This window comes from Mesorhizobium sp. P2_C7, from assembly GCF_056404515.1.
This window is the reverse complement of record NZ_JBFUDW010000009.1, coordinates 223,585-280,558: the sequence shown is the minus strand read 5'-3', so window position 1 is coordinate 280,558 and position 56,974 is coordinate 223,585. Positions and strand designations below refer to the sequence as shown.

Below are 56,974 nucleotides of genomic sequence, written 5' to 3'. Positions count from 1 at the left end.
GGGAATGCTCCAGGCGAGCGATGCGGCATAACGCAGCAACTCCACCGACCACTCGATCTCGCCCCTGGCGGCTGCGATCGTTTTTCCGGCTTCATCGGCCTCGATACGGCTGAGCGTTGCGAGTTCCCCCACGATGAGGTCGGCCCAACGCAGCAGGATCTTCCCGCGCTCGCTCGCCGCAAGCCCCTTCCAACTCCCCTTCTTGAACGTTTCCTTCGCGAGAATGACGGCACGGTCGAGTTCTATCTTCCCGGCGAGATGAACGCTGGCGACGATTTCGCCTGTGGAGGGCGAGCTTCTGTCGAAGACGGTACTTTCCGCCGGCAATTCGGCAGCGCCATTTATCCAGATGCCGTATTCACGCTTGGTCATTTCAAAATCCCGATGAAGACCGGCAAGGCAGCAGATGCCTCGCGGCTGCTCCTTGCGGCTTCAGGTCAGTCATGCAGCTCTTTGGAGATCGGCGCACCGACCACGAAGTCGGCGAAAGCCACCTCGAACCCCGCACGTTGGGGAGAGCAGCACATCATGCCGACATCCACCCGGTCAGAGGGTGGAAAATAGCCGAGCCTTACCGGTTGCCAGCTGTTGTCGCCGGTGTCCAGATACTGAACGCGAACCGCCTCGCGATGCCGGGTAAGGCGGATCCTGATGCCCGCCGGATCCGTCGGAATGGGAACCAGGGACCAGTCGGAAACATCGTTCGTGATAACCACGGAAAAGTACATTCGCCCGTCGGTAAACTCTACTCCGGCTTTCACCCAATGGGTTTCGCTGAGCCGCATCATCAGGCCCGCCTGATCGTAGAGGGCTTCATAGTTGCCCTTGATCGTCACCTCGGCGGTAAAATCCCCGACGACGTTGCGATAGAAAAAATGGCCATTGTCACGCCAGAAACCGTAAAATGTCTCYCGCCAGAAGTCGGTTTCGTGGCCTGTCACGACACGAAGGACGCCGCCGTCGCTTGTGTATTGCGGTGGCTCGTTGAGCCATTTCAGCTGTTCTTCCGCCATCTCCGCCTTCCCGTTCGGTTGCGTCCGTGGTGTTGAGACATTCGAGCGCCTTGGGCCAAGGCTGCCTGTCGATCAATTGAACCAGGTGTCGGATAGACGGTAGCCTTCCGGAAACGGATCCTCGGGATCAACGCCGTAATGGCTCACACCCGTCAGCCAGGCGCGACCGGAGACCTGCGGAATGACGGCGGGCACGTCGCCTGCCTTGGCTTCGGCGATGATCTCGCAGTCGAAAACCGTATCGAGAATGGAGAGGTGTCTGAACTTCTCACCGACCGCGAGCTCACCACGCGCATGAAGAAGCGCCATGCGCGCAGACGTGCCTGTCCCGCATGGGCAGCGATCGAGCCGGCCGGGCGACACGACCACCGCGTTCTTGGATGTCTTGACGCCGCCGATGACCTCCACGGGGCCAGCGAACTCGGTTTGATTGATCGTATGGATGAGCGGATTCTCGGGATGAATGGAAGGCAGCTGGACGGCCGCCGCCGCCTTGATCCGCTCGCCGATTTCGACAAGCTGTCTGGCCTCGCCACGCTCAAGCGTCAGGTCCAGATCCGTAGAGTTCACGATACAGTAGATCATGCCGCCATAGGCGACATCGACCCGCAGCGAACCGAGCCCGGGAACGTCGATCATGCTGTCACGATGCATGACGAAGGAGGGGATGTTGCGAAAGGTAATGCTTCGACACTTGCCCGCCCGGCACTCGGCGATCACGTCCACCAATCCTGCGGGCGTGTCGACCCGGACGATCGTCTGGGGCTCCTTCATGGGAATCATGCCCGCCTCAAGCGCGACGGTCACCGTGCAGATCAGGTTCGAGCCCGACATCGGCACGAAGTAATCGGACTCCATGACGATCATGCCGATATCGGCATCGGGATGGAGCGGCGGCGTGATCAGGTTGACGGCGGCATTCACGCTGCCTCTCGGATCAAACAGAAGCATGTTCCTGAGCCATGAGCTGTCGCGCTCCAGGTTCTCCATTCTTTCGAACATCGTCGCCCCGCGCGGGGGGAGGACGCCGCCAGTGATGACCCGGCCGACCTCGCCTTCGGCGTGTGCACCAACGACAGTTATAACGCGGTCCAACTGCATGCTCGGCTCCAGTGGCTTCTATATCCAATATCCAATATTTATTGAGAGCAAGCAATAGCCATTGGCGGCTTCGCGCAAAAATTAGAAGTCAACGATCAGGTGTTTTCGAAATCCGGCCATGCCTGCAGGCCAGCCATCACGTCGTCGCGAGCGTTCTCGATGTGCTTCCTGAGAAGCTTCTGCGCCAAGGTCTGGTTGCCCTCGGCGAACGCGACCGCCAACGCCTTATGATCTTCCAGGGCTTTGGTCTGTGCGGATCGGGCATCAATCTGAAGACGGAGATACCGATCAGCGGAATTGTAGAGTGACGACAAGAGAGCCAGAGACCGCGGCCGCCTTGCGGGACGGGACATCGCCTTGTGGAACGCCCAGTTCAGCTCGCTGAGCCTCGCCGGCGATTCCTTCGCCTTCACACCCTTGGTGTAGTCATCCAGGGCGTGCCGCACATGCTCGATGTCAATCTCGGTTGCTCGCTCGATCGCCTTCTTCAAGATAAATGGCTCAAGCGCAAGACGTGCTTCGAAGATGTCGATAGCGTCATCCACGGTCAGTGAAGCGACAACCGCTCCCTTATGGGTGTGGATGACGACGAGTCCCTCGGCTTCGAGCTGAAGAAGGGCTTCACGAATCGGGATACGGCTGACTCCGGCCTCCTCGGCGATCGCTTCCTGCTTGATCTGCTGACCGCCTTTGTAGAATCCGGATATGATCCTGTCGCGGATCAGGTCGACGACCGACGACGTGACGGTTCGACGCTTGATGGCGACTGAGGGGTTCATTTTGACCTACCAACGAATCGAGGCACATTGAATATAGGATATAGAATTGTGCGCTGGTTTGGTATCCTCGCGTACAGCGCGAATGGATGTCACGACGAGACGTGGGAAAGGGGCAGAACGGTCGCACTGTCTTTGCGCCACGAGACATGGACCTTGTCGCCCGCCACCGGAAGGGCAGCACCTGGCATATTCTGGACCTGGACGCGGAACTTTTGGCCGCCCAGGCTGACCAGATGGAAGAAAGAGCGACTGCCTGAAAAAATCACGCCGGCAATTTCGGCATCCACCGCATAGTCAAGCTGCGCATTGGATTGCCGGAAGGACATCGCTTCCGGCCGAACGGACATCACCGCGGCATCATTCCCGGACAGCGAGGCATCGATCGAAACCACGTCGAACGGCCCGTCCTGGGTCTCCAGCGTAAGCTGCCCTATGCCAGATGCAGTCAGTTTTCCCTCGAACAGATTTGTCTCGCCAAGAAATTTTGCCGCAAACAGAGATCTTGGGCGAAAATACATGTCCTGCGGCCTGTCGACCTGAACGATCTGGCCGTGGTCGATCAGCACGACCCGGTCGGAGAGGATCATCGCCTCATCCTGATCGTGCGTTACATAAACGAAGGTCGCTCCCGTCTCCAATTGGATCCGTTTCATCTCTCCCAGCATATGCTGGCGAATCTTCAGGTCGAGCGCCGCCAGGGGCTCGTCGAGCAATAGAACCCTGGGGCCGTTTACCAACGCCCGGGCCAGCGCGACCCGCTGGCACTGGCCACCGCTGAGTTCGCCGATGAAACGATGCGAGAGGCTCTCCATTTGCACGGTCCTGAGCATCGCCTGGACCCGTCTGCGGCGCTCGTCCTTCTCAACACCTTTGACCTTTAGGCCGTATGCGACATTGTCGAAGACGTCGAGATGAGGGAACAGGGCGTAGCGCTGGAAGACCATGTTCACTGGCCGCTTTTCCGGCGGCAGCGAAGCCACGTCCTTGCCGTCGATCTTCAGGGTCCCGGACGTGAGCGTCTCGAAGCCGGCGATGATGCGCATCAAGGTGGTTTTGCCGCAGCCGCTCGGGCCGAGGAGCGTCACGATCTCCCCCTCGTTGATCGCGAGATTGATGTTGGTCAGGGCTTGAAAGAGGCCGAACTGTTTTTGACCGTTGGATAGCTCGATCAACGGTGCTTCTGCTGACATTCCATTGTTCATTTGTAGCCTCAGGAGGACGTGCGTTCTGACAGGGCGGATGCTCGTTTGAACCGTCCGACGACGAAGCCGATCGCCATGACGGCGATCGAGAACAAAAGGGCGAGTGTCGAGACCGAGTTGATCAATGGCGTGACCGTGCGGCGCATCATCGACCAGATGTACATGGGCAAGGTGGTTTCGGTGCCGGCAACAAATGACGTGACAACGAACTCGTCGAACGACAAGGCAAAGCTCAGGATCGCGCAGGAGATCAAGGTCGGCGCGATCAGCGGCAGCGTTATCCTTTTGAATGTCCCCATCTGCGAGGCGCCAAGATCGCGAGATGCCTCTTCCAGGGTTCGATCGAAAAGCGCAAGCCGGGCCCGCATCGCGATCATGAGCATCGGCAACGACAGTACGACGTGAGAAACCACGATCGTGACCGTCGAAAGCCGGACGCCCAGTTGTGCGGCCAAGACCAGCAATGAGACACCAAGGAAGAGTCCAGGCAGGGCGATTGGCGTGATGCACAGGATTTCGAGAACGCTTCTGCCAAATCTGCCCAGCCGCAGCCAGGCAAGGGATGCGGCCGTGCCAAGGACAAGGGTGACGATCGCTGTCGCCGTGGCGATCATCAGACTTTTGACAAGCGCCTGGCCTAGCTGCGGATCCTCGAAGATCACCACATACCAGCGCAGGCTGTAACCGTTGATGGGAAAGGAAAACGACTGGTCGGCATTGAAACTGAACAAGATGATCACGACGAGCGGAATCAGGAGATATGCTAGGGTCGCGTAGACGACGGCCTTCAGTAACATCACGCAACCTCCCTGGCGGGTTTCGTCTTGCGCCTGGCCGGAATGAGCCCTGTGAGGCGGCCCAGAGCGAGCACGAGCGCATAGATGACCAGCGAGACAAGAAACATGAGAAAGGCCTGGGCGGCGCCGAGCGGCCAATTGCCGGTCTTGCGGAACTGGTCCGCGATGAGCAGGCCCGTCGTTTGACCCGAGGACCCGCCGACCATCTGCGGCGTGACGTAATCACCCGCCACCAGGATGAAGGTCAGCATGAAAGCGCCGATAAGGCCCTGCGCGGCGTTGGGGGCAACAACCCGGAAGAAAGCCCCCAGGGCGGATGTGCCGAGATCCCGCGACGCCTCGATAAGCTCCGCTTTGATCTCGCTCATCGCCGAGACGACCATCAGGATCGCGAATGGCAGGTAGATGTGGGTCAGCGTGATCGCGACTGCGAATGGGCTGAACAGAAATGCCTGGACGGGCGTATCGACGATGCCGAGCTGGAGCAAAACCGCGTTGAGCAGGCCGTTAGTCCCAAGCAAGGTGCGCCAGGCGTAGATTCTGACGAGGTAGCTTGAGAACCAGGTGACGAGAATGAGATAGAAGGTGACCTTCGATTTGGCGACATAGGTCAGGTAATATCCAACAGGAATGGATAGGCAGAGCGTTACGGATGCGGTGATGAGGCCTATTACAACCGCGTTGTAGGTCACACGCAGAAAGAGCGGCGATCGTATCGCCGAGATGTAATTGGTCAGCGCAAAATCTGGAACAATGCGGAAGCCGGAGGATATCCAGAAACTGTAGGAGAACAGCAATATGGCAGGCATCACGAAGAACAAAAGCATATAGATTGCCGCCGGCGCGGCCAGGATGCCTCCGGTTCTTTGTGATGGGGTCATCGCAACTCCTTTGACAAAGAAGTGTCGGAGCCGGCCTCATCGACCGGCTCGAACCATTGGCTATGAGCGATTACAAGCCTGCCTTGAATTCCTGCCAGGCCTGGACCCAGTCCGCATAGGTCGCGTGCTCGCCATCGTCGTCGACCGGCGGGATGCCCGGCAAGCCGGAGGCGAATATCTCATCGATTTTCGAATAGTCGATCCTCTTGCGCGCCTCGGCGTCCATAAGTTCGACAGCCTTCTTCGAGACCGGCGCCTGCACGACAGCCGTCGCAACTTTGGCCTGTATCTGGGGATCGAGGGACTGGTTGATAAAGGCGTGCGCGGTGTCGATGTTGTCGGCCGATATGGGAATGAACCAGGCGTCGACCCACAGAACCGGCCCCTCTTCGGGAATTGCCATTTCGAGCGGCACGCCCTGCGCGTGCACCTGCGTGATGATCGACGGATCCGCCATAAGAACCGCCACGACTTCCTTCGATGCTACAAAATTGGCGACATCGCCCTGATTGATTGAGATCAGGCGAGCCTGGTCCCGGTACAGAACGAAATTCTCGAACGCCTTGCCGAGCTCCTCGCGTGTGAGAAGCGGATATTTGTCTCCCAAGCCGACCAACCGGGCGATCAACGGCCAGTTGCCCGTCGTGTCGTCCATGATCGCGATCTTACCCTTCAGGCTCGGATCCAGCAAATCCTTGTAGGAGTTGGGTTTCTTCATCATGTCGGAATTATAGAGCAGGGTGTTGAAGCCCCACATATAGGGCGACCCCCAATGCTTGCCGTCCGAGAACCAAGTCGGCTTGTCGAAGAACACGTCAAAGAGATTGTCCGCGTTGTAATTCGGGACTTTCGACATATCGAGCGGCGAGACGATCTTCATGTCCTTGATGTAAAGCTTGCTATAGGCCTGATTGTATTCGGCAAGATCGATGGGGGGAGGATTGCCGGCGACAAATTTGGCCTGGACATCATCCTGAGAGGCGATCGAGGAGGTTTCGACGGTGATGCCGGTCGCCGACCGCCACTCCCGCAGCTCATTCGTCATGTCGTAGCCTTCCCACGCCATGATCTGCAATGAGCCACCAACCGCCGCACGGGCGGGTGTCACGAACAGTCGACCCGTCGACACTGCAAGGCCGACGCCTGCCAGGCTGAGCAGCGCGTTGCGACGGGTGAGCTGGATTGGTTCGGGCATAGACGAATTCGGTTCTTTCACCATGGTATTTCCCCTTTCGTGTTGGTTTACTCACTTTTTATAATGGATATTGGATATAATTGATTCACCGTCAAACCATTTGTGATGCGATCGTCCTTGTACCCTTTGTCGCGATTTGGCTTGGTTCCGGTCAGGCAGTTGACTTGCGGCTGATCGCCCCCGGTGGATTCAGCCCGGGGCGCTTTTCGTCGGCGTAGTGAGCGATTTGCGGTGGCAGCGCCTGGCGACCTCGCACGCGATCGACCATCTTCTCGGCGACCATCATCGTCGGGCAGTGGAGATTGCCGTTGGGAATGCGCGGCATGACTGAAGCATCGATCACTCGAAGCCGTTCAACACCATGGACCCGGCCTTCGTCATCAACGACAGCCATGTCGTCATTGCCCATCCGGCAACTCGAACACGGATGGTACTGGGTTCCCATATTTTCCTTGAGCCAGGAGAAAACCTCTTCGTCCGATTTCTTGCGCAAGCCGGGGACAATGGCTTCGCCGCGGATGCTATCCCAACCCTTTTGTTGGATGATCTCGTCGGTATGACGAACGCCGTCGATCAGATTTCGCCGGTCTTGCTGCTGCTGGAGATAGTTCAGTACGATTGACGGGTGAAGTCTCGGGTCACCCGATTTTAGCGTCACTGCCCCCCGACTTTCCGGCCGCCCAAGGCAGACCTGATACTGGAAGCCTTCCTCGATGTTGACCTTTCCATGCATCAGCTCGCCGAGCATCGGCAGGAACTCGTGCTGGATGTTGGCATACTCGACGGCATCGCTGCTTTTGAAAAAGGAGCCGACCTCCCAGAGATTGGTTATGCCCAAGCCACGCCTGAAGAACAGCCATTGTGCACCGATGAACGCCATCTTGAGGAGGTTCATATCGACGGCTGGAGACACACCTTTGTGCGAGGCACGATACTTGATGGACACCGCGACATGGTCCTGCAAGCCTTTCCCTACCCCGGGAAGCTCAGCCACGCCCTTGATGCCATACGCGGCAAGTTCCGCCGCAGGACCTATGCCGGACAGGAGGAGCACATGCGGCGAGTTGAAGGCGCCACCGCACAAGATAACCTCGCGCTCGGCTTCGACCGACTGAATCACGCCGCCCTTCTCGAAGGTGACCCCGACAGCCGTCTTTCCGCTGAAATCGACCTTGTGAACCAGGGCATTCAAAACCAGTTCGACATTGCCGCGCCTGAGGGCGGGGCGAAGATAGGCCCGACCGCCACTGGCGCGGATGCCGTTGTCTATGTTGGCCTGATAGGCGTGTACGCCTTCCTGGCGATAGGCGTTGTAATCTTCGCTCAACGGGTGCCCAGCCTGTTGCCCGGCTTCCAGGAACGCCCGGAAGGGTTCGAGCTCGGCCTTCAGGGTCGTGATCCGGATTGGCCCCTGCCCGCCTCGGTATTCGTTACTTCCCTTGTCGTACGATTCCAATTTCTTGAAGTATGGAAGGCAATGGGCATAGGACCAGTTGGACAAACCGTCTTCCGCCCAACGGTCGAAGTCGCGCGGATTTCCCCGGACATAGACCATGCCGTTCAGGGATCCAGAACCGCCAAGCATCTTGCCGCGGAGATGGGTGACCATGCGGCCATCGAGAGACGCCTCGGGCCCTGTTTCGAATTCCCACGTTCGCTTCTTGTCGGTCAGCGGATAGGACATCGCGGCAGGCATGCGAACATAGATCGAATTGTCGTGCGGCCCCGCCTCAAGGACCAGAACGCTGACATTGCGGTCTTCGCCGAGCCGGGCGGCGACAATGGAACCCGCAGCGCCGGAACCCACGACAATGTAGTCATATTTTTTCGAACGCACCTGTCTCACTCCGGATTCAAAACTCGGCAATGAAGAAAGGCGGACAACCTAGTGCCCACAGTCCGCCGCTTCTTCCCAATATGACAGTCTGGATCATGCCGCCTTCGGGAGCGAGTAGCTCTCGAGCTGCTTGATCGCGTCCTTGATGGTGCGCGTCACGAATTCCCGCTCGTCGCCGACGAGCGGCAGGCGCGGTCGACGCACCCACTCGGGCGCGCCATAGACCAAGCTCTCGGAGAGCTTGATGTACTGGACGAGCTTCACGTGAGTATCGAGGTGGAATGCTGGCGTGAGCAATCTGTAAAGCCGCAGCGCCTCTTCCTTGCGGCCCTGGTTGCAGAGGTTGAAGAGCGTTACGCATTCCTTGGGCCAGACATTTGTCATGCCCGACACCCAGCCGACCGAACCGAGCGCGACGCTCTCGACGATCTGATCGTCAACACCGCAGAAAATCTGATACCGATTGCCGAGCGCAATATACATATCGGTCACGCGGCGGACATCACCGGCCTCATCCTTTACGGCAACGATGGTCGGCGAGTCGGCCAGTTCCTTCAAAATCTGGGGCGTGACGTCGACGCCGTAAGCGATCGGATTGTTATAGATCATGATCGGCAGCCCGCTGGCCTTGGCGAGGCTCCTGTACCATTCGGTTGTCTCTCGCGCGTCGGACTTGTATCCGAGAGTAGGGAACGCCATCAAGCCATCCACGCCAAGCTTCTCGAATTCACGAGCCCGCGAATTGGCGTCGGACTGGGTGATCTCGGCCAATCCCGACAGCACTGGAACCCGCCCGGCGGCCGCTTCCTGCGCGCTGCGGATGACGAGTTCCTTCTCGGAAGGAGTGAGGCAGGCATTTTCGCCAAGCATCGGCAAAACGATCACCCCTGACACGCCATTTGTGATCAGCCTGTCAATGGCAGACTGATTAGCCTGCACATTGATCGAGCCATCCTGATTTAGCTTTGTGGTTACGGCGGGAAACACCCCTGTCCACTGATTCATATTTTTCCTCTTGCGTTCGATGGCGCACCTTACACCACCCTTACATCCAATCTATAATATCCAATATTCAAAGTCCAGCCCCGCTTCTGGGTTCGCCAGGCTCGACGAATTCGCAGGTGCCCCCCCGGGAATCCGTCATCCGTCCCTTTGTCGACACCTGTTCACCAACGGCGCGACCGCGCCGGCGACCGAGGTCGAACCGTCTCGGACGCCGTCGGCCGCCGCTTCATACATCAGGGCAATGCGTGTGGATCATCTCGGCCGGCGTGGTCGCCAATGAACTCGCGAGCCGCGCCGTCGTCGCCTTACCGGTCGACACGGAGGAACCAACGATGCGTACCGACACAGCCCCCTCGCCCGCTTCAGGATCCTGCTGCAAACCATTGCGGAGCGGCTTCGAGCAGCCGCATCGGGAATTCGAGCAAGCTACCCAAATCCCCAGTCGCCTAGGTGTGTCGCGTCCCAAGGAGGAGGTGGACGGACAAGTGACTCGAGGCCTAAGCCGCTCGGGCAGACGCTCATGTCGCTTAAGAACCTTGATCCTCGCCGAGCGGCAATGAATCGCGAGTGAGCAAGGAATACATGGTTTTCAGGACGCGTCTCGTCGTAGCGATATCGCCTTCGGGCATATCGGTGAGCATCAACGTCTCCAGTTTCAGCGCCTCGGGTATCAATGCTTCCACCAGCGACACACCGGAAGACCTTAAGGAGATCACTATCTCTCGCTTGCTTCGAGTGGATCGAGCTTTGCGAATGAGTTTGCGATCGTGCATCGCTTCCGTCAGTCGGGAGAGCGTAGATCCTTCGATAGATGTCAGTCCCGAAAGATCGATGAGCTTTTGCTCACCGCGGTCATGCAGAACGACCAGGACCCGCCACATAGGGATCGTCAGATCATACGGCTGCAGCTTGAGCAGGAACCGTTCGTTGATTGCGAAGGCGACCCGGTTGGACAGGTAGGATAGCCGTTCGTCGAGCTCATAAGTACCCTGGCCCATGTGGCGTCCTTTGCTCCCTGCCATACCCCTCGGCGCACTTGCCGCGTGATGACGGAACCTAATCCGGACGCCGCACGAAGGACAACAGCAATGGGCACTGACTGTCCTCCCGGAAATTCGCCTGCACCCAAATCTAACGGTGGATCTGACCCCGCTTTCCATAAGCGTCCGCTCCACAAGGCAGGGCGAACTACGAGCAATTCAGATGCGCTCCTCACGAAGCAAACCGAGCTTTTGATGCACGGGCCGATCCGAAAAGGAAAATACCACGCTGTCTGCGTCCCCGCCCTCGAACCTGTACCTGATCCAGCCGGGGACCGCGAACACGTCGTTGGGTTTCAGCTGCACTGGAGCTTGGCCCTCAATGATGATAGACGGTTCACCTTCCAAGACCACGAATGCGCAGCTGTCCGTGGACCGATAGAAGGCCGACGAGAAGTTCTTCGGCAATAGCCGGATCGTCGTTCCGATCGTCGGAATTGCCCAATCCCCGGTTACCGGATTGACGTAACGCATGCAGATCCCGAAGTGCCTATCGATGCCGGCGGAACCGCGCAGAACTTCCAAAGCCTCGCGCGTTCTTTCATACGGGTAGTTGAATACAGGCGACGTGGAAGACACCGGCGTCAGATCGACAGGCAGCAAACCGCTGCCGTATCGAGCCAGGGAGTCGCCCTCGGGACGCGTCAGCACTTGTGAGCTCTCGCGGTGTTCTTCCCGGAAGCCCGCTTTCAGGAAACTCACAAGCGGTACATCCAGACCGTCGAGCCAGATGACGGGCTCGTCACCGTCGTGACCGTGGTCGTGCCATGTCCAAAAGGGGGTCAGGATCAAATCCCCGCGCCGCATGGTCGTTCTTTCACCATCGACCGCGGTGAACCCCCCGGTGCCCTCGAGCATGAAGCGCAAGGCTGACTGTGTGTGCCGATGCGCCGGCGCCACCTCTTTTGGGAGTATCAGTTGCAAACCTGCGTACAGCGTGTCGGTGATCTGCGACTTTCCCTGCAGTCCCGGGTTTTCCAGCACCAGAACTCGACGCTCGGCCTCCTCGGCGGTGATCGTCTCTCCGGCCTTGATCAGCAGTGGACGTACAGTTTGCCACGCCCAGTGATATGGCACGGAAGCCGGCTTTGGATCTGTGGGAACCAGCCCCTTCAGTCTCTCCCATAAGGGTGCCAGCTGCAGTTTGCTGAGTTCGGAATAGTAGGCAGACCGGTCGGTTGCCGGTGTCAAATCAGGTTTATTGGTCATCTATGAGTCCTCGTTGCCGGGGGCCTTCGGCGCGATTGACAGCCACCTCAAGCCAATATAATGCATATGCAACAATTGCAAATGCAATAATAATGACGCGTCTCCGCAGGTGGGGTTGGTCTGGATGAAAATATGTAGATTCAACTCCAATCGGATTGGTGTTGTGGACAGGGATGAGGTCATCGATGTAACGGACGCTTACGATCGCAGCCCTCCCTGGCCCGTCCCTGCGGGTGACTGGATCGCAAACCAGCTGACGGACACAGCAAGACTGCGCGATGCGCTGTCGAAGAGTTCCACGCGCCACGCGCTGCGCGACACAAGGCTGGACGCGCCGGTCGCAAACCCCGGGAAGATCATCGGGGCGCCGATTAATTACAAAGCCCACATCGAAGAGGCGAACGCAGACAGCCAGATCAATAACGGAACGACTTATACCAATCTTGACGAGTTCGGGCTGTTCCTCAAAGCGGGCAGTTCCCTGATCGGGCCCTCGGACAGATTCACGCCGAGATTCGCCGACCGGCGCACCGACCATGAAGTAGAGCTGGCCGTCGTTATCGGGAAGGAAGCGCGGGCCATCCGGAAGGAAGATGCCTTAAGCCATGTCCTCGGCTTCACCGTGGGATTGGATATGACCATCCGTGGCAAGGAATTCCCGACGTTTCGGAAGTCGCCTGACACTCACTGCGTGCTTGGCCCGTGGCTGGTGACGCCCGATGAAATTCCGTCTGCCGACGCACTCGACCTGCGACTGTCCGTCAACGGGATCGAGAGACAGAGGTCCAACACCAGGTTTCTAATCTACGGCGTTGCACGTCTGATCGAATACGCGTCGAGCTTCTACACCCTCCATCCTGGCGACGTGATCATGACGGGCACTCCCGAAGGGGTCGGGCCGGTGTTTCCCGGTGACAGGATCGACGCGCACATAGCTTCGATAGGCGATCTTTCGATCGAAGTGGGGATGCCGCGCTGAAGCAAGCCGCTGTGACTCTTCAATAAAACCCTCATTGGCCTCCCTGCGAGGCGATAACCCACCGGAGTAGATAATGGCAAAAGTTCTCGTTCTATATCACTCGGCCTATGGCCACATCGAAACCATGGCCAAAGCCGTTGCCGAAGGCGCTCGCGACGCTGGCGCGGAAGTGACGGTCAAGCGCGTTCCGGAACTGGTGCCGGATGAAGTGGCGCGGGCGTCCTTTTTCAAGATGGATCAGGAAGCCCCCATCGCGGATCCCAACGAACTGGATCAGTATGACGCCATCATCGTCGGCGCCGGCACTCGTTTCGGAACCGTGGCTTCGCAGATGCGCAATTTCTGGGACCAGACCGGCGGTCTTTGGGCATCGGGTAAGCTTTTAGGCAAGGTCGGGTCGGTCTTCACCGCAACTGCCACGCAGCATGGCGGCCAGGAGTCCACGCTGCTGGGCTTCATCCCTACTCTGCTTCACCACGGCATGGTGGTGGTGGGGCTACCTTACGCCTTCGAAGGACAGCTCGGTTTGGGTGAAATCCTTGGCGGCTCGCCCTACGGCGCATCGACGATCACTGGCACGGACGGCTCGCGTCAGCCCTCCGCGATCGAACTAGGCGGAGCCCGCTACCAGGGAAGCCATGTCGCAAACATTGCAGCCAGCTTAAACCATCAAGCGGGAGCGGCCATGAAGAGGGCAGTCTGAAGCAGATGTGCCTCTCTTTGGTTGGGACGCCCGCCGAACCGCGACAATTGATGTCACCACTGCTCGTCCGAACTGTCGCCTTCCCGCAGCTGCTCGGGCTAGCGGGAGGTACTGCTCATTTCGTGAACGCGCACGAACTGGGCGAGCGGCTGGTTGCGGCGATCCTCGTGGATGCGGTCTACATTCTCCTTTGAAGACCCTCCGCCGGCACCGCTCGCCCCGCGGCTGACGCGTTTCCAGCCGCCACTGATCGCCGGGGGCTGCCAACCGCCACCGTCTGGATCGGCAGCAACGAACCGTTCGCCGTTGCGGGAGATGAACCTCACCTAGCGAAGAACCATCCTGTTCCGGCTCTCAAGTGCCTGCTCTATAAGGTCAGGTCCCGGTAAAGTCCGGCGGGCGCTTCTCCGTAAACGCGAGCATGCCCTCCTTGGAGTCGTCCGTCATGGTCAGACGGGCGATAGCGCTTTGCTCGAACGCAAGGCCGTTTTCGGCCGTGGCGCCGACTGCAGTTCGGATGCAGGCCTTCGTTGCACGCACTGCGGCAGGGGCACGCTGCGCGATCGTCGCCGCGATTTGCACGGCGCGAGGAACGGTGTCGGCCACCGTGCACACTTCCACCGCAAATCCGAATTGAAGGGCCCGCTCGGCATTGATGGGCTCACCCGTCAGGAGCATGTAGGACGCCAGATTGGGCGACAGCTTGCGCGGAAGTCGCTGAGTTCCTCCGTCGCCTGCCATGCCGCCGATCTTGATCTCGGGTTGCCCGAATTCGGCGTTGTCGCCGGCGACGATGAAATCGCACACCATTGCAAGCTCGCATCCGGCACCGAACGCAATACCGTTCACCGCCGCGATAAGAGGCTTGCCGAAGAACTCGATCGCCCGCCAGGCGGCTACCCTGGCCGGACTGTTCGCCACCGCCATAGGTCCGAACGCCACCATTTCCTTGATATCCGCGCCGGCCGCGAAGCTTGAATCCGAACCGGTGATGACGACACAACGGACGGAGCTGTCGGTTTCCAATTGTGTAAGCAGGCGACCCAACTCAACGATCATGGAACTGTGCAGCGCATTCTTTTTTTCGGGCCTGTCGAACCTTATCAAGGCGACGTGCTCGGCTGGGCGCTCCAATATCACCTTGTCAGAATGATTGTCCGCTAAAGTCATGAATTCTCCAGTTCTTCCGAGCACGATTGTTTAGGGCGTTCATGAATTCCGGTAATGCCGGGGGCATTCAGGGCAATAAAAGGTCCGAAGGGTGGGCGAGATACTATTGTGTGCATCAGCGGTTGCTTTGGAGGATAGTTTGGCCGCAGATGAAGCCCCATGTCATGTACGGGCCGATGGTGGTACCGACCTGGCTCGGCGTCCGCGCACCGGTCGGACTGGCCATCACGTTGCCGGCGCAGTAAAGCCCCGGAATGACGGTGCCGTCCGCGCGGAGCGCCTGACCCCGGGCATTTGTGCGCACGCCGCCCTTGGTACCGAGCAAGGAGGGTCTGAACCGGTAGGCGACGTAAGGCGGAGTATCGATCTCATCCATCAGCCCCACGCTCGCCGCAAGCTTTCTCTCGTAGGTATTCGAAGTCCCGCGCTCGAAATCAAGATCCCGTCCGGTGCGCGCGAACCCGTTGAAGCGCTCCACCGTTTGCTTCAGGGTTTGAACTGGCAGTCCGGTTCGCTCAGCCAATTCCTCTATCGACGACGCTTTCAGAAGCCAATCACGTTTGTACCGGCGAAACCACCGGATCAACGGCGTCCGTTTAACCATGGGCCAGTGGCTTATCACCCAAGCGGGCTGGTGGATGAGCTCTCCCGCCTCGTCTCTGTCCATGATACGATCGTACACCCAGAACTCGTACTCGCTCGCAAAACGTCGTCCGGATCTGTCCACGATGATAGCGTCAGGCTCCGCGTGTATTCTCAATGGAAGTCCGTGTAGCTTGCCCTCATATTTGACCGGTGGCTGGATGACGATATTGCCCTGATCCATGTGGGCGAAGGCCGCGCCTACGGCCTGCGCCATTTTGTGGCCATCGCCCTCGTTGCTGCTCGGCGAGCTCCTGAAGTCTATTTCGCTGGGGAAGTAGGTGGCCAGCATCTCTGCATCCCATTCGAAACCACCCGTCGCCAGCACCACGGCGCTGCGCGCCTCAAAGGTATGAAGCGCACCGTACCGCTCCACCTGAACGCCCGTCACCACGCCGGCGTCATCGGTTTTGAGCTTCGTCGCGCGGGCGGACAGTTCTATCAGGCAGCCTTGGTCCAGGCAGCCCTTGAGCAGGCCGATGATCAAGCCGTTTCCCTGGGCCATTGAGTCCGACAACCACCGCCGGAACAGCAGGGGCAGCGATTGAAGCATGCCGAGGATCGGACGGCGGTCCAGTCTTGCGTCCATGGTTTCCTGGAAGGTGAGCCTCTGCGGCAAGGTGGACCGCCGTACTCGGCCGCGCCACCAACCGAGAATCGCTTTGCTAAGGGGTTCAACCGCCAGAATTCGGCTCGATTTTGCGCCTTCGCACTCCTCGAAAGGGTCCGGCACTCGAGTAAGGCTGAACCTCAGCGGACTGTAGGCCTCGACCAGCTTGAGCATCTGCGGACCGTTTTCGATCTGGCTTTTCCACAGCTCGTCTTCCGTTTCCTGCCATCCTTTGGGAGAGGCGGCCCGCATATAGGCGAGAGCCTCGGCGAAGCTGTCCGACAGACCGGCCCGTTCGGCGTAGTGATTGACCGGAAGCCAGGTCATTCCACCCGACATGGCACTCGTTCCGCCTAACATATCCGTCTTCTCGATTATACGAACGGTCTTTCCTGCAACAGCCACGGTCAACGCTGCCGTAAGGGCGGCAGCGCCGGAGCCGACCACAATCACGTCGGTGACGGTACTTTCCGGCACGACAGGGTCCGCAAAATAGACGTTCGTCAGGCCATACATGCACGCTCCTTGCCGGTTGCGAGCTCCAACACGCTGTGGGACTGGCCTTGCCGAGCCTCACACGATGGTGCGAGCTCTATCGATCGGTGGATCGAAGGAAGGCTTCCAGGATTTCCCAATATCTTTGCGGGCGCGTGTTGGGAAAAAAATGACCGCCGTTCATTATCTCCAACCTGGCGCCTTTGATGAGAGCCGCGATCTCGCGGGATTGATATTCGGCAGCGAGCATGTCGTCCGACGCACCGATCACCAAACTGGGCAGTTCGACGCTGCGTAATTCTTCTCGCCGATCGAACTTGTAGGGTGCCCTCATCCGGGCGGACAAGACCTCATCCGCCATGCTTTGGGTGATATTCTGAATACGACCCATAAGATCGTAATTCGGATCAAGGACGTCGCCACCGGGCATCGCAAGGATCGCAGAAAGATGGCCACAAGTCACCGTGCCGGCCGCGTCGAGCACGCGTTGCCGCAGGTCGTTTATGAATTCCATATATCTGTCGAAAGCGCAGAACGTCCCGCTGAAGACCGCCGCCTCAAAAAGCTCGGGATGATCGAGCACCAGGCACTGGGCGATGACCCCCCCCATCGAATGTCCCACTACGGTGACCTTGCTGGCTTCCGCGTCGGCGAGAATGTCGATTGCATCTCCGACAATTTCCTGGAGGGTGTGTACGCCTTCCCGCGCGCGATTGGCGCCGCAGCCTCGCTGGTCGAAGCTCAGGACCGTGAAGCGTTCTGCCAGTTTGGGCCGATGGGCGTTCCAGAAGTTTGCATGCCCGCCGAGGCCCGTCACAAGCAAGATCGTCCGGGCGCCGGTTCCTTCACGATTGTAAGCCAGTACCATTGTTCGATCTCGCCGTGTCGTTGGGACTTCTGACCTGATCGCTGCGCGAATCAGGCCCGCTGGGTATCGATCACCTTCTTTTCGATCAGCTGGCCGATCTGATCCTGGGAATAGCCGTACTCCGCCAAAATCTCTTCGGAGTGCTGTCCCAACAACGGCGGCGGCTTCAACGCGATTTGTGGAAATTCTGAGGACTTGATCGCGTTACCCACCGTACGAAGAAGTCCGTGTTTGGGATGATCGAGCTCAATGAGGATATTGTTTTCCTTCACTTGAGGATGCTTAAGCGTTTCGCCAAGCGGGAGCACCGGACTGCACAGAATATCTACCCTGTCGAGCCGCGCCAGGCACTCTTCTGTCGTGAACTTGCTGAACCCCTCGCTCATGCGCCGTCTGTATTCGGTTCTGTTCGCCATCTGCTGTGCCAGCGTAGCGAATTCGGGATCGGTCGTGATGTCGGGTATTTCCAGGGCTCGGCAGACATCAGAAACCGGATTTGGCCTAAGCACCGCTATGACCGCAACAAATCCGTCGGATGCGGCGAAAATGTCCATGGGGTCTGACTCGAGCGGATTGAAGTCGTGGCCCGTGCGAAGCTTCTGCGTGACCTCCTGCTGCTGCATGACCAGAAATACGTCGAGCAGGTTGATCTCGATTTTCTGCCCCCGACCCGCTCGTTCACGATGAAGGAGTGCCAGAAGAACGCTTTGGACGAGGATCATTCCAGCGGAGAAGTCCGCCGCCGAAACAGGAAACAGCTGCGGCTTTCCGCTTGGATCCTTGTTGTCGTGCGCGACGCCGGCGAGAGCCTGGGCCACGAAGTCCATCCCGCCCTTCTGCGACAGAGGACCGGTCGTGCCAAACCCCGAGCCCTCGACGTAGATGATCCGATCGTTGTCCTTACGGATATCCTCATAACCCAATCCAAGACGCTCGATGACGCCCGGCCGGAAATTATGGACGAAGACATCGGACTCTCTGGCGATCTTCCGGAGGATTTCCCTACCCTCCTCGGTCTTCATGTCGAGTGCCAAACTTCTCTTGTTTCGGTTCATAGCCATGAAGTTGGAGCTCTCGTCGCCCTTGTTCGGGCGATGACGGTCGATCGCCCGACTGATGTCCCCCAGACCGGGTTTCTCGATCTTGATGATATCGGCGCCGAAATCGCCAAGCACTTGGGTGCCACACGGCCCAAACATGATCTGGGACAGATCACAGATGCGAATGCCGTCTAATGGAAGTGCCATGGAGTTATCCCTTTTAAGACTGCGGATGACGATGCTCAACTCGGAACTCAGATGCCGGGGATGATAAACCCGTACTTGTCTACGAGAAGCTTTTCCGTCGTTGGATTGCGAGGGATGGCCGTTGGCCTTTCCGCGCCGGGAAGCTTACGCACTCCCGTCTCCCTTAAGGCCCCCTCAACACTGGGGGGCAGAAAGACGCCGCCATATTTCAGCGGTTCCGTACCGTTATTGACGAAGTGGTGCATCAGGGTCGGGGGCAAAACGATCAAATCGCCCTCGGCGATCGGGTATGCGACATCGCCCAAAATTGCGAGGCCCTTACCGTGGGTAACGATCACGATCTCCTCGGACATCACGTGACCGTGGTGCCGAACGTTGGCGCCAGGCTCCAGGAGCTGCGATGCCGCGCAGAAATAGGTCAGAGGCAAAGCAGGTGCAGCAATCATGATGCTGACGTAACCCAGGCTGGGTGCAGCCTGCCAATACTCTTCCCCCTCATCGTCCTGCACGATGATAAAATGACCGTCAAAGTCGCCGTCCGCGGCGTCGCCATCTTCGACGCCCAACATAGCTGCCGACTCCTTCGAAGCCTCGGCGCCCTTTCCACCCACCGGGAAGAGATCAAAACGAGAGTCCGGGCCGGGGGGGAAGGAGATCACGGAGAGGCGAAGCGGCTCTTCGCCCTCCTGCTCCACTTTCACGGCGACGCCGCGGCCCCAGAACATGAATGTGCCCTTGGAGACCGCGTGCTGCTTGCCGCCGCAGAACACCCGACCTTTCCCGGAAAAACAGATGACCAACCGTTCGTTCAGTTCATAGGCCCGCGAACGGAGGTGCCCGCCTTTCGGCAAATCCACACCCACGACAGCGAAGTGAGTGTATTTGTGACTAATTGGCGATACCTTTACCAGCGCCGAGCCACCGTCTTCGGAGCCGAGGCCCACCGGCGTCCCCTCGTTTGCTGCTACGAGTACTGCTTCAACTGGCGCCTTCGTGCTGACCTTAAACGGAACCGTATTCTGCATGGTGCTCCACTTGTCCTAGACGATGCTTTAAAATCTTGCCAAATCGACTTATCCGACCAGTCTCGCCGGGCGTCGCCGACTTTCAAATTTCCTCAACAAGGGCGCTTTCGCTACGCCTGACAGATAGAGAACAACGCTCGAAAAGAGCCGAACTTTTCCGCGCGCAGCTCTGCAGGTGCCGTGAATTACTTTCCGCCTGTTGCCGCAAAGGCAGGCCAAGAACACCATTTAACTCGGGCGGGAACAATGGTAAAATCCAATAAATAGCTGGACTTTTTGCTCAATGCCGCAGGCAATGGTCAGAGGCAGATCTGACCACCGACATCGAGATGCATTTGCATGTCGACTGGTATTATCAAAGGGTCGCTCCACTGAAGCGGGGCGTCGATCATGTGACGGGGGACGACATCGCGGCCGCCGACGTCGGGCGAATGACCGTGTTCAATCACATCCCCCGCAAGGAGGACATGTCTTCGATCGCGACGAAGTGGGCCGCGAAATCCTGCGCGAGCGGTTACGGCAGCGCGATCTCGGCATCGTTCATCGCCGAGCGCAGCCCCTTCGTCGAGTTTTCAGCTCAGGGCCAACGCTTCGTTGAACCGCTGGTCCGATCTCATTCGTCGGTTTTGATCGGCGGATCGCCAGCCGTCTTGTGCGAGCGGGAACTTTGCTTCGCCTGAGTGGGCACTTGCCATCGGAGAGCTGATCGGCCGCTTCGAACAGACCGGGAGGGTTGCTTTGCAGCGCAGGGTAGTTCAGCTCGTGTTTAAGCAGGGTATCGGCGAAAATCCTAAGCGTGGGGATTTCCTCCGGAGAAAAAGGGCGGCGCGCGAACCGGCTTCGGTGCTGACACCGACAGCCGCTCCCCTTTGACGATGGACTGGCTGTTGTTCATTTCAATTGGCTTCCAACAAGGTCTGAACGAGTTTCTCGGCATTGCGGAGCGCCAGCGCCGCAATGGTGCTGGTGGGGTTTGCCGCGCCCCCGGTGACGAAGATGCTTCCGTCCGAGATAGTCAGGTTCGGCACGTCGTGCGCCCTACCGTATTCATCCACAACGGACGTTTTGGGGTCGCTTCCCATCCTGGCGGTCCCGAGAAGATGACCGGGCTCCCCTTGCAGGTCATTTATCTCGATGGTTTTCTTAGCTCCGGCGGCCCGGTGGATCTCGGACATACGAGCCACGGTAAAGTCACGGATCTTCAGCGTGTTCTCGCTATATCGATAGCTTATTTTAGGTGCCGGAATGCCGTCACTATCGCGAAGACTGGGGTCGAGGGTGACTCGGTTACTTTCCTCGGGAAGGTCATCTATGTTCGCCGCCCAGAAAATCGCGTTTCTCGCGTCACGGATAACTTGATGGAAACTCGGGCCCCACAAATCCTCGAAAGGCAGAAGTCTGTGCGGGTCCACGCCGTTGAACAGCAATCCCGGCGTGGGGCAGGCATGCATCTTGCTGCCGCGCACGAAACCCCGCAAGCGATCCGTTTCATAGAATTGCATGGAACTGGCCGCGGAACCCGCCGGCCCGCGCCACGATTCGAGTTCTTCGTCGTAGTATCCAATGACGGCGCAGTTCGGGTGCAGCATCAGGTTCTTGCCGACGAGACCCGACGAATTGGCCAGTCCTTGGGGATGACGTTCGCTTGCCGACAGCAGGAGCAGCCTCGGGGTGCCGATGCCGTTGGCGCAGACGACGACCTGTTTGGCCTTGGTATGGCGTTCTTCACCCTTGGAAATCCACGTGGCGCCGGTCGCCGCGCCGCCCGCGTCGGTGGTGATTTTGGACACGCGCGCGCCGGTGACCAATTTGGCACCGGCCTTGATGGCACTGGGCCAGTAAGCCAGATCAAAGGATGCCTTAGCTCCCTCGGGGCAGCCCTGGGTGCAGGTGCCCCAACGGGCACAGGCGGCAAGGGAGCCGATCTTTTGACTAGGGATCGCGTTTGCATGGGGCCACCAGTGCCACTGCAGTGCATTCATCGCTTCGGCAGCCTTCCTGCCGAACTTTCCCAGAGGCAGCGGGGGCATCTTGGGAGCGTAGCCCTCAGGATAGGCGGGATCACCCTCCAGTCCGGATACCCCGATGAAGTCGTCCACCTTGTCATGGAAAGGAGAGAGGGTTTCGTAGCTTATCGGCCAGTCGCTCGCTACCCCGTCCAACGTGCGCACGCGAAAGTCGGAAGGGGCGAGGCGTGCCCAAAGGGCGCTGAAATGAATGGTGGATCCGCCTACGGCGCTGTACATTGAAGGGGCGAGGTCGGTGTCGGACACCTCCAGCGGGTAGTCCGCAGGATTACGGCGGCGGTTGGGCTCGGCCTGCCAGTGGCCACGCGCCACCAACTCCCACATATCGAAGTTTGCCGGATAGTCCGACGGAAGTGCGTAGTCGCCCTGCTCAAGGCATATGACCTTGAAGCCGGCGCCGGCCACCGCATGCGCGGTGATGGCACCGGAGGGCCCGGCGCCGATGATCAGCACGTCATAGGTATCGTCGTCAGCACTTGTCACGTTCATGGTTGCCTCGCCTGTGCATTTTGAAATTTGCTTACGCCCCGCGCGGCGCGTTCGGCCACGGGTATGACTGCGCGTCGTGAAAGTCGGCTCCCGCCAAGGCGGCGGCGCCCTCGACCCTGATAAGGCACTCGGCGTTTTGGCATATCAAGTCCGTGAAACCTGTGCAGCGGGGCGGCACGCGAAGACCCCGTCATGGCTGCCCCGCTCTCACGTTTGAAGGCGCTGCTCGCTACGACCGCGATGTCAATGTCCTCGGCCTTGCCCGAGGAAAAACACGGAAGCGGGCGACCGTCGGCGAATGAAAATCTCGCGCCGAGCCTCTTCGAGGGTGCTGTGAACCGGCCGTTGATGAAATGTCCGTATAAGGGCGGCGGGTTCAATGAGCTCAGCGAATTCACGAAGGATTCCTCCCGCAAAAATACTGCTTTAATCGGTGATGAACCGGACGAATTCCTGAGGAGCGGTCGCGCCGACTTCCTGGCCGACGTGGAGGCTAGTACGATCCGTCACCATGATGCAATGGCAGCCCCAGAGGCGAGATAAACGTTTGTGAGCTGGCCGAGGAGCCCGATGAGCTCGACGACAGTTCTGGTCGAGAACGATTTGCGGAGCGCTGGCGCCCAGGTGGCGAGAGCGTCTCTTCAGGGGATGCATTTCAGTGCGCGTCTCAAGCAAAAAACAATCGCGACACTGTATCTCCGAAAAAGTGTGCGACGACATATCCTGTGTCGCGACATGCTCACCATCCATTGCCGGCAACAATGGTAAAATCCAGCTAAGGCTTGGACAATGTGCTCAAGAGCCTCCACGCCCCGGCCCGACGCGGAGCGGGGGTGCCGGTGGAGATGGTGTCGCCGGATGCCGCGACATGAACTGGTTGAGATGGGTCCAGATGTCTAGGAGCTATTGGGTGGAAGCGCGCGAAAATCGATCGGGCTCGGGCGACAAATTGTCCAGCCGCATCAGGAAGCCTGATATACGTCTGCAGTCATAACCAACGTTCCCGATCCAGCCGCTCTATAGCAATTGGGCGGGTCCAAATACATCCACATGTCAGCACCCGACGCGCAGATAGCCTCCATTGCAGGCCGGCCTCACCTGAATATCGGCACACCCTAGTAAGGCAGCCCGACATAATTCTCGGCAAGCGCGGTCGACGCCGCTTGCGAATGCACGAGATAGTCGAGCTCGGCTTCCTGGATGCGCTGGCCGAAGTCGCCGGTGTCGGGGAAGCGGTGCAGCATCGTCGTCATCCACCAGGAAAAGCGCACCGCCTTCCAGACTCGCGCCAGCGCCCTGGCCGAATAGGCGTCGAGCCCGCCCAGTGATTTGTCCAGATAGAATTCACGCAGCCCGGCAAAGAGATAGCGCACGTCGCTGGCGGCGAGGTTGAGCCCTTTGGCGCCGGTCGGCGGCACGATATGGGCGGCGTCGCCAACAAGGAACAGCCGGCCGAAGCGCAGCGGCTCGGCAACGAAGGAGCGCAGCGGTGCGATCGATTTCTCGAAGGACGGTCCGGTGGTGACCGCGGCCGCTGTCTGCTGCGGCAGGYGGCGGCGCAGCTCATCCCAGAAGCGGTCGTCCGACCACGCCTCTACCCGCTCGTCGGCCGGGACCTGCACATAGTAGCGGCTGCGACGCGTCGAGCGCATCGAACACAGCGCAAAGCCGCGCTCGTGATTGGCGTAGACCAGTTCGTGATCGGCCGGCGGCACTTCGGCCAGCACGCCGAGCCAGCCGAACGGATAGGTTCGCTCGAACGTCTTCAGAGCCCGTTCCGGCGCCGATTTGCGACTGACGCCGTGGTAACCGTCGCAGCCGGCGATGAAGTCGCAGTCGATGCGGTGGCTGGCGCCATCCTTGTCGTAAGTGACGTAAGGCGCCTCGCCGTCGAAACCGTGCAGCGCGACATTGGCCGCCTCGTAGACAGTAGTCAGCCCCGCCGCATCGCGCTTGTCCATCAGATCATGCGTCACTTCGGTCTGGCCGTAGACGGTGACATGCCTGCCGCCAGTCAAAGCCTCGAGGTCGATGCGGTGCAGGCCGTCGTTGAAAGCCAGCGAGAAGCCTGTGTGCGGCAGCCCCTCGGCGCGCAGCCGTGCCGCGGCGCCCGCCTCCTGCAGCAATTCCACCGTGCCCTGCTCGAGCACACCGGCGCGCACGCGGGAAAGCACATGCTCGCGGCTCGAACGCTCGAGGATGACGGTTTCGACACCGATGCCGGCCAGCAGCTGTCCGAGCAACAGGCCGGACGGTCCCGAACCGACGATGACGACTTGTGTACGCATCAGTGCCCCAGGTTTTCGATCTGCGCGGCCAGTTCGGCGGCCAGCCGCAATGACGCGGCGGTGGCGACGACCATCTGCGGCAGCAGCAGCCATTCCAGCGTCCAGGCCGCGCCCGAGCGCTCCTGCTCATGCACCAGCGCCTGATGCATGCCGGAAAGCTGCGTGGCGTTGAAGCGGGCGAGCGCCACCAGCGCTTCGGCCTTCACCGGGTTCTGCTTGTGCGGCATTGCCGACGAGCCGCCACCGCCCGATAGCGCGATTTCGGTGCCCCTTTGCGCCATCAGCGCAATGTCCTGGCCGAACTTGCCGAGGCTGCCGGTCACCAGCGACAGCCAGCCGGCAAAATCCGCAAGGGTGTCGCGCTGGCACTGCCATTGCGGCGCATCGGCAAGGCCGAGTTTTGCGGCAAATGCGGCACGCACGGCCGGCCCCTTGCCGCCAAGCTTTTCCAGCGTGCCGGCGGCACCGCCGAACTGAACCACAAGCAGACGTGCGGACTGGTCCGACAATCTTTGCTGATGACGCAGCAGCGGCGCCAGCCATGTGGCTACGCGATCCAGCGCTCGAATAGGGATCGCCGGCCGCATCCGCGTCATTCCGGTCAGCGCCCTGCCCCCGAAACGCTCATCGAGCGCCGAAAGGCGCACGATGTTTTCGGTCAGCAGCAGACTGAGATGCTCGACCACAGACTTCAGCCGCAGCACCAGCGCCGTATCGATGACATCCTGGCTGGTGGCGCCGAAATGAACGGAAGCGCCGTGCGGTTCGCCGACCGCCGCCCTGATCTGGCGCACCAGTTCCGGAACCATGACGCCATCCTTCGCCACGCCGGCACGTAGCAAGCCTGTGTCCGGCCTGAACGAGTTCAGCGCCGCAACGATCGCTGCGGCGGCGTCCCTGCCGACAATACCGTTGTCGGCCTCCGCCTCCGCCAGCGCGCCCTCAAATGCCAACGCCGCGGCGATTTCTGCTTCGACAGAAAAATGCCTGGCGGTCTCCTCGTTGCCGAGAAGGCTGGAAAGCAGCGGATGATCGAAAGGCGATACGGTCATGGTGCGGGTCAGCTGTCGAAGAAGACCGTCTCCTTGTCGCCCTGGAGATGGACGTCGAAGACGTAAGTGTTGTCCTGGCGCTCGGCGATCAGTGTCGGCACGCGAACGCGGTGCTCAATGAGCGCCAGGATAGGATCCTGCGCATTGGCCTGCGCCTCATCGGAAAAATACAGCCGCGTCTGCAGGCCGATGTTGATGCCACGAGCGACGATCCAAAGGCTGACATGCGGCGCCATCAGTCGCCCGTCCTGGTACGGCACGCGGCCGGGCTTGATCGTTTCGAAATCGCACAGGCCCGTTTCCATGTCGGTCGGGCAGCGGCCCCAGCCCTGGAAATTCGGATCGGCGGCACCGCGCAATTCGGCGGGCGAATTGTACAGCCCGTCCGCATCCGCTTGCCAGATCTCGATCAACGCATCCTTGAGCGGCGTGCCGGTGCCGTCGAGCACCCGGATCTTGAGACCGATTCGCTCGCCCTTGGTCTTGTCGTTGACCATGGTAGCGCCGAGGTCGGCCGCATAGACGCCGCTAATGCCGCAGAAATTCGGCGTCAGCCCGATATGGACGTAGGGTCCGGCGGTCTGCGAAGGACTTTCCTTGAGCCGGTCGAGCGACTGCGCCATCAGTTGCCCTCCGGCCGGTTTTCGAACACCGACGAGCGCCGCCCGCGCAGCACGATGTCGAACTTGTAGGCGAGCGCATCCATCGGGATCGTCGCCTGCGTGTCGAGGCTGGCCGTCAGCGCCTCGATGGCCGCCTTGTCGGCGATGCCGCGCACGATCGGGCATCTCCAGATCAGCGGGTCGCCCTCAAAGTACATCTGCGTGATCAGCCGCTGCGCGAAGCCATGGCCGAACACCGAGAAATGGATGTGTGCCGGGCGCCAGTCATTGGGGCCATTCGGCCAGGGATAGGGGCCGGGCTTGACCGTGCGAAAGGCATAGCTGCCGTCCTCGCCGGTGATGGTGCGGCCGCAACCGCCGAAATTCGGGTCGAGTGCCGCCAGATAGCCGTCCTTCTTGTGGCGGTAGCGGCCGCCGGCATTGGCCTGCCAGAATTCGAGCAGCACGCCGGGAACGCCGATGCCGCGCTCGTCGAGCACGCGTCCGTAGACGATGATGCGCTCGCCGATGGCGCTCTCGCCCGGCCTGGCGAAATTATGGATCAGGTCGGCGTCGAGTTCGCCGAGCATGGCGTGGCCGAACACCGGACCTGCGATCTCCGACAGCGTGTTGTCGAACGACAGCAGCGCCTTCTGCGGTGAGCGCATCACCGAACTCTTGTAGCCTGGCGTCAGTGCCGGCGGATGCCATGTCCGGTCGCGCTGGAAGAAGGCGCCGGTCTCCGGCGTCCGGTTCGAACCGGGGTTAGCGGGCATGGACATTCTGGTTTTCGTCCATTTCCGAAAATACCCCCTTGGCGATCTTGAAGGCGCGGTTGGCCGCCGGTACGCCGGCATAGATCCCGACATGCAGGAACGCTTCGCAGATATCGTCGCGTGACGCCCCGGTGTTGGCGGTGGCGCGCACATGCATGGCGACCTCTTCATCGTGACCGAGCGCCGCCAGCAGCGCCAACGTCACGATCGAGCGCTCGCGTCTGGACAGACCAGGTCGCGCCCACACGGTTCCCCAAGCCGCCTCGGTGATCAGGCTCTGGAAAGGCCGGTCGAAATCGGTGGCGGCATTCGCGGCTCGGTCGACATGGCGGTCGCCGAGCACGGACCGACGGATTGCGAGGCCACTGCGATATCTGGCTGAGTTGCCGGGGACTTCATCCATGGGTTTCTGCTCCAGGGGCAAGTGATGCGACAAAATCGCGGATCAAGGCGGTCAGTGCTTCAGGCTGTTCGACGCAGGGAATGTGTCCGGCTTCGCGGATGATCTCGAAGCGCGCACCGGGGATCATCTCGGCCAACGAGCGAACAAGATCGGGAGGCGTGGAGCCATCCTGGTCGCCAGCGACGCAGAGCGTCGGTATGGCGATGCGGTGTGTCGCGTGGGTGAAATCAGCGTCGCGGACCGCCATGCAGGTTTTGACATAGCCAGGCAGCGCCTGCCTGGTCAGCATGTTGCGGTAACCAGCAAGGTCGGCAGCGCGCGCGTCACGGAAATTCGGCGTGAACCACACTTTCATTATGCCGTCTGCGATCGCCTCGATGCCGTCGCGCTCGACGGCCGAAATTCGCGTGTTCCAGCTCTCGGCCGTGCCGATCTTGTGTGCCGTGTCGCACAGGATCAAGCCTTCGACCATGTCAGGGTGCCTGATATAAAACCCTTGCGCGATCAGGCCGCCGACCGACAGGCCGCACAGCACGACCTTGTCCAGCCCGAAATGATCTATGAGGTGCGAGAGATCATCGACATGATCGTCGATCGACCTGATGTCGCTGTTATCGGAGAGCCCGTGGCCGCGCTTGTCGTAGACCAGCAGCGGCATTTCCCCGTCCAGGTTCGACAGGATCTGGTCCCAGATGCGGAAATCGGTGCCGAGCGAATTGATGAACACGATCGGCCCCGCGTTGCCAGCCGCCTTGATGTGGCGATGGTGCAGCGTGATGCCGCCGATGGTGTCAAATGGCACGACTTCGGTCCTCCTCCCCACAGTGCACAAACGCGATGCCGGTTTCCGCCCGGTCTCCCTAGGCGGCCCTCCGTTTTCGGCCACCCTGGATACTCGGTGGAGCCCGCAGGACATGCTTCACGGATGTATTGAAGCGTCGACAATCGACAACCAAAGGTTGCGTAAGACGTAGCCATTCAATCCATGCCTGAGTTGAAGAAATCACTTTCGCTCAAAGCGGGCAATGGTAATATCCAACATCATGTTGGACATTCTCCTCATTCCTGCAATGCTGGAGTTTGAGATTTGAGAGGTGAATCGCGATGCAGAAAACAACGAAGCCGCGTGTAAATGGCTCAAGCCGCGCGCCAGCCTATTCTCTCTACGGCGAGAGCCCTGAGTTTGGTCGATCAATCTTCTCAAATGCAGAGTCGATTCTCGTTAGAAGCAACAACCTAATGTCAAATATCGACTTGCATGTGCATGTCGATTTGTATCAATTCGTCTATATTTCCGAGGGACGATCGACGCTTATATATCCAGACGGACAGCATCATTTTGGCAGCAATAGCCTTGTTATGATCCCACCGAATATGGAGCATGGTTTCTACTCATACATCGATACGAAGACGTTTGGCCATGTAATAACAATTAGCACTGCGTATTTTGATCGACTAGCTCAGAAGGGATTTCTCGCCAGTGACTTGGTCAAACATATAACCATCATCGAACAGATCGAAAGAGATCGAAATCCCGAGGTTTTGACTGCAATAGAACGCGTTATATACGAGCACAGCACGGAGACATATCCCTATATCATAGCGCGAGAAGCAGCAGTCCTTTCTTTTATGGTTGAATTTCTAAGGATTGTTGCTGAAAGGAACGTGCTTCAGTTCGGCGTTAAAACGAGCGATACCACCGATCCAGCAGGGAAAAGTAAGATTGAAATATTGTCGCAACTTATCGACAGATATTATAAAACTCATAAAAATGTGCAATTTTATGCTGACCGAATGAACATGTCGTTTTCAAATCTAAATAAGGTCTCCGTTCAAGCAACCGGTAAAACGGTACACTCAAATATAAAGGCGCGCAGTTTGGAGCAGGCTCGTTCGTATTTAGCGAATACAAACTTGAGCGTAAAGGAAATTTCTTTTACGCTCGGGTATGATGATGCGGCTTACTTCACTCGATTTTTCACTACGAACACCGGCCTATCGCCAATCGCGTTTCGTCGGCTGGCAACCAAAGGCCCGATCGCCGAACAAGCCCTGCCCGTCGATCAGATTTAAGCGTCGAGGGAGGGTGCAGATACCACCCGAAGCCGAACCTCGACGTTTCAAGGTGGTGACCGACGCTGGCAGCCGAGGTTCGATGGATGACAGGGGCTTCAGCTTGCCAAGCAGCCGCTCCTGGACCCGACGCGAATGTCAGGCGCCGCGGCAGACTCTATTATACGGCGAGCGAGCGAGACTTTCCCGTGGATGCGAGGCTCGTATCCATCGCTCTTTCCAGACTTTTGCTAAGCAGTCATGCGCGTCTTGAAAGAAGTCCAGCACGTTTCTATCGAAGCCCTTTTTCCAGCTCCGGTAGGGCCTCGAAGAGGTCAGCGACGAGACCGTAGTCGGCGACCTGGAAGATCGGGGCATCCTCATCCTTATTGATGGCGACGATGACCTTCGAATCCTTCATGCCGGCGAGGTGCTGGATGGCACCCGAGATGCCGCAGGCGATGTAGAGTTCCGGGGCGACGACCTTGCCGGTCTGGCCGACCTGCCAGTCGTTCGGCGCGTAGCCCGCATCGACCGCCGCGCGCGAAGCGCCGACGGCGGCACCGAGCTTGTCGGCGACGGGAAGGATGATTTCCCGGAACTTTTCCGCGGAGCCGAGTGCACGGCCGCCGGAAATAATGATTTTGGCGGAGGTCAGTTCAGGTCGGTCGGATGTTGACAGTTCATCCTTGACGAATGCCGAGAGAGAAGAAGAAAGAGCTGCCGTTGAGATTTTCTCAACGGCAGCAAGGGGGCCTTGGGAGGCTGGGGGAAATGAAGCCGTACGCACGGTTATGACCTTCTTGGCGCCGGCTACTTGCACGGTCTGGATGGCATTGCCGGCGTAGATCGGACGCTTGAAGGTATCGGCCGAAACGACTTCGATGATCTCCGAGATCTGCGCGACGTCGAGCAGGGCCGCCACGCGCGGAAGTACGTTCTTGCCGACCGAGGTGGCGGCCGAGATGATGGTATCGTAAGTGCTGGCGAGCGAGACGATGAGGGCTGCCAAGGGCTCCGCGAGATTGTTGGCAAGATCGTCGCCCTCGGCAAGCAGTACCTTCGAAACGCCGGATAGCTTTGCAGCTGCATCGGCGGCAGCCTTGGCGCCCTTGCCGGCAACCAGCACATGCACATCGCCGCCGATCTTGGAAGCGGCTGTCAGCGCCTTTGCGGTCAGGTCGGACAGGGTGGCGTTGTCGTGATCAGCCAGAAGAAGAATAGGCATGATGAAATCTCGTTTTCGGGACCTTAGAGGACGCCGGCTTCGTTTTTCAGCTTGTCGATGAGTTCGGCAACCGACTTGACCTTGATGCCGGCCTTGCGGCCACCCGGCTCCTCCGTCTTCAGAACCTTGAGGCGGGCTGCAGTATCGATGCCGAAATCGGCTGGCGACTTCTTGTCGAGCGGCTTCTTCTTGGCCTTCATAATGTTGGGCAGCGAGGCGTAACGTGGTTCGTTCAGGCGCAGGTCAGTCGTGACAACCGCCGGCATCTTGATGTCGATCGTCTGCAGGCCGCCATCGACTTCTCGGGTCACGGTTGCCTTGCCATCGCCGATCTCGATCTTCGAGGCGAAGGTCGCCTGGGCCCAACCGAGGAGGGCGGCCAGCATCTGGCCAGTCTGGTTCGAGTCGTCGTCGATCGCTTGCTTGCCGACAATGATCAGGCCAGGCTTTTCGGCATCGGCGATACCCCTGAGGATCTTGGCAACCGCCAACGGCTCCACCTGATCTTCGGTCTCGACCAGGATTGCCCGGTCGGCGCCCATGGCGAGCGCGGTGCGCAGTGTCTCCTCGGCCTTGGGCGGGCCGATCGACACGACAACCACTTCGTCGGCCTTGCCGGCTTCCTTCAGACGAAGCGCTTCTTCGACCGAAATCTCGTCGAACGGGTTCATCGACATCTTCACGTTGGTCAGATCGACGCCCGAGCCATCCGGCTTGACGCGGATCTTTACGTTGTAGTCAACTACCCGCTTGACGGGGACCAATATCTTCATTGAGTTCCCTCAATACTTTCTTGCGCACTGAAAGCTTCGCCCGATGACGTACTCGATCGACAAGGACAAGCCGAGCTGGCTAAACATCGATCGCTCTAAAGTGCCGAACAATGGCTTCTTCGATGCTTAAAGCCGCCAACCAGGATGTTTTTGGGTTATCAGGCAAGGGCTTGTTTTGAAGCTCAATCGAGAAACTGCCAAAGGCACCTGTCGCCTCCACTCGATGGAGGTTCGTAGTCGCGTCAGGGTCTGCAATGAGTACGACGCTGGTTGCCTCGAAGCCGATGCCAGCGAGGGCGACCGCAGCGGTCACATTGGCGTTTTTGGGATAAAGTCGTGCAGCCTGCTCTGCATTGCCTTTATATATTACTGTCGGCTGGCTAAGAGACGCCAAGTCAACTGCATCCGCTGCCGGTGTACCCGTCCAGGCGTTGGGCGGTTTGGTTCCGGTATATGCGACGGAGCTTAGTCCCGCGCTTCTTGCGGATCTCAGGACATCAAGACCCCCAATGGCACCTGACACTGCAGTTAGGCGACTAGCTCCCTTTGTCGCGGCGGCTTCAAGGCTGTCCAGCAGCGTCTTGTCACTCAGACTGCCCACGGAAACGATGATGGTGTCGATTCCTTTTCGCAACAACGCGGGAACGAAGTCACGGACAGCGTCGTGACTCGCGCATTCAACAACGAGTGAGGGATGCCAGTCGATCAGTTCCGCAACATCATTGAAGAGCCTCACCCCGCCCAGTTCGCTCGGCGCTGGGGCGAACTCCCTAGGAACCAGCGTCGCTGCAACTTCAAAATGATTGCCAGACCTGCGAAACGACGCCTGCAAGCTGCGTACCATCGCTCCAAAACCAATAACCGCGATGCGCCTTCTATCGTTTGGCAAAACAGATCCTCCGAAGAATTACGCGATGGTGTGGGCAAGGATTGGTAGACGTCGGCCCAGCTTCACGTAGGTCTGCTTGGTCTCCATGTATTCATGAAGCGCGTCCAGGCCGTTCTCACGGCCGAAACCGCTTTGCTTGACGCCACCTTGCGGCAGCTGCACGGCCCCCTCCAGATAGGTGTTGGCAAAAACGGTCCCTGATTTCAGCTTCCGCGTGGTCAGAAGAACCTTGTCGATGTCCTTGCTCCACACGCCGTTTGCCAACCCATATTCGGTGAGATTGGCAAGGTTAATTGCCTCTTCCAGGCTTTTGAACCTTGTGACGCATAGAACCGGTCCAAATATCTCCTCTCGGAAAACTCGCATGTCTGCCGTGACTTCAGTCAGGATTGTCGGACCAATGAAATAGCCGTCATCGTACTCCTGGCCGCGAAGACGCTGTCCGCCACAAATCACGACAGCCCCTTCCTTTTGGCCTTCTGCAATATAAGCCAGGACTTTGTGCATGTGGCTTTCGTGAATAAGCGCACTCATGTCGGCCTGCTCATCCGTCGGATGGCCGACATTGATCAGCTTGGCACGCTCCGCAAGTTTCGACACGAAGTCATCGGCAATGCTGTCCTCAATGATCAAGCGCGCTCCGGCTGCGCAGACCTCACCCTGATTGAAGACAAAGCCAAAAAGGATGCCATCCAGTGCGGCGTCGAGATCCGCATCGGCAAACACGATGTTCGCACCTTTTCCTCCAAGCTCCAACGCAACGCGTTTTACGCTCTCGCCACATTTTGCGCCGATCCGCCGTCCGACGGCAGTGGATCCGGTGAACGAGATCATCGAAACATCCGGGTGGCCGGTGAGAGCTTCACCCACGATCGCACCGTTGCCTGTCACAACGTTGATAACACCCGGAGGAATACCGGCTTTCGTCGCCAGCTTCGCGATTTCCAGGGCGGTGCTGGAGGTCAGTTCCGATGGCTTGATAACCACAGTGCAGCCGGCAGCGAGCGCGTAGGGAAGTTTCTGGAAAAGGCAGACCAGGGGAAAGTTCCACGGTACGATCATTCCAACGACCCCGGACGGTTCTTTCGTGACGAGACCAAGTACTCCAGGACCCAACTGCGTATGCGCTTCACCTTTCGCCGTGATGGCAAGCGAGGCCGCAAAACGGGTCATTTCAACAACCATTGCCAGTTCATGGACGGACATCTTTATTGCTTTAGATGCCTCTTCCGCCTCCATCTGGACGAGATGGTCGGCATGGTCAGCGATCAGGTCGGCAAATTTATTGAGCAACTTGGCGCGGGCGGAGCCGGTGAGATCCGCCCAGTCCTCGCGATGGAATGCTCTGACCGCTGCCGAGACGGCGTCATCAACATCTTTCGGCGTGCCGGCCGAAAAGCGGGCAAGCAGTGATCCGTTCACCGGTGAATGTCGGTCGATCAAAGTTTGTGAGGGATCAGACAGCACGCCGTCGATAAAGTGGCCGTAAATACGGGGCAAAAGATGGGATTGAGTCTGCAGCAAGATGGGCCTCCATCGGAAATCGATTCCAGTAAGTCATCGTCAGAGGTCGGAATGCCGGCTGCCTCGACAACCTGCCTGAATGCATCCCGCCGAGAACAGAAAGCGCTGCTAGTTGGCTATAACACGCACGAATTCGGGCGGGGCGTACACGCCAACCACATCACCCACCTGCCGATTGCATCGATCTGTGACCGCAATGAAACGGGTTTCTCCCGCCGTCAGATATACGTTGGTGGTTTGACCCAATGGTTCGACAAAATCCACGACCGCACGCGCGGAGCCGGAAAAACCTGGTTGGACAAGCTTCAAATGTTCAGGTCGAATGCCGGCGCTGAACTGACCTGTTGAATCCAGTCTACCCGCGATCAAAGCCTGCTCGTCATCAGGAATAGAGTCGACAAATTCTTGTATCTGACAGGTCGGACGACCTGGCGTCTTCAGAGATGCAGCAAAAAGGTTCATAGGTGGCGATCCCATAAAGTCCGCCACAAAGCGCGTCAGGGGCCTGTCATAGATCTCTAGCGGTGATCCGACCTGTACCATGTCGCCTCTCCGCATAACCGCTATGCGATCGGCCATGGACATAGCCTCGATCTGGTCGTGGGTTACATAGATAGTCGTGATCCCGAGGTCGGCGACAAGCTTCTTGATCTCAGTCCTCATGACTGCGCGAAGCTTAGCGTCAAGATTCGAAAGCGGCTCATCCATAAGGAAGACCTTGGGATTTCGAACCAGAGCTCGAGCAAGCGAAACGCGCTGCCGTTGACCACCGGAAAGCTGAAAGGGCTTGCGGCTAAGGTAATCGGCAATCCCGAGCCTACCGGCCGTTTCCTCGACCTTTCTGCGGCGATCGGCCTGTGGCACTTTACGAATCTTCAACGGAAACGCGATGTTCTCGAAAACCGTCATGTTCGGGTATAGCCCATAGTCTTGGAATGCCATCGCGATGTCGCGATGGCGGGGCTCTGCAAAGGTCACGTCCTTGCCATTAATATGAATGGAGCCGGATGTAGGCAATTCTAGCCCTGCGACCATTCGCAGTGTGGTCGTTTTCCCGCAGCCTGACTCGCCCAGCATGACAAAAAACTCACCATCGGCAATATCAACCGACACTCCATTGACGACGGTAACGGCGCCGAACCGCTTTTGCACGTTCCTGATCTGAATGCCCACGATAATCTCCTCTAGCCCTTTACCGCGCCTAGCGTCAGGCCGCGAACAAGATAGCGTTGCATCAGCAGAACAAGCACGACGACAGGCAGTGACATGATGACCCCCGCCGCTGAGGCCATGCCCCACGCGATGGATTTTGCGTTCAAAGTATTAGCCGCTATGACCGGCAGCGTTTTGGCCGCATTCGATGTCAGCATCGACGCCAAGAGAAACTCGTTCCAGGCAAACATGAAAACGATGACCATGGTAGCGGCCAGCCCCGGCAGAAGCAGGGGCAACATCACTCGCCAAAATGCTTCAAGCCTTGAACAACCGTCGATCAACGCGGCTTCTTCGATTGACTGCGGAATGTCCTGAATGAAGACGCGCATGACCCAAACCACAAAAGGGAGACCGGAAATGGCATATGCGGCGATAAGCAACCAGTAAGTATCGAAAACACCAACCCAGCGAGCCAGGATGAACATCGGAACAACGCTGACGATCGGCGGCAACATGCGGATTGATAAAACTTCGAACGCGATCAACTGTTTGTTTCTTATATCGAATCGTGCCAGCGCATAGGCAGCAAGCGTTCCGCAGACCATTGCCAGACATGTGGACAAGCCTACTATGACTGCGCTATTGATGAACATTTTCATTATGCCAAGTTCTTCGACCAGCTTGACATAGTTTTGCAGACTCGGAGCGAAAACCCATACCGGCGGGTACGCTGTAATACTCTGGTCGCTTTTCAAAGAGGCAGTGACCATCCAAAAAATTGGGAAAGCAAAAAACGCTGTGGCAAGAAGCGCCAGCATGTAGACAAGGATCATCTTGGAGAAGCGGCGAATAGGGGCTCGATGTACGGACATTGACAACTCCTACCGGCCTTCTTTTTCGGAAATGATGCGTGTGAAACCGGAGAGCTTCGTAAAGATCAAAATAATGACAGTCAGGATCACGAGGGTAATCCACGACAATGCGGAGCCGTAGCCAAGATCAAAAACTCGGAAGTTTACTCTCTGCAGATAAACGCTAACGAGGTCGGTTGCGAAATCGGGGCCGCCTCGTGTCATAATGAATGCAGCGTCGTATGTCCGGAAAGCATCCACGATGCGCAGGAGGGTTGCGATAACGATGACCGGCCTGAGGAGCGGCAAGGTTATCGAGAAAAATACCCTTATGGCACCCGCCCCGTCGATCGCGGCAGCCTCAAACGGACTCTTTGGCAACGAAGAAATGCCGGCAAAGACGATAAGAAACATAAAGGGCGTCCATTGCCAAATATCCACGAGAACAATTGACAAGAGCGCGGTGCTTGATGAGGAAGTCCAAAGCTGCGGCTGCAAGCCTATGACGGTTAGAATGTAGTTGAGCACTCCGAGATCCGGCATCATCATGACACGCCACACGATCCCGACCGCGATTGGCGTAATCAACATCGGAATCAATATGATCGTGCGTAACAAGAAGAATCCGGGATAACGCATATTGAAGAGCAGGGACAACAGTACAGCGAGTATCAGTGACGACGTCACACTCAGTGTGACGAAAACAAAAGTGAGCCCCAAGGCATGCCAATATTGCAGATCAAAAAATGCCTTAGCGTAGTTTCCCAGGCCTACAAAGCGAGCAATGCCGCCGTGCGAGGGGTTGTAGTCCGTCAGTGAAATGTAAAGCGAATACACCATCGGGAAAAAACCGACGACGTTCATCAGAACGAAAGCTGGCGTGAGAAGCAACAAGCCGGCGCGGCGCTCCCCTGCCCTCTGCGCCTTATCGCCACCCACTTTTGCCATTGAAATTGAATCCGTCATGCTCACGACGATTCCCCGTACACGAGAGGAATGACCTCCAGGGGCCATTCCTCTATACATTTTGTGCGAAGTTAGCGGATAACACCCTGCACGCGAACTTCGGCGTCCTTCATCGCTTGTTCAGGGGTCTTTCTGCCGAGGACGGCGGCTAAAATTTCTTCGTATAAAACGCGCTGCACTTCAACCGCGTTCGGAGCTCGATAAGGGGTCAACGCGATCGTAGTGGTCCCTCGCCTCTTGAAATCCTCGTACACATTCAGAGACGGAATTTTTGCCCGCACTGCCGGATCGTCAAGTTGCGACTTCAGCACAAGATTTGTCTCGCCGTTCTCCAGAAAGAGCCTGTAGCCCTCGCCCTTCAGCATCCAATCCAGGAATTTGTAAGCTTCGCTCGGATTATTCGAAAAGGCACTGACAGCCAGCGAAAGGCCACCGGTCATTTGCTGCTGGTATTTCTCACTTGGAACGGCTGCATATCCAATTTTGCCCTTCAATGGGCCGTTCTCCATGCCAGCGAACACATCCGACCAGCTGATGAACATCGCGGCTTTTCCCTGCGAGAAAAGCGAGACGCCATCAGGATAATCGAGACCTTCGGCACCTTTCGGCGCAAACGGGAGCACTTCCTTAATTCGCTCGATGGCCCTTGCACCCTGGCCTTCCGAATTGAACACCGGCCGGAGCGCGCTGTCCAGCACGCCATCGTCATCCGGGCCTAGCTTTGTCATGCTCATCAGTCGGGTCGCCCAGTCCCCCGACATGTGAGCGTCCTGGCCGCCGAGCAGCAAGATATTGCCAGCAACTTCATCGGTGTGAAGCGCCTCAGCGCATTTTCGATAATCGTCCCAGTTCGTGGGGACCGAAAGACCTTTGGCCTCGAACAAATCCTTTCTATAGACGAAGATCGGAGTCGAAAGCGTCATCGGTATGCCGAAACTTTTGCCGTCATACTGCAGATATTTCAAAGACGCCGGGGCGACGTTTTCGTACTTCAAGGCCGGAAGTGATGGATCATCAGCCTTGATGTCATCAACCGCTTTCACCCACTTGTTGACAAGAAACTGATGAGAAAACATATTGTCCAAGACTAAGAGATCGTAGGTCGAGGAACCTTGCGACATCTCAACCAGGAGCTTTTCATAGTGCTCGTTTTGAGGATTTTCTTCGGCTGTGATTTCCGCATCGGTATAAACCTTCGGGATCACCTTTGCCAGGACGTCGCAAAAAAGCAGATTTGTATTCAGAATGTTGAGGCTTTTGCCGCTAGCGGCACGCGCTCCAGACGAACTGAGATTATAGGCAGCGAACAGCGCAGCAGCAGCCTTCAAGGCCGTTCGGCGGCTCATTTCCCAATGATTGATACCGTTAGACATGTATGCCTCCACCATTGTTCCCGTATGGTTTATGACTGTCGTGACATTCCTGTGCGAGCCAGGTTGGCGCCGTCTTCTGCGGCTACCATCTGAAATGCAGCGCCGCTATCGCGGCTATTTCCGTTGCTCCATGTGTACTGGCCGTCCCGGAAGCTTGCGTCACCGCAGCCTGATCGACGTAACCATGCAGCCTGCTATCAGACAATGGTAAAATCCAACAAAACATTGGACTAAGTGCTTCTGCCGCGTCACCCACGGGTCGACGCCCGAATCCTTCTTACCCAGACGGCGGATCGTCTCGGAGGAAACCAACATGCCGGGTTCCTGCGGCATTCCGCCGGCTCAGCGGGAGCTGAAACTACAGCCAGATCGCGTCGGCAATGATCTCTGCAGGAAAGACGGTGGCGCTTGTAGCTGACAGCGGGCGTATGCATGCTGCGCGTCTGGTGGCGAAAATCCTGGAGCTTGGTTTGTGTCGCGAGCTGCCGCAGTGAGCTTCGTGAACCAGGCCTGCTTCCCCGGGCCTTTCGATTTTCAGAGAGGACGCGCTGCCATTCCTCGTCACTGCATTCGGCGACCGGCCAATATGTGACGATGCCAGTGCTGTTAACAAGAATGCCGGTCCGCCCGTAGTCACTGCTCAATTCAGCCGACACTGGCCAACGTGAGTTCAACGGCGGTGCTAAGGCTTCTCCTTGAGCGAAGACCAGGCGAGCTCCTACGATAGACCTAAGCGGTCTTGTGCCTGAAACCATGGGAAAATGTAACGCGCGGCGCGGGATTTGATGGGCCAGTAAGCAATATCTCGCCTACGCTCCACAAGTGCCACCGGTACGTCCTCCAACGCTGCTTTCCCAGCTGCGAACTCACCCAGAAGCCGACCGAGGTTTTGAGCTAGATTGAGACCGCGGGTCGAAAACCCGACGAGGGAGAAGACGGTGGCTCCAAGCCGTAAGACATGGGGGAGGTGTGATTCAGACATCGCGCAAAACCCCTCCCAGTAGGCCTCCAGGGCGACGTCTTGCTCCGATAACTGCGGGTAGAGGAGTTTCAGTCGGGTGCGGGCGTGACTTTCACCGTAGCGTCTGCTGTTGCCAAGTGCGAACACCGCCCCTCCCGTGATTAACCGGCCCTCGGCATCTAGCCTGCCGAAACCGCCAGACTTACGGCGATCTGAAAAGCACATCTGGGTCTTCAAGATAGATGCCCGAAGCTCTTTGCGCAGCGGCTTGGTTGCAACCTGATAAAGATTAACAGGGATTGCAGAGCGCTGTACTTCTTTAAAGACATCCCCAGTGTAGCCGCCGGTGGCGATAAGGATGATGCTCGCTTTCACCCGCAATTCGCCGCAAACCGCGACCGGCAGGGTGGTCGTTTGTTCGATGCTCTGGATTGAAGTATTCTCAAAAATACGAACACCCGCCTTCATCGCCACCCTTGCAAGGCCCAGCGCCAAGCCGTAGGGGTTGACCGAGCCGCCGGTCGGGTTCGACCAGCCACCGATATAGCCAACGGCGCCAAGGAGGTCGTGGGTGTCAGCGGCGGAGTGCCACTGGACCGGCGCTCCGAGAGCCTTCCATTCTTCATAGGCGCGCCGAACTTTTGGCAGTGAGTGTTGTGAGTGCGCCGGCTGCATCCAGCCATTTTGCGCAGACGAGCAGTTGATTTGAAATTCAGCTGCTTGCTGGAAAACCATGTCCGAGCCGGCTACGACCAGTTCGCAAAGAGCCTGCGCTTTCTTCGCACCAAGGATCGACGCAACGTCTGAAGGTGTCATCGTCCCCGGGAAATGTGGGATGCTATTGCCGCCATTTCTTCCGGATGCACCCGCGCCCACAGTTCGCGCATCGACAAGAACAACGCTGGCACCATGGCGGGCTGCATGGATTGCGGCGCTCAGACCACAAAACCCGCCTCCAATCACCAAAACGTCGGCAACTTGGTCTTCTTCCAATGTGGGGAAGCGGATGATCGGCTCGGCGAGGGTCTTGCTCCAAATAACCGATTGCATCGACGGATCGATTGGGCCCGCTATGGACATCATAAGATCCTCTGGCCATTCAAGATGGTGCAGCGCTCTTCAACAATGGCGTGATGAACTGGGGCTCTATGAGGCGCTCGATACCGCGCGGGCCCATATCCTACTTTTTCACCTCAATCGACGCGTACGAAGATTGGCCCCCGTTCGATCACTGGGTCTAGAATACCGGTTGAGAGTTCGTCTGCGGCATCGAAAAGACCAGGAGGGTTTCGGTGTGGTGCGGGGTATTGCAGTTCGGCTTTCATCTCATCGGAATATAAATATGCACCTGCGAGCAACGTAGAGAGGAGATAAAAGGTCTCGTTGTCCTGCGCCTCCAATTCACGAAGCCGGTCCCACATCTGTTCCGAAGGTATCGCCGACAGCTCGCCGAGGATTGCCGTCAGTGTTGCGAAGTGTTTGTCGAGGATTGCCGCCGCGCGGGTGACGAGACCTTCGAATTTTGCGAGGCCGCTACCGGACGGATTTCCGTTAGCGGCCGGTATCAAAGTGTCGGCAACAACCCGCAGCGTTTGCATTTCCAGGTCGGTGAAGTTGCGAGGAGGAGCCTGCCGGGGCATGGAAACGGAAAGGCGCTCATTTGTGTGGGCTTGCTGAACAGTAACCATTGTCAATTTGCCTCGTTTAAGGTCGCGATAAGCTGTTTTGCGTTGCGCAGCGCGAGCGCCGCAATCGTGCTGGTTGGGTTCGCGGCGCCGCCGGTCACGAATATGCTCCCATCGGAGATGACCAGATTGGGGACGTCATGAGCTCGGCCATATTCGTCAACCACGGAGGTCTTCGCATCCTGACCCATCCTGCCGGTTCCGAGCAGGTGCCCGGGCTCGCCTTTCAAGTCAGCGATCTCAACGAGCTTCTTTGCCCCTGCCACCTTATGAATTTCAACAAGCTTCCCCATGACGTAACTGCGCATCTTCAACGTATTTTCGCTGTACCGATAGCTGATTTTTGGTGCGGGAATACCATCACCATCGCAAAGATCGGGATCCAGGGTAACCCGATTGCTTTCTTCTGGCAGGTCGTCGATGTTTGCCCCCCAGAAGATCGCGTTGCGCGCATCCCGAATGACGTGATGGAAGTTCGCACCCCAAAGCGCATCGAATGGCAAAAGCCTGTGGGGGTCGATACCATTGAACAGCAGCCCAGGCGTTGGACAGGCATGCAATTTCGGACCACGCACGAAGCCGCGAGAACGATCGGTTTCAAAGAACTGCATTGAACTGATGACGGACCCGACAGGACCGCGCCAGGATTCCAGATCCTCTTCATAGTAGCCGATAACGGTACAGTTTGGGTGCAGCATCAGGTTCTTGCCCACCAGACCGGATGAATTGGCCAGCCCATGAGGATGCTGCTCACTTGCTGAAAGCAGAAGCAGCCTTGGCGTGCCTATGCCATTGGCGCAAACAACGACCTGTTTGGCCCGCGTGTGATACTGCGTTCCCTTGCTGATCCACGCAGCACCAGTCGCAGCACCGCTCCCATCTGTCGTAATTCTGGAAACACGAGCACCGGTGACCAACTTAGCGCCAGCTTTGATGGCCGCGGGCCAATACGCCATGTCGAACGACGCTTTGGCACCTTCGGGACACCCTTGTATGCAGGTGCCCCAACGCGCGCATGCTGCAAGCGAGCCAATCTTCTGGCTGGGGATCGCATTGGCGTGTGGCCACCAATGCCAGCCCAACTCGTTCATGGCCCCGGCGGCTTTCAAGCCAAGCTTGCCGAGGGGCATCGGGGGCAGCTTAGGCGAAAGTCCTTCAGGATAAGCCGTGTCGCCTTCCACGCCGGACACACCGATAAAATTGTCGACCTCGTCGTAGAATGGAGCAAGCTTGTCATAGCCAATCGGCCAATCGTCGGCGACGCCATCAAGAGTACGAACGCGAAAATCCGACGGTGCAAGCCGCGACCAGAGAGCGCTATAGTGGATGGTGGAGCCGCCAACCGCATTGTACATCGATGGCGCAAGATCGGTCTCGGAGACGTTCAAGGGATAATCAGCCGGATTTCCCCGGCGATTTGGTTCAGCCTGCCAATGACCCCGGGCAACAAGTTCCCACATGTCGTGGTTGGCGGCATAATCCGACGGAAGCGCGTAGTCTCCCTGCTCCAGACAAATGACCCTGAAACCTGCCACAGCGAGTGTATGTGCGGTTATCGCCCCCGACGGCCCAGAGCCGATAATTACCGCATCATAAACATCTTCTTCCAGAGCCGCGTCCATTGTCCTACCCATATGGTGTGCTCTTGCCACTCCCCGGTCCCCGCGACCATGGCATTGAGGCGAGCGAAACTGGACTGAGCGTCGTCGCTCAAACGTTTCGAAGTTCCAATGACGAGTGGACGGTAGCGACAGTCGATCATCGGAGACAATAGAAAAATCTAATTAATCCTTGGACATTTCTGCATCCGCCAGGACGGGGCTCCGCAGGCGGCTGACCGGCCCGATCACTTTCGATTAGGAGGCGACGTCGGCTAGACCAGCCTCAACCGATGCAGTGACTATTTCTCCCGTGTCAGCGATGGCCGATATCGATCACCGTGAGGCCGGTGGTCAATCGCGAGACGCAACTACGCATGTATTGGTTTTCGTGTTTTTCTCGATCGCTGAAGACAGTGGTCGACCGTTGTTCCCTCCTCTAGTTGAAGAATTTTGACGGCGCAAAGCCCGCATTCGCCACGTTGACAGTCGTAGATCATCTCGATCCCTGCGCTCATCAGCGCATCGAGCAACGACTGGTCCGGCCGAGCCTGTACGGTGACGCCCTTGTTGGCGACCCTGTCTTGAAACGGCATTTCGGCGTCGCCAAAAACCTCGCGGCGCAGTCGGCTGACGGGTCCCGGCGACTTTCAAACCGGTCCGAACAAGGCCGACGCGGGATCGGACGTGGGATCACGGTTCAGGAAGTGTCGTGCGACCTGACTTCGAAACCAGATGACCGCTAGATCGCCATTTACGCGTCGATGCCAAAATTGTTTGAGCCCGATAGGAGGTATGTAGAACGGTGGCTCCAGAGCTTTGACATTCGCCGTCTGTACAGCGAGCTGAGCAACCGCCCGCGGGACGACGGAAACCATATCAGAATGCGCGATCAGAACCGGCAGGCTCATGTAGTGCGGGGACCGCAGAAGCACGCGTCGCCTGAGCCCGAGATCGAGCATACGCTTTTCGAAGATTTCCTGGCTCCGGCCTTCCGCGGCGACGATGGCATGCTCCGCTTCAAGAAACTGTTCCGCGCTGATTGTTTCGCCAATCCTCGGATGATCGCGCCGCACGATGCAGGCGAAAGGATGGTCGAAAAGTTTCTGCTGGAAAAACGAAGCCTCCGAGAGATCGGGGAAATACCCGACAGCGAGGTCAAGCGATCCGTTCGCCATCGCTTCCTTGAGTTCGTTTGGCTTTAGGGAAAGGCAGCGGATGGACGCGTTCGGAGCCTGCTCACGCAGGACCCGCAGAAGCGCCGGCAACCAAACAAGCTCGCCGATGTCGGACATGCTCACCGAGAATACCCGGTCGGTCGTAGCCGGATCAAAACTCCTCTCTTGCAGGAGTTCACTCCTGATCGTCTGCAGAATCCGCCCGATGGGATCGGCGATCGAGTCCGCGAACGGAGTAGGCTGCATGGAGCCCGCCTGCCTCACGAACAATTCATCTTTGAAGAACATGCGCATCTTGTTCAGCGCAACACTGATCGTCGGCTGGCTCATGCCCAATACGCGAGCGGCGAGCGTTACGCTCCGCTGCGCGTACAGCACCTCAAACACCAGCATGAGGTTCAAGTCGAGCCGCCTAAAATCCATAATTCAAATTATGCCTATTACTAAAATTTGCTAGGCAAATTTTCCAATGGCGTCTAATTTGGCTTCGTCGGTCGAGGACCCGACACGCTGGGAGGCGCACACCAATATTATTCCGGGCAATACCGATCCGACGCGCAGTGTTTCGGGCCGGAATGCCAAGGACTGAGGAGGCCACAGCCACGCCCTGTGGGGGAGGTTATCTGGAATGTGCGTTTCGGGGCCGCGACGGCACCGATAGTCCGTTTCGCTCAGGAGAACGCCGAATATCGGCGGTTTTTGACAGGCCTGATCGACTTGTGCAAATCGGGCTAACCGAGGTCGGCTGGCGCCTATGTGGCGCGGAGATCGTCCACAGGATGATCGAAAGCGACCAACGAAAGCAGCCGGCCAAAGCGGCAAACCGGTTCTCGCGGTCGGGTCAAGACCGATGCCAGGCCCGCGCCCTCATGAGACGCGAGCCGACAAACGATAGACGACGGAACGTTCTCGATGCAGCCGGCTGGAGCAACGCCAGGCCCACGCAGCGAGGTCTTGCCGCACCTGCTGAGAGACGCGGTATCACGTTGAAGGAGCTCCCATGACAGTCCCACAGGAACAGCCCGCCACGGAAGTTCGCCGCGGTAACGGCGGAGCTTTGCCAATCTCCGACTTTGACCCCTTTTCCATCGAGTTTTTCAAGGACCCGTTCCCCATCCATGAGGAACTGCGGGAGTGCGGCCCGTTATTCTACCTCTCGAGATATGGCATCTATGGAGTTGCCCGGTACGAGCAGGTCCATCAGGTCCTTATGGATTGGCAAACGTTCTGTTCGAGCCGCGGCGTCGGCCTGGCGGACTTCGCCAAGGAGAAACCCTGGCGGCCGCCGAGCCTCGTTCTTGAGAAGGACCCGCCGGAGCACGACCGGGCGCGAAAAATACTTTCGAAGGTTCTTTCCCCGGTAACGGTGAAGAAGCTAAGGGAATCTTTCGAGGCCTCCGCGGAACGCACGGTCGACGCGCTGCTCGTCAGGGGTCGCTTCGACGGGGTTCGGGACCTGGCCGAAGCCTACCCAATGTCCGTATTTCCCGATGCCGTGGGGCTGGGCGCGGAAGGCCGGGAACACCTGCTGCCGTACGCGGGATTGGCGTTCAATGCGTTCGGGCCTCCCAATGAGCTGCGAGACCAGGCAATCGCCAAGGCCACTCCGCATGTCGCATACGTGACGGAACAATGCCGTCGGGAAAATCTGGCCGGCGCGGGGTTTGGCGCCGAGGTTCATGCGGCCGTCGATGCCGGCCAGATAACGTCCGAAGAGGCTGTGCTCCTCGTGCGGTCCCTGCTGACAGCAGGCATCGACACCACTGTAAACGGAATAGGAGCCGCGCTGTACTGTCTCGCGCGATTCGACGACCAGTGGGAAGCGTTGAGGTCCGAACCGCAACTCGCCAGGAATGCCTTCGAGGAAGGTATCCGGTTTGAGTCTCCCGTTCAGACTTTTTTCCGGACCACCACTCGTGCAGCGGAAGTCGGAGGCCATGTCATTCCCGAAGGCTCAAAGGTCCTTATGTTCCTTGGTGCCGCAAATCGGGATGGCCGAAAATGGGAGCGGCCCGAACTCTATGACATTCGCCGCGTCACGAGTGGGCACGTCGGATTCGGTGCGGGCATCCACATGTGCGTTGGACAACTCGTGGCACGGCTGGAAGGCGAATTGATCCTCAGCGCGTTGGCCCGGAAGGTCAAGCGCATCCGGATCACCGGGGAGCCGGTCCGAGCTTTTAACAACACCTTGCGCGGGCTGCGAAGCCTCCCGATGGAAATCGAATGATCCGGAGCATCCAATGCGGGTAATATTTGTGTCGCCTGACGGAAGCGAGCGCAGCATCAGCGTGCCGGAGGGTATGAGCATCATGGCGGTTGCTACGAGCAACGGCATTGACGGCATCGTTGGGGAGTGCGGAGGGAACGCGATGTGCGCAACCTGCCACGTATACATCTCTGACGAGCGCCTCAAATCACTCTCGGAAGAGGAAGACGAACTTCTGGAAGGCACCGCTGAAGAACGGACGTCGGAAAGCCGGCTTGGCTGCCAGATCAAGCTGACGGGCGACCTCGACGGGCTGCGGATCCGTCTCCCGGCGCGTCAGGTATGACCGAACGCATCGTCATCGTCGGAGCCGGACAGGCCGGATTCCAGCTTGTGCTTTCCTTGCGACTGGCCGGGTACGGAGGAGCGATCGTCCTGGTAGGCGACGAGCCTGGCCTTCCCTACCAGCGCCCGCCGCTGTCGAAGGCCTATTTGCTCGACAAGCTTCCGCTCTCCGAACTCGTCTTCCGCCCGGAAGACTTCTTCGTCGAGAACCGTATCCAGCGCATTGCCGCCAACGCCACGGCCATCGACCGCAAAAGCCGGCGCGTCCTCCTCGATCGCGGCGACGCGGTGGAGTACGACCGGCTCGTTCTCGCCATGGGGGCTTACCGCCGGGAACTGCGAGTGGAGGGCGCGGATCTCGAACAGGTCCATGGCCTCGCGACACTGGGCGACGCGGACAGGTTGAAGAGTGCGCTCCGGAATGGCTGCCGACAGACGGTCATCATCGGCGCGGGCTTTATCGGGCTCGAATTCGCGTCCGTCGCAAGACACTTGGGGCTGGACGTCACTGTTGTGGACGCCGCTTCCCGTGCCATGGTCCGAGCGGTCAGTCCGGCAGTGTCCGCTTATTTCGAAGCGTATCACTCACAGCAAGGCACTAGACTTCTTTTCGGAGAAGGTGTCGGCCGTATCACCGGATTGGGCGGAACGGTTACGGGTGTCGAAACATCATCCGGCCAGCTCCTGCCTGCGGACTGCGTCGTCACAGGCATCGGCGTCATACCCAACGACGTGCTCGCGCGCGATTGCGGGCTTGAAGTGGATAACGGCATCATCGTGGACGGGCAACTGGCCACGAGCGATCAGAATATCTTCGCGATCGGGGATTGCTGCAACTTCCTCTTCGGTCCTGCGGGTACGCGGTGTCGGCTGGAGTCGGTTCAGAATGCGACTGACCAGGCGCGGCTTCTCGCCGCGCGGCTGGCAAAAGGCGAACACGCGCAATACAGCGCCGTTCCCTGGTTCTGGTCGGATCAAGGTAACCTGAAGCTTCAGATTGCCGGGCTTGCCGCAGGATGCGACGAATTCGTCGAACTGCGGGAAGCCAACGGCCTCTCGGTTCTGTGCTTTCGAAAGGGCGTGCTCGCCGCAGTGGAATCGATTAACCGGCCGGCAGACCACATGGCCGCGCGCCGCCTCCTGGCTTCCGTCAGCCGGCGCCCGACACCTGCGGAAGCAGGGCGGGACGGCTTTGTGCTGAAGCGCTTCACTGCTGATGCAACCGCGCAGAACATGACGGAGTAGCGATGCTGCACATTCGGCTTGGGGGTAGTTGCCTCAGCTCTGGAATGGTGCTTCTCGCAATTTCGCTGGTCCTTCGGTGAGCAGGAGCTTGCGCGCCGCCATCTCCGCGATGGCATGCTTGTCGCAGCCGCGAACACGAACGTCAGCGCGATTCCCTCGAGCGGTTCCAAGTGTTGGTCAGACATATCTCACTTTCGATAAGCCGTGATCACCTTGCGGATCGCATCGGCTATCTGCCCGAGATGATGGTCCTCCATTCTGTCCGTCCACCACATGCAGATGGTTTCTCGGCAGGCACGCTCGGCCACCGGACAAAGTTCGGTGTCAAAGTCATCCTTGCGAACGCCATCGAGGGTGAACGGTAGGCCCGAACTGCCGAACGTTTTGTGTTCCCTGATCAAGGGATATCGATAGAGGGGGATCTGACCGGGATAGCCGATGAAACCGTCGATGCCCTCGGCCGTCAGGGCTTTCATGACTTCCGGGATCGGCCGCGACAATCTTTGGGGATCCAGGCGAAATGAGTAGAAGAAATAGACGCCGGTTGTCCGTGGCAACGGTAGGACCGGGATGACATCGGTATCGGAAAGCAGCGCGGTCAGCCTGTCGGCGGCGCTAACCCGCGCCTTGACAAACTGGTCCAGCTTTTTCAGCTGCGCCAGGCCCACCGCAGCTTGCAACTCCGTCATGTGGTAGTTCGGCGCGAGAAACAGATGGTCGCGGCCTCCCCTTTCGCGCGGCCATCCCTTGTCGCTGCAATGTCTGAGCCCGCGCCCGAAACGCTCGTCCTCATTGCTGATCACCATGCCGCCGTCGCCAGTGGTCATGTGTTTCGACTGCTGGAAACTGAAACAGCCGAGATTACCCAAGGTGCCGCACAGCTTTCCCTTGTACAAGGCGAGATGAGCTTGTGCGCAGTCCTCGATGACGAAGAGGTTGTGTTTCTTCGCGATCGCCATGATCGCATCCATGTCCGCCGGATGACCGTAGACATGCGTGACGATAATCGCACGGGTACGGGGGCCGATGTTCCTTTCGATCGAAGCTGGGTCAATGTTGTGGGTCTGCGGATCGACATCGGCAAAAACCGGAATAGCCAGTTGGGAAATGATGGGAATAACGGTGCCGACATCCGTTACCGGCGAGAGGATGATCTCGTCACCAGGTTCGGGATTGAGATAGATGACGGCAGTATGAAGTGCCGCCGTCCCGCTGCTGACGGCGACCGCGTGGCGGACACCATATCTCGCCGCAAATTGCCTTTCGAACTCGCCGGTTTTCGGACCGACGAGAAAGGAAAGGCTGCCCGACTTGAGCACGTCTGACAACTCTTTCATCTCTTCGTCGCCGAGCGTGCGCCCGGATGCATCGCGAAAGCTCGGAAGGGTTCCCTCGACGGCGCGAGGGCCGCCATTGATAGCCAGATCTTGCATTGCGATATCTCTTTTCGGGTTCTGGAACATTTGTTTGCCGGTCCACCGGGGGCTGATGAAATGCCTAGAGGCCGAGGAAGTTGGCCATGAGTTGAAGCTGATGCTCAAGCATGTGCCGGCCAAGATGGATCCTGCAGCCGATGCCGCGAGCAGCCTCGAGAAGCGGCGTTATCTCGGGCTCCATGATGACTTCGGCCACCACCATGTCTGGCGACAGCATGGCGGTGTCTAGCGGAAGCGGGTCGGATCCATTCATGCCCAGCGTCGTGCCATTCACGACGAGGTCGTGGCCGACCGGGTTTGCGGACCCCAGTCGCACATCGATGCTACCGTGCGCATCGATCAGCTTTTCGCGCAGCGCCCCGATCTTGGCCTGTGTGCGGTTGGCAAGGGTCAGACGCCGCACGCCTGCTTCGACCAGTGCAAAGGCAATCGCATTCGCGGCCCCTCCTGCGCCGACGAGGTAGGCAGACTTGCCCTCCAATTCGACGCCAGCGTACCGCAGCCCTTCCACAAAACCGATGCCGTCGAGCTGATCGCCAATGATCCGCCCATCCGTATCGCGCCGCAGGACGTTGGCGGCGCCAACGGCGCGAGCCCGCGGGCTGACCTCATCGCAAAGCCGGATGATCGCTTGCTTGTGCGGCACCGTGACGATCGCTCCGTCGAAACTCTTGACCCCGCGTAGTCCACCAACAAGAGCCTCCAGATCCGCCGGCGCTACATTCAGCGGCACCATGACCGCATCCGCGCCCCTTAGCCTCGCGATGCGGTTTATCTCAGGGGGCGCTTTTACGTGTTCGGTTGGATGCGCGAGAATCCCAAGAAGACGCGTCTTCCCGGTGATCTCGATATTTTGGCGCTCAAGATTCGACAGCATCTAAGGCAAGTCCCTTCCGCAGTCCGCGCAGTTTCTGGATGCAGGTCCGTGCTGGGAGCGGCGCGCCGTTTCTGGTGCCGTCCGTGTCATCGGTGTGCACGGCACTGGCAACGTCACCTGCCCCAGTTCAGAGCTATGGCATCGACGCTGCGCGCGAGTTCGAGCAGGCCATCGCGCGTCGCCGGATGCAGGGGTTTCAGTGGATGCCTGACATGATCGGATTTGATGACCTTGCCTTCAGCCATGACGGTCTTTGCCGCCCGCAAGCCGCATTGTCGGTTTTCATAGTTGATCAGCGGCAGGATACGTTCGTAAGCCTTCATCGCATCCTGCCTGTTGCCGTCGCGATGATGCTGGATGACCGGGCCGATGAGGTCCGGAAGCAAGGCGCTTGACATGACGCCGGTGGCACCGGCGTCGAGATCGGCCATCAAGGTGATCGCTTCCTCGCCATCGAAGGGTCCCTCAATCGCGTCGCCACCCCTCTCGATCAGGTCACGGAGCTTGCCGGCCGTGCCCGGCACCTCGATCTTGAAATAGCGTACCAGAGGGAGGGACCGCGCCAGACTGACGAGGAATTCGACTGAGAGGGAAACGCCACTCAACGGCGCGTCCTGGATCATGATCGGCAAACGTGCCGCGTCCGCGACCCCAGCGAAATGCTCCAGGATCGAAGCTTCATCGAGCTTGATACCGGCGCCATGATAGGGTGGCATCAACATGATCAGGCTGGCGCCGCAATCCGCCGCATGGCGTGCGCGCTCGCTGGCGATCCCGGTGCTGAAATGGCTGCACGTGACCATAACGGGCACGCGGCCCGCCACATGCTCCAGGCATAGTTCCGTGAGTTGTTTCCGCTCGTCGTCGGACAGCAGGAACTGCTCTGAATAATTGGCCAGGACGCATATGCCGTCGACCTTCTGATCGATCATGCAATCCAGAACGCGGCGCTGACCGTCAGTATCGATTTCTCCGGTTTCCGTGAAGGGTGTCGGCGCGACTGGAAACAGGCCCGAATACGGTTGATCCTTAGCCATTTTCGAAAAATCCCCCAAGGCACCCTTTTGATTCAAAGTCTTCTCTTGACTTTCAGTCGTTTAACATAAATGATTTTTGCACGCAATACTCATTAATGGAGATGAAGGTGCCAATTTCTCAGTCCGCTCCGGCCATCATGCGACTGCATGACGCCGACAATGTCGCTGTCGCCACGAGGCGGATAGAAGCGGCCGAAGACCTCGGCGGGATTGTCGCGGAGGCAACAATCCCTAGCGGCCACAAGCTTGCGTTGCGCGCCATCCGCGAAGGCGAGCCGGTGACCAAATATGGACAGGTCATCGGCCGGGCGAGCACCGATATCCGACCCGGCAGCCATGTCCATCTGCACAATCTCGCAATGCTCGACAGCGCGGTTTCGCATGAATTCGCCGTCGATGGCGGGCAGACGCCTTTGCTGCCCGAAGACCAGCGCAGGACCTTCCGGGGATATCAGCGTACGTCGGGGCTGGTCGGCACCAGGAACTATATCGGCATCATCACCTCGGTGAACTGCTCGGCCACGGTGGCTCGCGCGGTCGCCGATCATTTCAAGACGAACGGCTTCGGCCAATTCACCAATGTCGACGGCGTTGTGGCTCTCACTCACGGTACGGGATGCGCGATCCCCACCAACACCGAGGGATACCAGTATCTGCGACGAACGCTGAGTGGCTACGCGAGGAACCCGAATTTCGCCGCCATCCTGATGATAGGGCTCGGCTGCGAGACCAACCAGATCAGCCACCTCGTCAAGGCCTTCGACCTGGAGGAAGGCCCAATGCTGCGGACCATGACGATCCAGCAGCTTGGCGGCACGCGCAAAACGATCGAAGAAGCGATTGGCATCATTCGCGAGATGCTGCCGGCCATCAACGACGAGCAACGGACGACCGTTTCGCTTTCCGGCATCAAGCTGGCGCTTCAGTGCGGCGGATCCGACGGCTATTCCGGCATCACCGCCAACCCGGCGCTCGGTTATGCCGCCGATCTTTTGGTCAGGCATGGCGGCACCGCTGTGCTCAGTGAAACGCCCGAAATCTACGGCGCCGAACATCTGCTGACGCGCCGCGCGGCGACACCGGAGATCGCCCGCAAGCTGATGGCGCGAATTGACTGGTGGCGCGACTACACCGCGAAGAACGGCGCTGAGCTCAACAACAATCCCTCGCATGGCAACAAGGAGGGCGGCCTGACCACGATCCTCGAGAAATCCCTGGGGGCGGTCGCCAAGGGCGGATCGATGCCGCTGCGAGAAGTCTATGAATACGCCGAACCGATCCGGGAACCCGGTTTCGTCTTCATGGACACGCCGGGCTACGACCCGGTCGCCGTCACCGGACAGGTCGCGGGCGGGTGCAACCTGATCGTATTCACGACGGGTCGCGGCTCCGTTTCCGGATTCAAGCCGGCGCCTTGCATCAAGGTTGCCACGAACAATGCGATGTTCGAGCATATGAGCGAGGACATGGACATCAATTGCGGCGGCATCATCGATGGAAGCGACAGCATCGCCAAGGCAGGCGAGCGCATTTTCGAAAAGATTGTCGCCGTCGCTTCGGGCGAACGCACGCTGAGCGAAGGTTACAATTATGGTGACTCCGAATTCGTCCCTTGGCAAATAGGGGCGGTAACCTGACGTCTCGGAAGGGGTCGCATGGGGCATCGCCCGCTCGCTTATGAATCCATCGCCGACACCCTCAGAAGGGCTGTCCTCGGCGGATCCGTTCCAGAAGGCACTGTCTTGCTCGAGGGACCGATTGCGGCCCTCTTTGGCTCCAGCCGGTCGCCGGTCAAGCAGGCGCTTGCCACGCTGGAGGCAGAAGGGCTGGTGCGGCGGTTTGAGGGCCGCGGCGTGCTGGCGGGAAACGGCGGGCCGCCGCTGCGGCTGAAGATAACGGGCGAAATGCTCGATCTTGAAGCGCCGAAGAACGCCAAGGCCTTCGCCTGGCAATCCTACTATTACGACTTCGAGGAAACGGTCGTCCTGCGCGCGGTGTTTGGAAGCTGCCGCATCAACGAGCTGGCTCTGGCGCGCCACTACAAGGTGGGTAGGACCGTTGCCGGAGACATTCTGAACCATGCGGCGAAGAACGGCATCGTGATAAGTGACGAGAAATCCCGGTGGTGGATAAATCCGCTCGACGAGCGCCGATTCCAGGATTTGTATGAAATACGGCTGTTGCTCGAGCCGGCTGCTTTGCGCACCGCGATGGCCCGCATTCCTTCCGACGCACTTTCCGAAATGCGCCGGCGCCTGACGCAGGCCTCGGTAAAATTTCCGCTGGTGGAGCCGGCCGAACTGGATCGGCTCGAGGAGGACCTGCATGTGAATCTGCTGCAGTACAGTTCTAATTCCGACATACTGGAAACCCTCGTCCGCACGCGCGGCATCCTCGTCGCGGGCAAGCACATCCAGAGGGCGGTGCGGGGCAGTTTGCCGATCGACGCCTTCATGGACGAGCATCTGGAAATCATGGACGCCATCGATGCCGGCAAGGTCGCTTCGGCGCAGAGCGCGCTGGGCGAACATCTGCAGCGGTCGAGCGACAAGGCCGTTGAGCGCTTGCGGGCGTTTCGCAAAATCAGCGTTGTCTCGCATATGTCCTATCTGATCGATTAGCGCCGGGACACACAGGCATCGCCGCTCAGTCGGCCTTCGGGCCGGAGTGGGATTCCTGAATGATCTGGTCCTTGATGATCTCCCGCAACGTCTGCGCCAGGTTCGGCGTGGCGCTGGAGCAGCAAACGAGAATGGAACTGGTTGGCTCCTGCAGCGACATGTAGCCGTGTTTCATGGTGCTATCGAGATAGACGCTATCTCCCTGCTCCAGATCCATTGGCTCATAATACTCGCTGTAGAGACGCACCTTGCCACTCAGGACGAGCATGAATTCCTCGCCCACATGCGCGGTCAGTGGCCCCATCTCCTCGGGGGTCATCGCCTGCACCTCGATATAGATCGGGATGATGCGCTTGTGCGCCACGTCGGCGGACAGATAGCTGTAGCTGTAATGCTGGCGATCGAGCCTCTGGCCTTCGAAATTGCGGCTGATGCTGCGCCGTGCAACCACAAGCGGTGGCGTGGGCTCGCTGGGCGGCGAATTCAGCAGATCGCCGATCTCGACACCAAGGCCGTGCGACAGCTTCAATATGGTGTCGAAATTCGGTGAGATGTGACCGTTCTCGATCTTCGACAATGTCGAAGTGGCAATGCCGGTCATGGAGCTGACTTCGGCCAGCGTCCATCCATGATAGGCGCGCCGTTCCTTCAGCAATTTTCCAAGGTCTTTGGTTTGTTTGTTCATATCTTGCCGTCGTTTCCAATTGCCTAGACCACAATCTTCGCCACGCTATGGCTTGCGTTCAATACTTTCGCGAAGCGACATTGCACCCAACGCCGCGAACAACAACGTTACGCACAGCACGATCGAAACGAGCGCATTTATCTCAGGGGTAAAGCCGGTTCGCATCATTGCCCAGAGCCGCATGGGCAGCGTCGTCTCCCCGCCGACGAGAAAGAACGTGACCAATGTTTCGTCGAACGACAGCGCAAAAGCAAGCAGCGAGCTGGTCAACAGTGCCGATCGCAACTGCGGGAGAACAACATAGAGGAAGGTTTCAAGACCGTTTGCGCCGAGATCGAGAGATGCCTCTATCTGGGAATTCTCAAGTGTGTCGAGCCTGATTGTGACCATGCGATAGACCACCGCCAGGATCAGCACGATGTGGCCGATCGTGACCGTGATCAGGCTTCGCTCCAGCCCGATTTCTCGGAATGCGACCAGCAGCGAGATTCCGGTGATGATAGCCGGCAGCACGAATGGCAGAAAGATGATGAACTCGACATAGGCGCGGCCACGCCGCACACCGGTTTTCATGTAGTAGGCCAACGCCAATGATATGATCGTCGCGCTGACCACAGCGCAGATCCCGACGACGATCGAGTTGTAAAGCGCCGCCAATAGCTGCGAATTGTCCGCCAGCCGCCCGTACCATTCCAGGCTGAAGTCCGACCAGTCGATCTGATGGTTCTTCATGGCGAAAAATGAAAACAGGATTACGATCAGTGCTGGTGCGTAGAGCACCATGAATGTAAAGCCGCCGACAACCCACAGAAGTGCGATGGTGAGGCGTTCCAACCTGGTCATCCCAACCTCGCTTTTCGCGCGATGAGGGAGGCCAGGCCTATCAGCGCTATGACGGTGACGAGCAACACCACGGCGAGTGCTGCCCCGAAAGGCCAGTTGAATGCCATGCCGAACTGGCTCCATATGGCGCGGCCGAAGGTGAAGCCCTCGCTTCCTCCCACCATCTGCGGCGTCAGATAGTCGCCGAGTGCGATGACCATGACAAACAGCGCGCCGGCAATCGAGCCCGGCAGGCTGAGCGGCAGGATGACAGTCAGGAATATCTGCCCCGGCTTGGCGCCGAGATCGGCCGCGGCACTCAGCAGGGATTGCGGTATGCGCTCCAGCGCCAGAAAGATCGGAAGGATTCCAAATGGCAGATAGATCACAGCCATCGCCAGCATGACAGCGGTCTGGTTGAAGATGAACAGTTTGCTCGGCGCATTGATGATGCCCGACGCCATCAGGAAGGAATTCAGGAAACCGTTAAAACCAAGAATGCTGCGCATCGCATAGATCTTGACCACATAGTTCATGACCAGCGGCAGCGCACTGAGCAGGAGCAGCAGGTAGCGCGTCGAGCCCTCCAGCCGCCAGATCAGGTAGGAGATGATGTAGCCCAGGAACAACGCCACCGTCGCCACGACGAAGGCAAGTTTTACGGTTCCTAAGAACACGTAGAGGTAGCTGCTGCTTTGGAAGAACGCCGCGTAGTTTGCCAGGGTCAGATGGCCGGTAGCGATGTTGTCCTTCTGTTCGAGAAAGCTGTAGGCCAGGAACGACATCAGCGGTGCCAGGATCATCACCGTGGGCACGCCATAGACGAGCAGCCTCACAACGATCTTGCCTGGCGAGGCAAGCCAGCGAGGCGGTCCAACACTGGTGTCAGCGAGCTCAGCGGGAACGACGGTCATCATGTCATCCTCGCGGCAGCACGTTGACGTCGGCCTCGGACCAACGCAGCGGCACGTCATCGCCAAAGGCCAGGTTATTGCCGGATTGTCCCGTCGGCACCCTGACCTTGATCGTCTGTTGCGCCTTGCCCACGTTTAGCGACAACTGGGTTGTGGCACCGAGAAACGTGACGTTTTCCAGACGCCCCACGCAAACTGATTGCCCCTGACGCAACTCGCTGCCGTCATGGATGGAAAAGCTCTCCGGTCTTATCGCCAGCAGAAAGTTGCCGCCACCCTTGGCCGATGCGGGCAGAGAATGTTTGCCAAGGGGACTTTCCAGGATGTTGGCGGCATTGTTGTCGGGCTGCGCCGGCAACAGGTTGTTCTCGCCAAAGAACTTCGCCACGAACTCGGTTCGCGGCTTGTAGTAGATTTCTTGAGGCGTGCCGACCTGAACCAGATTGCCGTGGTCCATGACGGCGATGCGATCCGACATGGAGATCGCCTCTTCCTGATCATGTGTGATGAACACGAATGTCGTGCGTATGCGCCGCTGCAGGTCCTTCAGAAATTCCTGCATCGAGCGCCGCAACTCGGCGTCCAGCGCGGCCAGCGGCTCGTCCAGGAGAATAACCTGCGGCTCGCAGACGATAGCCCTTGCCAAAGCCACCCGCTGGCGCTGGCCACCGCTCAATTCACTTGGGTAGCGCTCGGCCTTGTCAGTTAGGTTGACTGTGTCAAGCACGGCGGAGACCTTTGTCTTGATCTCCTCAGCCGGTCTGCGCCTGATGCGCAACCCGTACGCCACGTTTCTTGCCACCGTCATATGCGGGAAAAGCGCGTAGTCCTGGAACACCGTATTGAACGGCCGCCTGAAGATCGGCACCTGGGAGATATCGGCTCCGCGCAACAAGATGCGGCCGGATGTCGGCGGCGTGAAGCCGCCGATCATCCGCAAGATCGTCGTCTTTCCCGATCCGGATGGCCCAAGGATGGTGAGGAACTCACCATCCTTGATGTCGAGATCGACCGGTTTCAGAACGTTGAGGTTCCTATAGGACTTGGTTACGCCAACCAATTGGATGACGTTCGGTCTGACGACCTCGTCTTCGGAGAGTGCAGCAGTCATTGTT

55 protein-coding genes (2 of these 55 running past the window's edge) are annotated in these 56,974 nt (G+C 58.6%); 10 read left to right on the top strand and 45 right to left on the bottom strand.

The window, feature by feature from the left end; all coding sequences use genetic code 11:
- The 12 genes from AC1D2G_RS20645 to gtdA all read right to left on the bottom strand — a co-directional run.
- On the bottom strand, window positions 1–372 hold the 5' end (the start) of the coding sequence (locus tag AC1D2G_RS20645) for an aldehyde dehydrogenase family protein (protein WP_477416264.1). It extends 1,092 nt beyond the left edge of the window; the window shows 372 of its 1,464 coding nt (coding positions 1–372); it begins with the start codon at window positions 370–372; the stop codon falls past the left edge of the window.
- A gap of 65 nt (window positions 373–437) precedes the next feature.
- Window positions 438–1,013, bottom strand: coding sequence for a DUF1349 domain-containing protein (locus AC1D2G_RS20640; RefSeq protein ID WP_477416262.1), 576 nt, complete (start codon window positions 1,011–1,013; stop codon window positions 438–440).
- A 72-nt stretch (window positions 1,014–1,085) separates the two neighbouring features.
- On the bottom strand, window positions 1,086–2,114 hold the full coding sequence (locus tag AC1D2G_RS20635) for a proline racemase family protein (RefSeq protein WP_477416260.1): 1,029 nt from the start codon (window positions 2,112–2,114) through the stop codon (window positions 1,086–1,088).
- 95 nt (window positions 2,115–2,209) lie between these two features.
- Window positions 2,210–2,893, bottom strand: coding sequence for a GntR family transcriptional regulator (locus AC1D2G_RS20630; protein ID WP_477416258.1), 684 nt, complete (start codon window positions 2,891–2,893; stop codon window positions 2,210–2,212).
- An 89-nt stretch (window positions 2,894–2,982) separates the two neighbouring features.
- Window positions 2,983–4,095, bottom strand: a complete 1,113-nt coding sequence (locus AC1D2G_RS20625) for an ABC transporter ATP-binding protein (RefSeq protein ID WP_477416256.1) — start codon at window positions 4,093–4,095, stop codon at window positions 2,983–2,985.
- Between the two features lie 8 nt (window positions 4,096–4,103).
- Window positions 4,104–4,892, bottom strand: coding sequence for an ABC transporter permease (locus tag AC1D2G_RS20620; protein ID WP_477416254.1), 789 nt, complete (start codon window positions 4,890–4,892; stop codon window positions 4,104–4,106).
- A complete protein-coding gene (locus tag AC1D2G_RS20615; RefSeq protein WP_477416252.1) occupies window positions 4,892–5,773 on the bottom strand; it encodes an ABC transporter permease in 882 nt (293 codons plus the stop codon). Before AC1D2G_RS20615 ends, AC1D2G_RS20620 begins: the two co-directional genes overlap by 1 nt.
- Window positions 5,774–5,843: 70 nt before the next feature.
- On the bottom strand, window positions 5,844–6,968 hold the full coding sequence (locus tag AC1D2G_RS20610; RefSeq protein WP_477416250.1) for an ABC transporter substrate-binding protein: 1,125 nt from the start codon (window positions 6,966–6,968) through the stop codon (window positions 5,844–5,846).
- Window positions 6,969–7,119: 151 nt separating this feature from the next.
- On the bottom strand, window positions 7,120–8,805 hold the full coding sequence (locus AC1D2G_RS20605) for a choline dehydrogenase (RefSeq protein WP_477416248.1): 1,686 nt from the start codon (window positions 8,803–8,805) through the stop codon (window positions 7,120–7,122).
- A 93-nt stretch (window positions 8,806–8,898) separates the two neighbouring features.
- Complete coding sequence (locus AC1D2G_RS20600) at window positions 8,899–9,810, bottom strand: dihydrodipicolinate synthase family protein (protein ID WP_224620486.1); 912 nt, start codon at window positions 9,808–9,810, stop codon at window positions 8,899–8,901.
- Window positions 9,811–10,337: 527 nt separating this feature from the next.
- Entirely contained in the window at window positions 10,338–10,808 is a 471-nt protein-coding gene (locus AC1D2G_RS20595) for a MarR family winged helix-turn-helix transcriptional regulator (RefSeq protein WP_224620487.1), read from the bottom strand.
- A 201-nt stretch (window positions 10,809–11,009) separates the two neighbouring features.
- The gene (gene gtdA / locus AC1D2G_RS20590; protein ID WP_477416246.1) at window positions 11,010–12,059 is read right to left on the bottom strand and encodes a gentisate 1,2-dioxygenase; all 1,050 of its coding nucleotides are present in this window, start codon (window positions 12,057–12,059) and stop codon (window positions 11,010–11,012) included.
- Between the two features lie 163 nt (window positions 12,060–12,222).
- Between gtdA and AC1D2G_RS20585 the strand changes: the two genes are divergently transcribed.
- Window positions 12,223–13,038, top strand: a complete 816-nt coding sequence (locus tag AC1D2G_RS20585) for a fumarylacetoacetate hydrolase family protein (RefSeq protein WP_477416244.1) — start codon at window positions 12,223–12,225, stop codon at window positions 13,036–13,038.
- 73 nt (window positions 13,039–13,111) lie between these two features.
- Complete coding sequence (gene wrbA, locus AC1D2G_RS20580; protein ID WP_284276506.1) at window positions 13,112–13,741, top strand: NAD(P)H:quinone oxidoreductase; 630 nt, start codon at window positions 13,112–13,114, stop codon at window positions 13,739–13,741.
- 375 nt (window positions 13,742–14,116) lie between these two features.
- Here wrbA and AC1D2G_RS20575 read toward each other — a convergent pair whose 3' ends face one another.
- The 5 genes from AC1D2G_RS20575 to AC1D2G_RS20555 all read right to left on the bottom strand — a co-directional run bounded on the left by AC1D2G_RS20575 (window position 14,117) and on the right by AC1D2G_RS20555 (window position 19,798).
- Entirely contained in the window at window positions 14,117–14,911 is a 795-nt protein-coding gene (locus tag AC1D2G_RS20575; protein WP_477416242.1) for an enoyl-CoA hydratase/isomerase family protein, read from the bottom strand.
- Between the two features lie 115 nt (window positions 14,912–15,026).
- Window positions 15,027–16,679 (bottom strand): FAD-dependent oxidoreductase, encoded by a 1,653-nt coding sequence (locus tag AC1D2G_RS20570; protein ID WP_477416240.1) that lies wholly within the window; start codon window positions 16,677–16,679, stop codon window positions 15,027–15,029.
- A 76-nt stretch (window positions 16,680–16,755) separates the two neighbouring features.
- Complete coding sequence (locus tag AC1D2G_RS20565) at window positions 16,756–17,526, bottom strand: alpha/beta fold hydrolase (RefSeq protein ID WP_477416238.1); 771 nt, start codon at window positions 17,524–17,526, stop codon at window positions 16,756–16,758.
- Window positions 17,527–17,576: 50 nt separating this feature from the next.
- Window positions 17,577–18,812, bottom strand: a complete 1,236-nt coding sequence (locus AC1D2G_RS20560) for a CaiB/BaiF CoA transferase family protein (RefSeq protein WP_477416236.1) — start codon at window positions 18,810–18,812, stop codon at window positions 17,577–17,579.
- Window positions 18,813–18,820: 8 nt separating this feature from the next.
- Window positions 18,821–19,798 carry a cupin domain-containing protein gene (locus AC1D2G_RS20555; RefSeq protein WP_284276501.1) on the bottom strand — a complete coding sequence of 326 codons (978 nt, stop codon included), beginning with the start codon at window positions 19,796–19,798 and terminating at the stop codon, window positions 18,821–18,823.
- Between the two features lie 329 nt (window positions 19,799–20,127).
- Here AC1D2G_RS20555 and AC1D2G_RS20550 point away from each other — a divergent pair, with 329 nt between their 5' ends.
- On the top strand, window positions 20,128–20,478 hold the full coding sequence (locus AC1D2G_RS20550) for a hypothetical protein (protein WP_477416234.1): 351 nt from the start codon (window positions 20,128–20,130) through the stop codon (window positions 20,476–20,478).
- 216 nt (window positions 20,479–20,694) lie between these two features.
- On the opposite strand, the gene AC1D2G_RS20545 is transcribed toward AC1D2G_RS20550, so the two are convergent.
- The gene (locus tag AC1D2G_RS20545; RefSeq protein ID WP_477416232.1) at window positions 20,695–22,314 is read right to left on the bottom strand and encodes a GMC family oxidoreductase; all 1,620 of its coding nucleotides are present in this window, start codon (window positions 22,312–22,314) and stop codon (window positions 20,695–20,697) included.
- Between the two features lie 192 nt (window positions 22,315–22,506).
- Here AC1D2G_RS20545 and AC1D2G_RS20540 point away from each other — a divergent pair, with 192 nt between their 5' ends.
- The gene (locus AC1D2G_RS20540) at window positions 22,507–22,857 is read left to right on the top strand and encodes a hypothetical protein (RefSeq protein WP_477416230.1); all 351 of its coding nucleotides are present in this window, start codon (window positions 22,507–22,509) and stop codon (window positions 22,855–22,857) included.
- A 572-nt stretch (window positions 22,858–23,429) separates the two neighbouring features.
- On the opposite strand, the gene pobA is transcribed toward AC1D2G_RS20540, so the two are convergent.
- Genes pobA through pcaD form a run of 6 tightly spaced genes read right to left on the bottom strand, consistent with a single transcriptional unit; the run spans window position 23,430 to window position 28,237 of the window.
- Window positions 23,430–24,602, bottom strand: a complete 1,173-nt coding sequence (gene pobA, locus AC1D2G_RS20535; RefSeq protein ID WP_477416228.1) for a 4-hydroxybenzoate 3-monooxygenase — start codon at window positions 24,600–24,602, stop codon at window positions 23,430–23,432.
- Complete coding sequence (locus AC1D2G_RS20530) at window positions 24,602–25,654, bottom strand: 3-carboxy-cis,cis-muconate cycloisomerase (RefSeq protein ID WP_477416226.1); 1,053 nt, start codon at window positions 25,652–25,654, stop codon at window positions 24,602–24,604. Before AC1D2G_RS20530 ends, pobA begins: the two co-directional genes overlap by 1 nt.
- 8 nt (window positions 25,655–25,662) lie before the next feature.
- The gene (gene pcaG / locus AC1D2G_RS20525) at window positions 25,663–26,277 is read right to left on the bottom strand and encodes a protocatechuate 3,4-dioxygenase subunit alpha (RefSeq protein WP_477416224.1); all 615 of its coding nucleotides are present in this window, start codon (window positions 26,275–26,277) and stop codon (window positions 25,663–25,665) included.
- Window positions 26,277–27,032 (bottom strand): protocatechuate 3,4-dioxygenase subunit beta, encoded by a 756-nt coding sequence (gene pcaH, locus AC1D2G_RS20520; RefSeq protein WP_477416315.1) that lies wholly within the window; start codon window positions 27,030–27,032, stop codon window positions 26,277–26,279. The genes pcaG and pcaH overlap by 1 nt, the downstream gene beginning before the upstream one ends.
- Window positions 27,022–27,435: a 4-carboxymuconolactone decarboxylase gene (gene pcaC, locus AC1D2G_RS20515; protein WP_477416222.1), complete on the bottom strand. Its 414-nt coding sequence runs from the start codon at window positions 27,433–27,435 to the stop codon at window positions 27,022–27,024. Before pcaC ends, pcaH begins: the two co-directional genes overlap by 11 nt.
- A complete protein-coding gene (gene pcaD / locus AC1D2G_RS20510; protein ID WP_477416220.1) occupies window positions 27,428–28,237 on the bottom strand; it encodes a 3-oxoadipate enol-lactonase in 810 nt (269 codons plus the stop codon). The genes pcaC and pcaD overlap by 8 nt, the downstream gene beginning before the upstream one ends.
- 302 nt (window positions 28,238–28,539) lie before the next feature.
- Here pcaD and AC1D2G_RS20505 point away from each other — a divergent pair, with 302 nt between their 5' ends.
- The gene (locus AC1D2G_RS20505) at window positions 28,540–29,508 is read left to right on the top strand and encodes a helix-turn-helix domain-containing protein (RefSeq protein ID WP_477416218.1); all 969 of its coding nucleotides are present in this window, start codon (window positions 28,540–28,542) and stop codon (window positions 29,506–29,508) included.
- 271 nt (window positions 29,509–29,779) lie between these two features.
- Here AC1D2G_RS20505 and AC1D2G_RS20500 read toward each other — a convergent pair whose 3' ends face one another.
- The 13 genes from AC1D2G_RS20500 to AC1D2G_RS20440 form a co-directional block, all read right to left on the bottom strand.
- Complete coding sequence (locus AC1D2G_RS20500; RefSeq protein ID WP_477416216.1) at window positions 29,780–30,715, bottom strand: electron transfer flavoprotein subunit alpha/FixB family protein; 936 nt, start codon at window positions 30,713–30,715, stop codon at window positions 29,780–29,782.
- 23 nt (window positions 30,716–30,738) lie between these two features.
- Window positions 30,739–31,488, bottom strand: coding sequence for an electron transfer flavoprotein subunit beta/FixA family protein (locus AC1D2G_RS20495; RefSeq protein ID WP_477416214.1), 750 nt, complete (start codon window positions 31,486–31,488; stop codon window positions 30,739–30,741).
- A gap of 79 nt (window positions 31,489–31,567) precedes the next feature.
- Window positions 31,568–32,377, bottom strand: coding sequence for an aspartate dehydrogenase (locus AC1D2G_RS20490; protein ID WP_477416212.1), 810 nt, complete (start codon window positions 32,375–32,377; stop codon window positions 31,568–31,570).
- 18 nt (window positions 32,378–32,395) lie between these two features.
- Complete coding sequence (locus tag AC1D2G_RS20485) at window positions 32,396–33,901, bottom strand: aldehyde dehydrogenase family protein (RefSeq protein ID WP_477416210.1); 1,506 nt, start codon at window positions 33,899–33,901, stop codon at window positions 32,396–32,398.
- 108 nt (window positions 33,902–34,009) lie between these two features.
- The gene (locus AC1D2G_RS20480) at window positions 34,010–35,074 is read right to left on the bottom strand and encodes an ABC transporter ATP-binding protein (RefSeq protein WP_477416208.1); all 1,065 of its coding nucleotides are present in this window, start codon (window positions 35,072–35,074) and stop codon (window positions 34,010–34,012) included.
- A gap of 11 nt (window positions 35,075–35,085) precedes the next feature.
- Window positions 35,086–35,928, bottom strand: coding sequence for a carbohydrate ABC transporter permease (locus tag AC1D2G_RS20475; RefSeq protein WP_477416206.1), 843 nt, complete (start codon window positions 35,926–35,928; stop codon window positions 35,086–35,088).
- Between the two features lie 9 nt (window positions 35,929–35,937).
- Window positions 35,938–36,873, bottom strand: coding sequence for a carbohydrate ABC transporter permease (locus tag AC1D2G_RS20470; RefSeq protein ID WP_477416313.1), 936 nt, complete (start codon window positions 36,871–36,873; stop codon window positions 35,938–35,940).
- Window positions 36,874–36,944: 71 nt separating this feature from the next.
- The gene (locus tag AC1D2G_RS20465; protein ID WP_477416204.1) at window positions 36,945–38,246 is read right to left on the bottom strand and encodes an ABC transporter substrate-binding protein; all 1,302 of its coding nucleotides are present in this window, start codon (window positions 38,244–38,246) and stop codon (window positions 36,945–36,947) included.
- A gap of 718 nt (window positions 38,247–38,964) precedes the next feature.
- The gene (locus AC1D2G_RS20460; RefSeq protein WP_477416202.1) at window positions 38,965–40,287 is read right to left on the bottom strand and encodes an NAD(P)/FAD-dependent oxidoreductase; all 1,323 of its coding nucleotides are present in this window, start codon (window positions 40,285–40,287) and stop codon (window positions 38,965–38,967) included.
- A gap of 113 nt (window positions 40,288–40,400) precedes the next feature.
- Window positions 40,401–40,895, bottom strand: a complete 495-nt coding sequence (locus tag AC1D2G_RS20455; RefSeq protein ID WP_477416200.1) for a hypothetical protein — start codon at window positions 40,893–40,895, stop codon at window positions 40,401–40,403.
- Between the two features lie 2 nt (window positions 40,896–40,897).
- The gene (locus AC1D2G_RS20450) at window positions 40,898–42,514 is read right to left on the bottom strand and encodes a GMC family oxidoreductase (protein WP_477416198.1); all 1,617 of its coding nucleotides are present in this window, start codon (window positions 42,512–42,514) and stop codon (window positions 40,898–40,900) included.
- 347 nt (window positions 42,515–42,861) lie between these two features.
- Window positions 42,862–43,086, bottom strand: a complete 225-nt coding sequence (locus AC1D2G_RS20445) for a 2Fe-2S iron-sulfur cluster-binding protein (RefSeq protein ID WP_477416196.1) — start codon at window positions 43,084–43,086, stop codon at window positions 42,862–42,864.
- 54 nt (window positions 43,087–43,140) lie between these two features.
- A complete protein-coding gene (locus tag AC1D2G_RS20440; protein WP_477416311.1) occupies window positions 43,141–44,061 on the bottom strand; it encodes a LysR family transcriptional regulator in 921 nt (306 codons plus the stop codon).
- Window positions 44,062–44,668: 607 nt separating this feature from the next.
- Between AC1D2G_RS20440 and AC1D2G_RS20435 the strand changes: the two genes are divergently transcribed.
- From AC1D2G_RS20435 to AC1D2G_RS20425, 3 genes are read left to right on the top strand one after another with little or no spacing between them, the layout of a single operon-like run.
- The gene (locus tag AC1D2G_RS20435) at window positions 44,669–45,898 is read left to right on the top strand and encodes a cytochrome P450 (protein WP_477416194.1); all 1,230 of its coding nucleotides are present in this window, start codon (window positions 44,669–44,671) and stop codon (window positions 45,896–45,898) included.
- Between the two features lie 13 nt (window positions 45,899–45,911).
- Window positions 45,912–46,223, top strand: coding sequence for a 2Fe-2S iron-sulfur cluster-binding protein (locus tag AC1D2G_RS20430; RefSeq protein ID WP_224620513.1), 312 nt, complete (start codon window positions 45,912–45,914; stop codon window positions 46,221–46,223).
- The gene (locus AC1D2G_RS20425) at window positions 46,220–47,467 is read left to right on the top strand and encodes an NAD(P)/FAD-dependent oxidoreductase (RefSeq protein WP_477416192.1); all 1,248 of its coding nucleotides are present in this window, start codon (window positions 46,220–46,222) and stop codon (window positions 47,465–47,467) included. Before AC1D2G_RS20430 ends, AC1D2G_RS20425 begins: the two co-directional genes overlap by 4 nt.
- Before the next feature lie 188 nt (window positions 47,468–47,655).
- On the opposite strand, the gene AC1D2G_RS20420 is transcribed toward AC1D2G_RS20425, so the two are convergent.
- The 3 genes from AC1D2G_RS20420 to AC1D2G_RS20410 form a co-directional block, all read right to left on the bottom strand.
- Window positions 47,656–48,900 (bottom strand): DegT/DnrJ/EryC1/StrS family aminotransferase, encoded by a 1,245-nt coding sequence (locus AC1D2G_RS20420; protein ID WP_477416190.1) that lies wholly within the window; start codon window positions 48,898–48,900, stop codon window positions 47,656–47,658.
- A gap of 64 nt (window positions 48,901–48,964) precedes the next feature.
- On the bottom strand, window positions 48,965–49,780 hold the full coding sequence (locus AC1D2G_RS20415; RefSeq protein WP_477416188.1) for a shikimate dehydrogenase family protein: 816 nt from the start codon (window positions 49,778–49,780) through the stop codon (window positions 48,965–48,967).
- Between the two features lie 113 nt (window positions 49,781–49,893).
- On the bottom strand, window positions 49,894–50,817 hold the full coding sequence (locus AC1D2G_RS20410; RefSeq protein WP_477416186.1) for a dihydrodipicolinate synthase family protein: 924 nt from the start codon (window positions 50,815–50,817) through the stop codon (window positions 49,894–49,896).
- Between the two features lie 113 nt (window positions 50,818–50,930).
- Between AC1D2G_RS20410 and AC1D2G_RS20405 the strand changes: the two genes are divergently transcribed.
- Entirely contained in the window at window positions 50,931–52,454 is a 1,524-nt protein-coding gene (locus AC1D2G_RS20405; protein ID WP_477416309.1) for a UxaA family hydrolase, read from the top strand.
- An 18-nt stretch (window positions 52,455–52,472) separates the two neighbouring features.
- Window positions 52,473–53,438, top strand: a complete 966-nt coding sequence (locus AC1D2G_RS20400; RefSeq protein WP_477416184.1) for a GntR family transcriptional regulator — start codon at window positions 52,473–52,475, stop codon at window positions 53,436–53,438.
- Window positions 53,439–53,463: 25 nt separating this feature from the next.
- On the opposite strand, the gene AC1D2G_RS20395 is transcribed toward AC1D2G_RS20400, so the two are convergent.
- The 5 genes in view from AC1D2G_RS20395 to AC1D2G_RS20375 are tightly spaced (at most 45 nt apart) and all read right to left on the bottom strand, a layout consistent with a single transcriptional unit that may run on beyond the window.
- On the bottom strand, window positions 53,464–54,123 hold the full coding sequence (locus AC1D2G_RS20395) for a helix-turn-helix domain-containing protein (RefSeq protein ID WP_224620519.1): 660 nt from the start codon (window positions 54,121–54,123) through the stop codon (window positions 53,464–53,466).
- Window positions 54,124–54,168: 45 nt separating this feature from the next.
- Window positions 54,169–54,966 carry an ABC transporter permease gene (locus AC1D2G_RS20390; RefSeq protein ID WP_477416182.1) on the bottom strand — a complete coding sequence of 266 codons (798 nt, stop codon included), beginning with the start codon at window positions 54,964–54,966 and terminating at the stop codon, window positions 54,169–54,171.
- Entirely contained in the window at window positions 54,963–55,859 is an 897-nt protein-coding gene (locus AC1D2G_RS20385) for an ABC transporter permease (protein ID WP_477416180.1), read from the bottom strand. Before AC1D2G_RS20385 ends, AC1D2G_RS20390 begins: the two co-directional genes overlap by 4 nt.
- Before the next feature lie 4 nt (window positions 55,860–55,863).
- Entirely contained in the window at window positions 55,864–56,970 is a 1,107-nt protein-coding gene (locus AC1D2G_RS20380; RefSeq protein ID WP_477416178.1) for an ABC transporter ATP-binding protein, read from the bottom strand.
- Window positions 56,967–56,974 carry the end of an ABC transporter substrate-binding protein gene (locus AC1D2G_RS20375; protein ID WP_224620523.1) on the bottom strand. Its footprint extends 1,039 nt past the window's final position, so only the last 8 of its 1,047 coding nucleotides appear in the window; its start codon lies beyond the right edge, outside the window — the gene reads right to left on this strand; the stop codon is at window positions 56,967–56,969. The genes AC1D2G_RS20380 and AC1D2G_RS20375 overlap by 4 nt, the downstream gene beginning before the upstream one ends.

Bases quoted from the DNA above. Each gene is read 5' to 3' on its own strand.
- AC1D2G_RS20565 (WP_477416238.1), bottom strand. From the start codon at position 17,526: ATGGTACTGGCTTACAATCGTGAAGGAACCGGCGCCCGGACGATCTTG.
- AC1D2G_RS20445 (WP_477416196.1), bottom strand. From the start codon at position 43,086: ATGCCGTTTCAAGACAGGGTCGCCAACAAGGGCGTCACCGTACAGGCT.
- AC1D2G_RS20595 (WP_224620487.1), bottom strand. From the start codon at position 10,808: ATGGGCCAGGGTACTTATGAGCTCGACGAACGGCTATCCTACCTGTCC.
- AC1D2G_RS20380 (WP_477416178.1), bottom strand. From the start codon at position 56,970: ATGACTGCTGCACTCTCCGAAGACGAGGTCGTCAGACCGAACGTCATC.
- AC1D2G_RS20505 (WP_477416218.1), top strand. From the start codon at position 28,540: ATGCAGAAAACAACGAAGCCGCGTGTAAATGGCTCAAGCCGCGCGCCA.
- AC1D2G_RS20625 (WP_477416256.1), bottom strand. From the start codon at position 4,095: ATGAACAATGGAATGTCAGCAGAAGCACCGTTGATCGAGCTATCCAAC.
- AC1D2G_RS20630 (WP_477416258.1), bottom strand. From the start codon at position 2,893: ATGAACCCCTCAGTCGCCATCAAGCGTCGAACCGTCACGTCGTCGGTC.
- pcaG (WP_477416224.1), bottom strand. From the start codon at position 26,277: ATGGCGCAGTCGCTCGACCGGCTCAAGGAAAGTCCTTCGCAGACCGCC.
- pcaC (WP_477416222.1), bottom strand. From the start codon at position 27,435: ATGGATGAAGTCCCCGGCAACTCAGCCAGATATCGCAGTGGCCTCGCA.
- AC1D2G_RS20530 (WP_477416226.1), bottom strand. From the start codon at position 25,654: ATGACCGTATCGCCTTTCGATCATCCGCTGCTTTCCAGCCTTCTCGGC.
- AC1D2G_RS20475 (WP_477416206.1), bottom strand. From the start codon at position 35,928: ATGTCCGTACATCGAGCCCCTATTCGCCGCTTCTCCAAGATGATCCTT.
- AC1D2G_RS20500 (WP_477416216.1), bottom strand. From the start codon at position 30,715: ATGCCTATTCTTCTTCTGGCTGATCACGACAACGCCACCCTGTCCGAC.
- AC1D2G_RS20440 (WP_477416311.1), bottom strand. From the start codon at position 44,061: ATGCTGGTGTTTGAGGTGCTGTACGCGCAGCGGAGCGTAACGCTCGCC.
- AC1D2G_RS20635 (WP_477416260.1), bottom strand. From the start codon at position 2,114: ATGCAGTTGGACCGCGTTATAACTGTCGTTGGTGCACACGCCGAAGGC.
- AC1D2G_RS20570 (WP_477416240.1), bottom strand. From the start codon at position 16,679: ATGTATGGCCTGACGAACGTCTATTTTGCGGACCCTGTCGTGCCGGAA.
- AC1D2G_RS20495 (WP_477416214.1), bottom strand. From the start codon at position 31,488: ATGAAGATATTGGTCCCCGTCAAGCGGGTAGTTGACTACAACGTAAAG.
- AC1D2G_RS20545 (WP_477416232.1), bottom strand. From the start codon at position 22,314: ATGAACGTGACAAGTGCTGACGACGATACCTATGACGTGCTGATCATC.
- AC1D2G_RS20610 (WP_477416250.1), bottom strand. From the start codon at position 6,968: ATGCCCGAACCAATCCAGCTCACCCGTCGCAACGCGCTGCTCAGCCTG.
- gtdA (WP_477416246.1), bottom strand. From the start codon at position 12,059: ATGACCAATAAACCTGATTTGACACCGGCAACCGACCGGTCTGCCTAC.
- AC1D2G_RS20435 (WP_477416194.1), top strand. From the start codon at position 44,669: ATGACAGTCCCACAGGAACAGCCCGCCACGGAAGTTCGCCGCGGTAAC.
- AC1D2G_RS20420 (WP_477416190.1), bottom strand. From the start codon at position 48,900: ATGCAAGATCTGGCTATCAATGGCGGCCCTCGCGCCGTCGAGGGAACC.
- AC1D2G_RS20395 (WP_224620519.1), bottom strand. From the start codon at position 54,123: ATGAACAAACAAACCAAAGACCTTGGAAAATTGCTGAAGGAACGGCGC.
- AC1D2G_RS20555 (WP_284276501.1), bottom strand. From the start codon at position 19,798: ATGCAGAATACGGTTCCGTTTAAGGTCAGCACGAAGGCGCCAGTTGAA.
- AC1D2G_RS20415 (WP_477416188.1), bottom strand. From the start codon at position 49,780: ATGCTGTCGAATCTTGAGCGCCAAAATATCGAGATCACCGGGAAGACG.
- AC1D2G_RS20540 (WP_477416230.1), top strand. From the start codon at position 22,507: ATGGCTGCCCCGCTCTCACGTTTGAAGGCGCTGCTCGCTACGACCGCG.
- AC1D2G_RS20425 (WP_477416192.1), top strand. From the start codon at position 46,220: ATGACCGAACGCATCGTCATCGTCGGAGCCGGACAGGCCGGATTCCAG.
- pcaH (WP_477416315.1), bottom strand. From the start codon at position 27,032: ATGCCCGCTAACCCCGGTTCGAACCGGACGCCGGAGACCGGCGCCTTC.
- AC1D2G_RS20460 (WP_477416202.1), bottom strand. From the start codon at position 40,287: ATGTCCATAGCGGGCCCAATCGATCCGTCGATGCAATCGGTTATTTGG.
- AC1D2G_RS20450 (WP_477416198.1), bottom strand. From the start codon at position 42,514: ATGGACGCGGCTCTGGAAGAAGATGTTTATGATGCGGTAATTATCGGC.
- AC1D2G_RS20390 (WP_477416182.1), bottom strand. From the start codon at position 54,966: ATGACCAGGTTGGAACGCCTCACCATCGCACTTCTGTGGGTTGTCGGC.
- AC1D2G_RS20385 (WP_477416180.1), bottom strand. From the start codon at position 55,859: ATGACCGTCGTTCCCGCTGAGCTCGCTGACACCAGTGTTGGACCGCCT.
- AC1D2G_RS20550 (WP_477416234.1), top strand. From the start codon at position 20,128: ATGCATTTGCATGTCGACTGGTATTATCAAAGGGTCGCTCCACTGAAG.
- AC1D2G_RS20400 (WP_477416184.1), top strand. From the start codon at position 52,473: ATGGGGCATCGCCCGCTCGCTTATGAATCCATCGCCGACACCCTCAGA.
- AC1D2G_RS20615 (WP_477416252.1), bottom strand. From the start codon at position 5,773: ATGACCCCATCACAAAGAACCGGAGGCATCCTGGCCGCGCCGGCGGCA.
- AC1D2G_RS20410 (WP_477416186.1), bottom strand. From the start codon at position 50,817: ATGGCTAAGGATCAACCGTATTCGGGCCTGTTTCCAGTCGCGCCGACA.
- AC1D2G_RS20600 (WP_224620486.1), bottom strand. From the start codon at position 9,810: ATGAATCAGTGGACAGGGGTGTTTCCCGCCGTAACCACAAAGCTAAAT.
- AC1D2G_RS20620 (WP_477416254.1), bottom strand. From the start codon at position 4,892: ATGTTACTGAAGGCCGTCGTCTACGCGACCCTAGCATATCTCCTGATT.
- AC1D2G_RS20465 (WP_477416204.1), bottom strand. From the start codon at position 38,246: ATGTCTAACGGTATCAATCATTGGGAAATGAGCCGCCGAACGGCCTTG.
- AC1D2G_RS20430 (WP_224620513.1), top strand. From the start codon at position 45,912: ATGCGGGTAATATTTGTGTCGCCTGACGGAAGCGAGCGCAGCATCAGC.
- wrbA (WP_284276506.1), top strand. From the start codon at position 13,112: ATGGCAAAAGTTCTCGTTCTATATCACTCGGCCTATGGCCACATCGAA.
- AC1D2G_RS20470 (WP_477416313.1), bottom strand. From the start codon at position 36,873: ATGACGGATTCAATTTCAATGGCAAAAGTGGGTGGCGATAAGGCGCAG.
- AC1D2G_RS20575 (WP_477416242.1), bottom strand. From the start codon at position 14,911: ATGACTTTAGCGGACAATCATTCTGACAAGGTGATATTGGAGCGCCCA.
- AC1D2G_RS20455 (WP_477416200.1), bottom strand. From the start codon at position 40,895: ATGGTTACTGTTCAGCAAGCCCACACAAATGAGCGCCTTTCCGTTTCC.